The organism is Streptococcus uberis (assembly GCF_900475595.1).
In the GTDB taxonomy this organism is placed as follows: domain Bacteria; phylum Bacillota; class Bacilli; order Lactobacillales; family Streptococcaceae; genus Streptococcus; species Streptococcus uberis.
On the sequence record NZ_LS483397.1, the window covers coordinates 1,592,805 to 1,650,475 of the forward strand.

Consider the following 57,671-nt stretch of genomic DNA (forward strand, 5'->3'; position numbering starts at 1 on the left):
ATCGGTAATTTTACCTGGACTTGGAGCAAAATGAAAACTTGGATTTTCAGCATTGATCCGACATTCAATCGCATGTCCCTTAATGGTAATATCTTCTTGCTGTATTTTAAGAGGGAATCCTGCTGCAATTTTGATTTGTTCCTTAACCAAGTCAACGCCTGTCACAAATTCTGTAACGGGATGTTCAACTTGAATACGAGTGTTCATTTCCATAAAATAAAACTTTCCTGAAGCTTCATCAAGTAAAAACTCAATTGTTCCCGCATTTTCATAAGAAACAGCTTTTGCAGCTTTTACGGCTGCATCTCCCATCTCTGTTCTTAAGCTAGTTCCGATGGCAATAGAAGGACTTTCTTCCAAAACCTTTTGATTATGTCGTTGTAAAGAACAGTCTCTTTCACCTAAATGAATCACATGACCTTGGGAATCGCCTAAAATTTGTACTTCTATATGTCTTGCGGGGTAAATAACTTTCTCAACATACATGGCTCCATTTCCAAAGGCACTCAAAGCTTCTTGAGAGGCAGAAGAAAAGGATTCTTCCAGTTCTGAAGCTGTATTGACCTTTCGAATCCCTTTTCCGCCGCCACCGGCCGATGCCTTTAGCATAATCGGGTATCCCACACGTTCTGCGACTGCTCGAGCCTCCTCAGCGGAGAATATTTCCCCATCTGAGCCCGGAATAACCGGAACTCCTGCTTTAATCATCTCTGCACGCGCGTTGATTTTGTCCCCCATTTTATCCATGGTTTGAGCTGATGGACCAATAAATTTGATATTCATTTCCTCACACATGGTGGCAAATTTAGAATTTTCACTTAAAAAGCCAAAACCTGGGTGAATAGCCTGCGCTCCAGTAACAATAGCTGCAGATAAAACAGATTTCATATTGAGATAAGAATCTGTTGATTTAGCAGGCCCAATGCAAATAGCTTGATCTGCAAGCATGGCATGAAGAGCGTTTTTATCCGCTTCAGAATAAACAGCAACTGTGGAAATCCCTAGCTCCCTAGCTGCGCGAATAATCCGAACTGCAATTTCACCACGATTAGCAATTAAGATTTTTTTAAACATACTTTTCCTCCACAGAATTCTTGGTTTCTAGCTACCTATTGCAAAGGTTAAGGTTCCACTTGCTGCTAGTTTTCCATCTACTTCTGCTTTTGCCTCAACAACAGCAATAGTCCCTCGTCGTTTGATAAAGGTCGCTGTCATAATGAGTTGATCACCAGGTATGACTTGTTTTTTGAATTTAACCTTATCCATACCCGCATAAAATACAAGTTTTCCTTTGTTTTCCTCTTTTGATAATTCAAGCACTCCTGCTGTTTGAGCAAGAGCCTCCATTATGAGAACTCCTGGCATGACAGGATAATGTGGAAAGTGGCCATTAAAAAAGGGTTCGTTGATGGTAACATTTTTCAGAGCTACAATGTGATCATCACTAACCTCTAAAACGCGATCAACCAAAAGCATTGGGTAACGGTGTGGAAGAGCTTCTTGAATGTCTTTGATGTCTATCATTTGATGCGCACCAAACCTTTTCCAAACTCAAGGATTTCCTCATTGTCTACAAGAATTTCAGTGATAACGCCATCTTTTGGAGCAGGAATTTCATTCATCACTTTCATCGCTTCAATAATCATTAAGGTTTGTCCTTTTTTGACTTGATCACCTACAGTTACAAAATTATCTTTTCCAGGACCTGGTGATAAGTAAGCAATCCCCACTAAAGGACTTTCTACCAATTCCCCACTGACTTCACCTACGGTCGGATCATCAGCTTTCAGAGATTCCATATGTTCTGATATCGGAGAGTCAGCTTGTGTTTTGTCGCTTGTTACTGTCAAAAGAGTTGGCTGACTCTCATTAATTGGTCTTTCATTCTTACTGAAATGCAATTCTTCTTCTCCTGATTTGAAAGTAAATTCCCTGATATCAGACTGATTGAATTGCATCATCAACTCTTTTATTTCTTGAATATTCAAAAATTATCCCTCCCAATTTTTGAAAGCTAGAACCGCATTATGTCCGCCAAAACCAAATGTGTTTGACATGGCGTATCGAATTTCTGCTTCTTTTCCTTGTCCAAAAATAACATTAGCTTCAATGTCATCAGATAGTTCTTTGGTTCCTGCTGTCATAGGAATATAGCTATTTTTCATTGCTTCAATCGTTGCAATAGCTTCAACAGCTCCAGCAGCACCTAATAAATGTCCAGTAAATGATTTGGTTGATGAAACCGGTACTTCTTTGCCAAGAACCGCAACAATAGCTTGACTCTCACCTTTTTCATTAGCCGGTGTTGATGTTCCATGGGCATTGACATAATCAATGTCACTGGCACTTATTCCTGCTTCTTGCAAGGCCAAATGCATGGCTTTACGAGCACCTAAACCTTCGGGATGTGGTGAAGTCATATGATAAGCATCACAGGTATTCCCATAGCCAACAATTTCTGCTAGAATTGTTGCTCCACGTTTTTGAGCATGCTCTAAACTCTCTAATACCAACATTCCTGAACCTTCACCCATGATAAATCCATTCCTGTCCTTATCAAATGGAATAGAAGCACGTGTTGGATCTTCTGTTGTGGATAGAGCAGTCAAACTTTGGAAACCAGCAATGGCAAATTTGGTGATTGCTGCTTCTGCACCACCAACAATCATCACGTCTTGTATACCAAATTTAATATGGCGATAGGCATCACCAATTGCATCATTTGATGAAGCGCAGGCAGTATTAATTGACTTGCAAACCCCATGAGCTTTTAAGGTCATAGCAACGTTACCAGCCGCCATATTCGGTAATGCTTTAGGTAAGGTCATGGGTTTCACACGTCGAGACCCTTTTTCATGCAAACGAATGACTTGTTCTTCAATTTCATGAATGCCACCAATTCCTGTCGCTACAATAACTCCCATGCGATCAGAATCAACGGTTTCAATATCAAGTTGTGCATTGTTTACGGCTTCTAATGAAGCATATAAGGCATATAATGAATACATGTCATAGCGATTTAAATCTTTTTTGACAAAGTATTTATCGAATGGAAAATCCGATATCTCAGCTGCATTTTTAACGATAAAATCGTCTGTATCAAATTTTGTAATTGGACCAATACCAATTTTACCATTTTTTAGACTTGACCAAAAGTCCTGGGGTGTATTTCCAATTGGAGATGTGACTCCGTAACCTGTTACAACTACTCTATTAAATGTCATCTTATTACCTCTATCTTATTGCATGGTCATGCCACCATCGATGGCAATAACTTGGCCAGTTATATAATTTTGACTGGCTAAATAGCTTGCTAACTTAGCAACTTCTTCTGACTTCCCAATTCGTTTCATAGGAATCTGGCTGAGAATGCTATCTTTGGTTTTTTCGGAAAGAATTTCAGTCATATCTGATTCAATGAAACCAGGTGCAATGGCATTAACGGTGACACCACGACTAGCAACTTCACGCGCAACCGATTTAGTAAAGCCTATAAGACCAGCTTTAGAGGCAGCATAATTAGCCTGACCAATATTCCCTGTCAGCCCAACGACACTTGATAGGTTGATGATAGCACCTTGTCTAGCTTTAGACATCGGTTTTAAGACTGATTTAGTCATGTTAAATGCCCCAATTAAGTTGATTCGAAGAACCGTTTCGAAATCCTCCTGTGTCATTTTTAGCATTAATTTATCAAATGTTATGCCAGCATTATTGACTAAAACATCAATTGCACCTAATTGGTCAGTAGCTTCTTGAACCATCCTATCTGCGTCTGCTTGATTTGAAACATCACCTGAAACAAAGATGACTTTTCCTTCTGCACCTTTAAAAAAATCCATGACTTCTGGATTAAGATTTGAACGACCATTTAATACTATATTTGCACCTAAAGATGAAAATTCTTTCGCAATAGCTAAACCAATGCCTCTGCTTGAACCTGTAATAAAAACATTTTTTCCTTTAATTTCCATTAATGTCCATCCTTTTCTTCAAAATAATATCTTAATGCTGTTATGTCTGAAATACTAGTACACTGAAGGTTTTTATCAATTTTTTTAATAAAGCCACTTAAAACACTTCCTGGACCAATTTCAATGACTTCTTCACATCCAAGTTCTTGTAATTTTGTGATGCTATCATAAAAACGAACAGGTTCCATTACTTGTCTTTCTAATAGTTCTGGAATACGTTTTTTTGTCATAATATCAGCCTCAGTATTACCAACTAGGGGTAGAGAAAAATCTTTGAATTTTACCTTGGCTAATTCTAAACTTAAATTTTTACTAGCAGGTTCTAAAAGCGCTGTATGGAAGGGACCAGATACATTTAAAGGTATCAAGCGTTTTACACCCTTTTCTTTCAATAATTCTAAGGCATGATTGACAGCTTTAGTTTCACCACCAATGACAATCTGACCTGGAGTATTATAATTTGCCGGCGAAACCACTCCTACTGAAGAGGCTTCTTCACAAATCTCTTCAATCAATTTAGCATCAGTATTTAAGACGGCAATCATTTTTCCAGAACCTGCCGGAGCAGCATCTTCCATGAATTGACCACGTTTTGCAACTAATTGAAGAGCATCATCAAAGGATAGGGCTCCCGAAGCTACGAGTGCAGAATATTCACCAAGAGATAAGCCCGCAACCAAATCCGGATATAATCCATGACTCTGTAAAACTTTAAAAATTGCGACCGATGTTGTCAAAATAGCTGGTTGCGTATAACGTGTCCGATTCAACTTTTCCTCATCAGTGTCAATCAGCAATCGTAAATCATAACCTAAAATGCCTTCTGCACGATCAAATAAATCTTTTACCATAGGATAAGCATCATAAAAATCTCTTGCCATTCCTAGTTTTTGGGCCCCTTGACCCGCAAATAAAAATGCACGCTTTGTCATATCATGTCCTCAATATTTCTTAGTTATTTTGGTTTTGTAACCATTTGCCAGCGTTTTGCTTCTTTTTGGATAATGTCTGCAGCTCCATAAAATAAATCTTCAATAATATCTTGACAGCTTTCTTCTTTCTGAACGAGACCAGCAATTTGACCAGCCATAACAGATCCATGTTCAACATCACCATCTACTACCGCATTTCTGAGTGCTCCTGCCCCCATCTCTTCAATATCTCCAGCCGATTTTCGATCAGCTAAAAACTCTTTTTCTGCTTTTGCATATGCTGAGGTTAGTTTGTTTTTTAGGGATCTTACAGGATGTCCAACAACTTGAGCGGAAACCACAGTATCGATATCCTTAGCTTTTAAGATTTTATCTTTGAAATTTTGATGGGCATTAGATTCTTTGGCAACGACAAATCGTGTTCCAACTTGAATCGCTTCGGCTCCTAACATAAAAGCAGCCGCTGCCCCTCTTCCATCAGCAATACCACCTGCTGCAATAACTGGAATGGAAATACTTTCAACAACTTGACGAACCAATGTCATTGTCGTTAATTTACCAATGTGTCCCCCTGCCTCCATGCCTTCCGTAATGACAGCATCAACTCCTAATTTTTCCATTCGTTTGGCTAAGGCAACACTTGGGACAACTGGTATGACAATAATTCCAGCTGCATGGAGTCGTTCCATATATTTTCCAGGATTTCCTGCACCTGTAGTAACTACTTTGACACCCTCCTCAATCACTAAATCAACAATGTCATCAGCAAAAGGCGACAAGAGCATGATATTAACACCAAATGGATTTTTGGTTATTGATTTGACACGATCAATATTAGCTTTTACAACTTCTTTAGGGGCGTTTCCACCACCAATTATACCCAATCCACCTGCATTTGAAACAGCTCCTGCTAAATCGCCGTCTGCTACCCAAGCCATACCACCTTGAAAAATGGGATATTTAATATTTAGTAATTCTGTAATTCGTGTTTTCATAGTTACCTTCTTTTGCGGATAAAAATTAATTTGATAATCAAACTATATAAAAATAATGAAAGAGTGAGTTAGTTCCTGATACAGGGGCTAATCTCACCCTCTATGATGATGATTCAACTAAAAGAGTTATTTTTAGTTGATAACTAATTTATGCTTATTTCATTTTTTCTTCAACGTAAGCAACTAAATCGCCAACAGTATTTAAACCTTCTTCAGTTTCAATTTGGATATCGAAGGCATCTTCAATTTCTGAAATAACTTGGAACACATCAAGTGAATCCGCGTCTAAATCATCAAAGGTTGTTTCCATTTTAACTTCTTCTGCTTCTTTTCCTAATTCTTCAACAATAATTTCTTGAACTTTTTCAAAAACTGACATTTTATTTCTCCTTAAAAATGTTTCTATTTTATTTTTATAAATGTGTTAGACACATGATATAACTAGATTTTAACAATTAGACTTCCCCATGTCAAACCTCCGCCAAAGCCAGAGAGTAAGACTTTTTGGCTACCATCTAATAAAATGAGTCCCTTTTCAACTGACTCAGATAAGAGGATTGGAATACTTGCTGCACTAGTATTGCCATAGGTCATCATATTTTCTAGAAATTTGTCTCGTGGACAACCTATTTTCCTCGCCATCTTATCTAAAATGCGACGATTTGCTTGATGTAATAAGAAATAATCAATTTCTTCCGCCGTCACTGACGATTCCTCCAGCAAGCTTATAATACTTTTTGAGACATCTCTGATAGCAAAGTCAAAAATGGCTCTGCCATCCATCTTAATGAGAGGACTGGCCTCCTCGCTATCAGAAAAAGGTGAGCGCAAAGGATTATTACCTGATGTTAAGTTTTGACCTCTAGAACCATCTGTATGGAGTGATTCAGCCATAAAGTGTTGTTCAGAACAAGCCTCAACCAAGACTCCTCCAGCTCCATCTCCAAAAAGGACAGCCGTCGAGCGATCTTCCCAATCCAAATATTTAGAAAGGACTTCCGCACCTATGACGAGACCTTTTTGATAAGAAGCAGACCTTATCAATTTATCTGCCATAGCTAATGCAAAGACAAATCCACTACAAGCTGCTGTCATATCAAAAGCAAAAGCATGTGTTGCACCAATAGTTCCTTGAACTTTTGCTGCAACAGAAGGCATAATGGAATCTCCCGTAATGGTCGCTACTATGATAAAATCGATCTCAGTTGCGTCAATATTTGCCTTTTCTAACAATTTTTCAGCAACTCGACTCGCTAAATCACTGGTATTTTCAGAACGTGAAATTCTTCTTTCTTTAATTCCGGTCCGTGAGGAAATCCATTGATCATTTGTCTCCAAAATCAAGGATAAATCGTCATTACTAATGACTTGCTCCGGAAGATGATGCGCTGCTTGACTAATTTTACTATAAGTCATTAGATTAAATCCTCCAAAAACTGGTGAAGATTTTCTAAGCCTCTTAGTAATGCCTTTATTGCCTCTTCATCCATATCCTTGACCACATGCCCAACCATATTTTTGTGGAATTTAGCATGCAATCGGTCAAGAAGTCGACCTCTCTTTGTCAACGACAGATAGACAACCCGCCTGTCTGTACTGGAGCGTCTTCTTTCAATATAACCCTTTGCCTCAAGTTTATTAAGACTTGTCGTCACGGTTCCTAATGTCACCATGAGCTCTCTTGCAATATCACTTGGGGTTACATCATCGTATTTTCCAATGATTTCAATTGTATGCATTTCTTTTAACGATACATCACTAAATTGACTCGTTTTTAGACTAATCTCTTCAATAACCAATATACGGTTGAAGATATCAACAAGATAATCATTAATTTTATGATATTCCAAGACAAGACCTCCTAACAATAAACTTTGACTGTCAAATTATATCAAATAGCAAAGTTTTTTGCAAGATTTAAGTTATTACTCCCCTTGAAATTGCGGTAATCGTCTTTCCGCAAAGGCTCTTACACCCTCTTTAAAATCTTCTTTAAAAGCAAGCTCTTCTTGTAAGTCTAACTCTAAACTTGCATATGCTTCCCAACCTTTAAAGAGACTTTGCCAAATAAGTTTTTTCATGGCCGCATAAGAATTTGAAGAACCACGTCTCAAACGTTTTAGTAGTTGATTAAGGGTTTTTTCTAGGTTCTCAGATTCAACAGCTTTATAAACAAAACCGTATTCCACACCTTTTTCAGCTGAGACTGCATCACCTGTCATAACTAAATGCGTAGCTCTATTGAGACCAACAGCGCGGGTTAACAAGAACAAACCTCCCGCATCCGGTGCCAAAGCAACATTAACAAAAGCCTGTATAAACTTTGTTTGAAGACTTGAAATGCAAAAATCTGCTGCTAAAGCGATATTAGCAGCCGCACCCGCCACTGCACCATCTGTCAGTAAGATAACAGGTTTTGGTAATTGTTTTATCGCAAAAGAAATTTCCTGGACCAATTTTGCAATATCAACCAAAGATTGAACATCGTCCTTTTCAACAGCATCCTCCATTTCTTTTAAATCACCACCAGCAGAAAAAACTTTTCCATTAGCTTTGATTAATAAAAACCGGATATCGCTATTCTTTTCAACAATCGCTATAGCATCAAGAATTTCTTGACACATAGGGATATTAAAACCATTTGAAACCTCTGGTCGATTTAATACAATCGTTGCTAAATCCTTTTCAAAGGTAACTTCAATATTTTGATAAGTCATAATAACCTTCTTTCTTTATTTTCTTAATTCGAAAAATAGTTTTATTGCAAAATGGTTTGATTATCAAATTAATTACCTGTTTTATTTTACAATAGTTTTTTTATTTGTTCAAGTAAAAATATCACTTACTTTTAGAAATTGTTGACAAAAAGAGTATCAGAAAAAGGTTAAGAAAAAATCTTAACCTTTTTCTTAAATGTCCTCAAGGGCATCTTTCATTTTATCAAAGAATCCCTTTTTCTTTGGAGTAGAAATTTCTTGACCACTTGCCTCAGCAAAAGCTCGCAGTGCTTCTTTTTGTTTTTCATTTAATTTAGTTGGTGTCACAATATTAACTGTTACGTGTTGATCACCTTGTCCAGCACCTCGTAATTTTGGTGCACCTTTTCCTTTTAGTCGGAAAACTTTCCCTGTTTGGGTTCCTGCTGGAATGGCCATTTCGACATCACCATGCACAGTTGGAATATCAACTGTATCACCTAAAGCAGCTTGAACGAAACTAATGTTCAAGTTGTAATAGATGGTTGACCCATTTCGTTCAAATTTTTGACTTGGTAATACATTAAGTACAACAAATAAATCTCCGTAAGGACCACCATTAAATCCAGCTTCTCCTTGACCTTGAAGGCGAATCTGCTGTCCAGTTTCGACACCCGCTGGAATTTTTACAGAAACCTTATGTGTTTCCTTTTCATGACCAGTACCGTGACAGGTTTGACAAGGTTCTTTGATTTCTTTACCACTTCCATGACAAACATCACAAGTCACCTGTCTACGCATCATACCAAGAGGTGTTTGTGTATCTACATTGATTACCCCTGATCCATGACAACGTCCACAAGTTACTGGACTTGTTCCAGGTTTAGCCCCAGATCCTGCACAGGTGTGACAAGTTGCTTCACGATGATAGGAAACGTCTTTTTCAACTCCGAAAATGGCTTCTTCAAAAGTCAGATTAACCCGATATTGTAGGTCATCACCTTGTCGAGGTGCATTGGGATTACGCATCCCACCGCCACCACCAAAGAAGCTTGAGAAGATATCTTCGAAACCGCCGAAGCCACCACCATCAAAGCCACCAAAGCCGCCACCACCAAAACCACCTTGGGCACCAGCCGCACCGTATTGATCATAGGCGCTTCTTTTTTGTGCATCACTTAATGTTTCATAGGCTTCTTGAACGTCCTTATATTTTTGTTCCGCTCCTGGTTCTTTATTGATGTCTGGATGGTATTTTTTTGACATCTTACGATAGGCTTTTTTTATTTCGTCTTGTGAGGCATCTTTTGATACCCCTAGACGATCGTAAAATTCTGTATTGTTCATATAATTAAGATATTAAGCCGTTAAGCGACTCAAAGAAAAATAGGAAAGTCGACGAAGATGCTAGCATCTTGGAGATTTTCTCTTTTTTCACAGAGTCGTAGGCGTATTCAGTTTCAAAAACTAAATTACCTGGTAGCCCGTGTTCAGTTTAGAACACTATCATTCCTTTCTTTTAAATTAAAAGGGTCATTTTACCCAAAAACAGAGGCTGGGTACAACCTCTGAATTCGGATATATGCAAGGTTAGATTTTCGAAAAAAGTATTACAAAAATCTTGGATTATCGGAAATCCCCCCTCCTTTTTAAGGTTTGGGGCGAAAACCATTCACTCAATAGCCTCGCTTTTGTATGTCAAGGCCCGGGATAAAAATGTTCACTAGACATTTCCCCTCATTTTTCTATTTTTTGGTTCGGGGCTAAAACCATTCACTGAATAGTTTTACTTTTCCGTAAACTCACCATCTACTACATCATCATTGTTTGCTGAGTCGCTTGATTGTGCACCTTCAGCTCCTTGAGCTGCTTGTTGTGCTGCTGCAGCTTGTTCGTAAATTTTAACCGCTAAAGCTTGTGCTTTTTCATTTAATGCTTCTAATTTTGCTTTCATATCATCTGCATTACCAGATTCTTGAGCAGCTTTCAATTCATCAAGTGCTGCTTGAGCTGCATCACGTTCAGTATCAAAACCTTTACCTTCAGTTTCTTTAATCGTTTTTTCAGTTGTGAAGATTGCTTGATCAACTTCGTTTTTAAGATCAACTTCCTCTTTACGTTTTGCATCTGCTTCAGCATTTGCTTCAGCATCTTTCATCATGCGTTCGATCTCTTCTTCGCTCAAACCATCATTTGATTTAATGACAATGTGTTGTTCTTTTTGAGTACCTAAATCTTTAGCTTTAACAGAAACAATACCGTTTTTGTCAATGTCAAAAGTAACTTCAATTTGTGGAATACCACGAGGAGCTGCCGGAATATCTGTTAATTGGAAACGTCCTAATGTCTTATTATCTGCTGCCATTGGGCGTTCCCCTTGAAGAACATGAATGTCTACTGCAGGTTGATTATCAGCTGCTGTTGAGAAGACTTGTGATTTAGAAGTTGGGATGGTAGTGTTGCGTTCAATTAATTTTGTGAAAACACCACCCATTGTTTCAATACCAAGTGACAATGGTGTAACATCAAGAAGAACAACATCTTTAACATCACCTGTGATAACCCCACCTTGAATAGCAGCACCCATAGCTACAACTTCATCTGGGTTAACAGATTTATTTGGTTCTTTTCCTGTTTCAGCCTTAACAGCTTCAACAACTGCAGGGATACGAGTTGAACCACCTACTAAAATAACTTCATCAATTTCTGATAATGATAATCCTGCATCTGAAAGGGCACGACGTACAGGAACTTTTGTACGTTCAACAAGATCACGCGTTAAATCATCAAATTTAGCACGCGTTAAGCTTACTTCTAAGTGAAGTGGACCTGCTGCACCAGCAGTGATAAACGGCAAGCTAATTTGAGTTTGAGTGACACCAGATAAATCTTTTTTAGCTTTTTCTGCTGCGTCTTTCAAACGTTGTAAAGCCATTTTATCTTGTGATAAGTCGATGCCATTTTCTTTTTTGAATTCTTCAACCAAGTAATCAATAATTTTTTGGTCAAAGTCGTCACCACCAAGTTTGTTATCACCAGCTGTTGCAAGAACATCGAAGACACCATCACCTAATTCAAGGATTGAAACGTCAAATGTACCACCACCAAGGTCAAATACCAAGATTTTTTCATCTTTATCAGTTTTATCCATACCATAGGCAAGAGCTGCAGCAGTTGGTTCGTTAACAATACGTTCTACCTCAAGACCAGCAATTTTACCTGCATCTTTAGTAGCTTGACGTTGTGCATCGTTGAAGTAAGCTGGGACAGTAATAACAGCTTTTTCAACTTTTTCACCTAAATAATCTTCTGCATAACCTTTAAGGTATTGAAGAATCATTGCTGAAATTTCTTGTGGTGTATAATCTTTACCATTAGCTGATACTTTTTCAGAAGTACCCATTTTAGATTTAATTGAAATAACAGTATCTGGATTTGTCACTGCTTGTCGTTTAGCTGCGTCACCAACAATGATTTCACCATTTTTGAAAGAAACAACTGAAGGAGTTGTACGATTACCTTCTGGATTTGCGATGATTTTGCTTTCAGTTCCTTCAAGAACTGCGACAGCTGAGTTAGTTGTACCTAAGTCAATACCAATAATTTTTGACATGTTTTTTTACCTCTTATATTTTCTTATACTAGTCTAGTTTAACGACTTGGCGGTCGAATCAGTGTTTTTTGTTTTTAGAGCTCAGTACCTTCGCAATGGCTGAGCAGGAAAAGCTTTAATTGTAGACAACAACCATGGCTGGTCTTAACAAACGTTCATGGAGCTTATAACCTTTTTGGAAGACCTGTGCAATGGTATCTGCTGGATGTTCTTCATCAGCTGGTAGTGTTTGAACTGCCATATGAATATTATGATCAAAGGTTTCTAATGGTACTTCTTCAATCCCTTCTTCTTTCAGGGCTTGAATTAAACTTTCTTGCACCATTTCTATTCCTTTTTTAACATCATCTGTCAACCCTTCCACAGCTAGAGCACGCTCAAGATTGTCTAAACTTGGTAAGATTTTTTTGGCTAAATCCTGTGAACGAAATCGTTGCAAGGATTGACGTTCCTCATTTGCTCTGCGTTGAATATTTTGCATTTCAGCATGAGCACGAAGGTATTTGTTTTCAAACTCTTCGGCACGTTCATTTGCGATTTCTAATTCAGATTTTTCGTCAACTTCTGAATTGTCATCGTTCGTTTTCTTTTCGTCAGCTTTTTCATCAAGGTTTTCAGCTGAGGTTTCAGGATTTTCCTCAATGATTTCTTCAAGGTCATCTTTTTTGATGTCTTCTTCATGTTTATGTGACATGGAAGCACCTCTTTCTCTCTTATTTTCTTTTCTAATTAACTTCTCTAATTAACTTCGTAATGATTACTGTTTAGGTAACGATAGTAATCCCTTAGCTTAATTGCTAAGATACGTCCCATCACATTGATTAAACTAACATTCCGACGATAATTCATATCAATAGGTCCAATTAAGCTTAGCAAGCCAAAACCACGATAGGGAATTAAAAATTTGTAGGTCAACAAACTCAGATTTGCTAGTGCTGGTTCATTACTGTCAGCAACCTGAACTGTTGCCATCTCATTTTCAGACATTCCTTGCCGTATCGTAAAGGCTAGATGTTGTTCATTATTTAAAAACTGGTAAGTGTCAAGACCAGCATACTCCAATGCATTGACCTTACCTGAAACAAAAATACTTTCTTGGAATAACTCCCGAAAAATGTATTCAAATAAATCCAAAACATTATCTGTAACGGTGAAATACTTCTGTAAAATTTGAGGTATCTCTGTTCTTAATTTATAATGGACATCCATCAGATTTCTACCTAGCAGGCGTTCATCAACAATTTCCTTAATTTTAACCAAGTCTCTGGTTAAAAAATTTTTGGGAATGGCGAATTGAACTGTTTGAGGTTTTGATTCATCCAAATTCAATACTGCTAAGGCATCATGATTAGAGAGTTGAACAATATCAAAAGCCGTCAGTTTTTGATGGGATGGTTCAACATCTAAGATAGCTACCGAGTAGTGCGTCATATCTGCTAAAACTTGACTTGCTTTTGCTAAAATATCTTCTAAGCGAAAAGCTTCAAAATCAAAAGCTTTAACCAATTGATAGATGTCACTCTCATCGACACTATCGAGGCTTAAGGAATGTTCGACAAAATACTTAAATCCAGCAGGACTTGGCATTCTTCCACTTGACGTGTGAGCTTTTTCCAAAAGCCCTAATTTTTCAAGCTTTGCCATTTCATTTCGAATAGTGGCACTGCTTGTTTCAATACTAGCTTGAAGCGCTTTGGAACCCACAGGTTCATGCGTTTGTGTAAACAAGTCAATAATCAGATTTAAAATCTCATTTTGGCGTTCCGTTATCACCAGCACTCCCCCTTTCGTTTAGCACTCTGATAATAAGACTGCTAACTTATATTTCCATTATACTCTATAAAAAAATACTGTCAAGGAAAAAACACAAAAAATTAGCACTCTTTTCTTAGAGTGCTAATTTTACCGATCATATTGCGTTAAATCATTTTCTTCTATTGTTTTGATCAATTTATCAGAATAATTTTTATCATATGAATAAAGATAATCCTCGATAGCTTGAGCAGGTCCTTTATAACCTTCTGAAGTTGCAAGTGTACGATAGAAGTGTTTGTCCCAAACATCACCAGACCTTAGGGTAAGGAAATAATCACGAATAGCGGCTTCCCAATCTTTATATTGGATGAAACGGACCTTGCTAGAGACAGGATGATTACCTAAGGGTCTATTGGTGACTAAGGTTACTCCGTCTTTTCCAGGTCTTGATTCTATTGCAAAAAGGTTATGATAGCGAGAGGCCAAAAGGGTTTGCCCACTTTGACTTTCTAGAACCGCTTGACCAATGATAATGGACGGCCTAATGCCATAAGCTTTTGCATAAGGCTTAATCTCGTTAGCAATTGTTGTGATAAATTCTTTTTTAGAATAGGGTACTGTCACCAATTTCCCAGCTTGACTAGCTTGACTGTTCACAATTAAAGGAGTAACCAAAAGAAAAAGAAAAGTCAAAAATATACCTATGAAATAGGAAAAAGTCAGTCGATTTCTCATTTTTTCTCCTTCAATAACTTAATATACTCTTCTAATGATATTTGATGCTTGCTGATATAAGCTGCTGATTTTTTTCCAACATAGCGAAAATGCCAATCTTCATAGCCGACTCCGGTTGACTCCTGTTTCCCATCTGGAAAGCGCAAGATAAAACCATATTTAGGAGCTAAAGCAGTCACTTGTTTGACAGTTTCGACATCACTCTGATTTAATGCATCTACTGTACTCATATCAATCGCAAGGCCTGTTTGATGTTCGCTTGATCCAGCCGGTTGTGAGTAGGTTTGGACAATAGCTTCCGCAGCCTCTTGCGTTAAACTCGGATCATTAGCCATTTCCTGAGACACATAAGATTGATAAAGCTCCGCTTGATAGGCAACGCTTCGATAACCAGAAATCAGATGCTCTTGAGCATTCACTGCCTGGGCGGCAGCAAGAAACTCTGCAGTAGCATCAGCAATCCGTTTATCGACAGAGATGCCATTAATGTCAACTAACTCAGGATTCATTTCCTCTTTTGGATGATCTCGATTAACTAGAACCAAGTCCCAATCATCAATGGAAACGTTTGGCAAATCCTTTTGAGAATCTTGCTTAGCTACTGTCTGTTTTTGCAAGGTTTCTTTTTGAGTAGTCTTTGCCGGCTCTTTTTCAGCCTTTATATAGTAGAAAAGACAAAAAATAAAGAGCAAAATAACCGACAGTTGAAATAAAAAGGAAAGTAATTTATTGTTTTTCATCATTCATTTTCTCTATGATTTCACGTCCACGATGTCTATAACTCATGTCTCCAATCGTTTGGATTGTAAATTTACCATCCTCAAAATCAACAACTGTTACACTACCGTTGTCAATGTATTGTTTTTCACGATTAGGGTCAATTAACCACATAAAGGTACCAATAGTCATCCCATGACTAACGACAATACCATTTCCTCCTCCTGAGTTTTGAAGAGAAAGTGCAATAGCTTCAAAACCATCATAAATACGTTTTCGTAGTACTTCCCAAGGTTCTGCCCAATTAGCCGTATCAACTTCTACAATACTTTCAGCCAATTCTGAATAGGGAACGTCTCTTAGATTGTCACGTCCCTCAAAAGCTTTGGTCCGTGGCAATACCCCTAAAAACAATTCAGAATCATAAGCACCATCTAAACTACCAAAGCACCATTCACGAATCCGTTTATCACGTGTGTAAGGAAGGAATTCATTTTCGGATTCCCGGAGAATGATTTCCATAGTTTGCATAGTTCTACCGGAATCACTGGAAAACGCAGCTTTAAAAGGGATAGCTGCGTCCTTCAAACCTAGACCTAGTTCACGGATACCTTCTTCACCTTTTTTTGTCAATGGTGTATCACTCCAACCCTGAGCACGACCAATCGTATTAAACATCGTTTTGCCATGCCGGGCAATATACAATCTCGTCTTTGTCATAAAATCCTCCAAATTCTCTTTTATCATTATAGCATGATTTGCTTTAGACGGGAAATCAAAGCGCTGTCATTAACTATCCAGAGGATAAAAAATAACTAGGATACAAAAAAGGCATCACTTCTGTGACACCTTATGGATTTACTTTTTCTTCAATTGGTCGATAACTTGTTTGGCTTTTCCAACTTCTTTTTCCACCAAACCTTCAACTTCTAATTGTTTATCACCAAGAACCTTTCCGGCAGCTTCTTTGGCTTTACCTTTGACTTCTTCAAATTTGGGGTCTAACGTTTCATGTGACATAGTATTACCTCCTTTGTTAGGTATATGGTAACACTTCCTAAAAAATAGTGCAAGACATAAACGTTAGAGACCATCTCTTTTAAAACAAAAGGGTCAATTTAACCTAGTTTTTAAAACTATGAATTGGGGCAGGAATTTGACCACCACGCGCAATAAAGTCTGCTGAAGAATGGCCATTGACAGCCATAACAGGCGCAGCACCTAACAAACCACCAAATTCAATCATATCCCCTACTTTACCTTTTGGAATTATTCTGACTGCAGTCGTTTTTTGATTGATAACACCAATAGCTGCTTCATCTGCAATCATCGCTGCAATTGTTTGATACGGGGTGTCTTCAGGAATGGCAATCATATCCAAACCAACCGAACAGATTGCTGTCATGGCCTCCAATTTTTCTAAATTTAGGGAACCATTTCGTACAGCAGCAATCATCCCTTCATCTTCAGAGACTGGGATAAATGCACCAGATAAACCGCCTACTTGATTACAAGCCATGACCCCACCTTTTTTGACAGCATCATTCAACAATGCTAAAGCAGCTGTTGTTCCATGTGTCCCAACCATCTCAAGACCCATTTCTTCAAGAACACGAGCTACAGAATCTCCAACAGCCGGCGTTGGAGCTAAAGATAAGTCGACAATGCCAAATTTCACTCCCAAACGTTCACTTGCCATCTGACCAACCAGTTGTCCAATACGTGTAATTTTGAAAGCTGTTTTTTTAACCGTTTCAGCCAAAATGTCAAAGCTCTCGCCTTTCACTTTTTCTAAAGCACGTTTAACAACCCCAGGACCTGAAACACCAACATTAATCACAACATCAGCCTCTCCGACACCATGAAAAGCTCCTGCCATAAATGGATTATCTTCAACGGCATTTGCAAAAACAACCAATTTGGCAGCACCTAAATCTGACTGCTCAGCCGTTTCCTTAATAATGCGTCCCATATCAGCTACCGCAGTCATGTTGATTCCTGATTTGGTCGAACCAATATTAACAGAGGCACATACTTTTTGAGTTTCTGCTAGCGCTTTTGGAATAGAATTGATAAGGATCTCATCGCCTTTTTGATAGCCTTTTTGAACTAAGGCTGAAAAACCACCAATAAAATCAACCCCAATCTCATGAGCAGCTTTATCCAAAGCTTTTGCAAGTGGAAGATAGTCAGTGGCATCGGTAGCAGCCCCAATCAAAGCAATAGGTGTTACGGAAACACGTTTGTTAACAATTGGAATTCCTAACTCAGCTGCAATGTCATCTCCAACAGCAACCAGTTGTGATGCTTTTTCAGTAATCTTTTTATAGATTTTTTCTGCTGCACGATCAATGTTTTGATCAATACAATCTAATAGGGAGATTCCCATAGTTATGGTGCGAATATCAAAATGTTGTTCCTCAATCATTTCGATGGTTTCTCGGACTTGTCTTATATCCATCTTTTTCTCCTATAGGTTATGCATGGCATCAAAAATGGCAGTGCTTTGAATGTTGATTTTGACATGAAGACTGTCACCAAAGGTGTCAAATTCTTGACGTAATTGCGTAAAATCTTTTTTTTCTTCCCATGATACCAGAGCCATCATAGTGAAATAATCATTTAAAACCGTTTGTGAAATATCATCAATATTCATGCCCAGATCGGCTATTTTCCCAGATACACCAGCAACAATTCCTTTGCTATCTTTACCTACAACAGTAATTATGGCTTTCATAAAAGCACCTCCTCATATTAGATAAAATTTTACCACAAAAAAAAACATTAAGCTATTTCTTTCAAGACATTATGAACTTTCTTTAGAAACTGATGACTAAGAGGTCAAAACTTGTCTCATTTGTCATTTTTTTGATATCATTTCACAACCTTCCTTTCCTATAATAAACATGGCAACCATTATAAGATAAGACATTTTTTGTTGCTATAGACAAGACGTGTCAAATGGACAAATTTCCAATTTTGACTCGTCTTGTCTTTTTGGGTGTTATAGAAAAGATGATCTAACGATAAAATGAATTAACAAAAGAAAATGGTTTTAAATTTTCTTTTATTGTAATGTCATTTTTTGTTAATTTTTTGATTTTTTTATATTATTTTAAGTTTTAGCTTGACTTCCTTAAAATTACTGTTATACTAGGGAATGTAAATAAGTTTTCATTGAGTCAAAAGTATCAGATTAGTCTATGTTTTACCTCTTTCAAAGTTTTTTACAAATAATATAAAGAGGTATACCCTACATGACAAACGGAACAGTAAAATGGTTTAACGCAGAAAAAGGCTTTGGCTTTATCACTCAAGAAAACGGTACAGACGTTTTCGCTCATTTCTCAGAAATTCAATCTAATGGTTTTAAATCATTAGATGAAGGTCAAAAAGTGTCTTTCGATCTTGAACAAGGCCAACGTGGACTTCAAGCTACAAATATTTGCAAAATAGCTTAAGGTTAAAACTCTAGTATTTCACTAGAGTTTTTTTGTGATTAAATTATAGACATTTGCCACTTATAATAAAAAAAACTTCTCTGATTAAACAGAGAAGTTTTTTAAGGTCTATCTAAAAAATAAGATACCACTGCAACGACAATGACTGCTCCTAAAATTGAAGGAAAGATTGCCATTCCTGCAAGGTGGGGACCCCAATGTCCAAAAATAGCTTGACCAACTGAAGAACCAATTAATCCAGCCGCAATATTGGTGAAACAGCCCATCTGTCCACCTTTTTCAGTAATTTTACCAGCTATCATCCCGATGATAGCACCAACGATAAGCGATCCAATCATAATCTTTCTCCTTTTAATAGTCAACATTATACCACATTTGTATTTGAAAGAAATTTTTTAACCCATTTCTTTTAAATGTTCCTGCTTTTTCAAGAAAACAAAATCTCTTAAAGAAATGAGTAAGACAGCTACCATAATAAGGAGCATTCCTAAGATATCCATGCTATAAAATGTTTCGGACAATAAGATTATTGAAAAAAAGACAGAAGCAATAGGTTCAACAGCTGCAATCAAACTGCCCTTGACTGGACCTACAATACTGGCCCCTTCAACAAAAAGAGTATAGGCGATAATTGTTCCAACTAAAACAAGACCGACTAGTGCAATGCCATTGCCAGTTGTTAAAGGCAGGTCATATTGCCAAGGTTGAGTGAAAAGTGTAAATAAAATCCCAGAAAATAGCATAGCCAAACTAATCACCGGCATACTTCCCCATTTATCCACAATTGGACCAGGTAAAAGGACATATAAGGCTGCAGAAATGGCAGATAAGACACCCCAAAAGAGTCCTTTTGGAGTAATGGCTAAGCTTCCTAAATGGCCATGGGTTGCGATAATAACAGTTCCAAGGACCGCCAGAATAATTGACAAGGCTTCCGCGACTGAAGGGAGACGTTTTTCAACAACTGATACAGCCACCAGAATCAATACAGGTGACATGTATTGTAAAACGGTAGCTGTTCCAGCATTCGTATATTTAATAGCATTCATATACGTAAACTGATTCATGAGAAGTCCAGCTAAACTAAAGAAAATCAGCTGTTTGACTCCCTTTTTATCACTAAGAAGAGTTCGTATTTTTTCTCTTTGCTTGATAAGCGTAAAAAGACCTAAAATACTGCCAGCAATGATAAGACGTAATGACGTCAGAAGGTTCAAGTTGACCCCATGTGTCATTAAATATTGACCAGAAACACCTGACAAGCCCCATGCTGTTCCTGCCACTAATACCATCAAGGAACCTTTGTTTTTCAAGGCGACCACCTACACTTTTTTTTAAAATTAAATTATATAAACAGATAAAACAGGACAAGAAAAAAGAGAGAGACCCTCTTTAATCTAATAATTTTTGTAATTCTTGAGCCAAGAGTTGCTGTGCAACTTGCGGATTAGCTTGACCTTTTGTGGCTTTCATTAAGAAACCAGTAAAAGCTTTATCGGCATTACGTTTTCCTGACTTAAAGTCAGCAACAGCTGCTTCTTGTTCTTCAAAAACGCGATGAATGATAGGAATTAAAACATCCGGATCAGAGATTTGAACAAGGCCTGCTTTTTCAACATATTCTCTTGCTGAACCACCATTTTTAGCTAAGTGTACAAAGACTTTCTTAGCAATTTTAGAAGAAATGGTACCATCAGCAATAATGCCAATCATTTCCACCAGGTTGGCTGGAGTTAATGAGATTTCTTGAATCGCTTTTCCTTCAGCATTCAAGTATTGAGCAACTTCACCTTGTAACCAATTAGATACTTGTTTAGCATCGCCTCCAAGAGCAACAGCTTTTTCAAAGAAATCAGACATAGCCTTAGTAGCCGTTAATTGGTTTGCATCATAAGATGAAAGTCCCAAGTCATTAATATAAGTTGCACGTCTTTGAGCCGGGAATTGAGGCAGTTCATGTCGCATTTCTTCAATCCAAGCATCATCAATTTCATACAAAGGTAAATCTGGTTCAGGGAAATAACGATAATCGGCAGCACCTTCTTTGACACGCATTAAGATTGTGCCTTTAGATGCTTCATCATAGCGTCGTGTTTCTTGACGAATCACTCCACCTGATCGTAACACTTTAGCTTGACGTTCTACTTCAAATTCCAAACCTTTACGCACATTTGAGAAGGAATTCAAATTCTTTAATTCTGTCTTTGTTCCAAACTCTTTTTGGCCATATGGACGTAAGGAAATGTTGGCGTCAACACGCATAGAACCCTCTTCCATTTTAACGTCTGAAATCCCTGTGTATTGGATAATTTCTTTCAGAGCTGTTAGGTAAGCATAGGCTTCTTCTGGTGAACGCATGTCAGCTTCAGAAACAATTTCAATGAGAGGAACCCCTTGTCGGTTTAAATCGACATAAGAGTAGCCATCTGTCCCATGCGTATTTTTTCCAGCATCTTCTTCTAAGTGGGCACGTTCAATACGAATTTTTTTGCTTGTACCATCTTCTAAAGTAATGTCAATCCATCCATTAAAACCAATTGGCTCGTCAAATTGTGAAATTTGGTAAGCTTTAGGATTATCTGGATAAAAATAATTCTTGCGGTCAAAGTGCATCTTTTTATGGATATCCATGTTCAGTGCCAGCGCAGCTTTGATTCCAGCATCTATAACACCTTTGTTAATGACTGGTAAAACACCTGGAAAAGACCAGTCAATAACATTGGTGTTTGCGTTAGCTTCTTGTCCAAAATGAGCGGAAGAAGGTGAAAAGATTTTTGAATTGGTATTTAGTTCAACGTGGACTTCTAATCCAATGATGGTTTCAAAATTCATTACTTCTCACCTCCAAAAATAACGGGTTGTTGTTTATGATAGTCAGTCGTTGCTTCGAATGCTGCAGCTGCTTGATAGATACGCTCTTCGCTATATTTTGGTCCTATGAGTTGTAGGCCAACTGGCAAGCCATCCACAAATCCTGAGGGGATTGAAATACCTGGTAGACCTGCCAGATTGACAGGAATGGTCAACAAGTCGGCTAGGTACATTGAAACAGGGTCATGATTGAGTGTGTCTAATCCAAAGGCAACTGTTGGTGCGGTAGGACCTATAATCAAATCATAGTCAGCAAATACCTTTTCAAAGTCTTGAATAATCAATGTGCGCACTTGTCCAGCTTTTTTGAAGTAAGCATCATAATAACCGGATGATAAACTAAATGTTCCAAGCATAATACGACGTTTAACTTCCTCTCCAAAACCTTGGCTACGCGTATTGACATAGATTTCTTCAAGGGTTTTTGCATCTTGAGCACGGTAACCATATCGGATACCATCGAATCGTTGTAAATTTGAAGAAGCTTCTGATGATGCAATAATGTAATATACTGCTACCCCATACTTGCTGTGTGGTAAGCTAACTTCCTCTACAGTAGCCCCCAATTTTTCAAATTGTTTGGCAGCTTCTAAGATATTTTCTTTAATTTTAGGATCAATGCCCTCACCAAGGTATTCTTTCGGCAAAGCAATTTTCATCCCTTTGACGTCTTTTCCAATTGCTGAAGTATAGTCTGCAATTTGCACAGGTGCTGATGTTGAATCTTTGTCATCTGATCCCGCGATGACATTCAATAACTGCGCATTTTCTTTAACAGTTTGTGAAAATGGACCAATTTGGTCTAATGATGAACCAAATGCAATCAAACCAAAACGTGAAACGGTACCGTAAGTTGGCTTCATCCCGACAATCCCATTAAAGGCTGCAGGTTGTCTAATAGACCCCCCTGTATCAGATCCTAAAGAAAGACGTACCTGACCTGAAGCAACTGCTGTTGCAGAACCACCAGATGAACCTCCAGGAACCTTACTGTGATCCCAAGCATTCTTGGTTTTCTTGAAGTATGAGGTTTCTGTTGACCCACCCATGGCAAATTCATCCATATTGGTTTTACCAATAACGATCATATCTTTAGCATAAGCTTTTTCAATAGCTGTCGCATTAAAAATAGGTTCATAGTTATATAACATTTTTGAGGCAGCTGTTGTTAAGATACCCTCAGTGGAAATGTTATCTTTTACAGCAAATGGAATCCCTGACATCACATTATTAGGATCAATGCCTCTGGCATCAATAGCTTCTGCTTGTGATAAGGCTTTTTCTTCTGCCAAAGTAATAAAAGAGCCAACGGCATCTTCACGCGCTTTGATATCGTCTAAGGTAGCTTGCGTTAGTTCTTTTGCTGAAATCTCTTTCGAAAGGAGTAACGTGTGTAACTCATCAATCGTTTTATGATTCAATGACATTAAGCGTCACCTCCGTCTTCAAGAATAGCAGGAACCTTGATAAAGTTATTTTCTTTCTCAGGCACATTTTTAAACAAATCTTCTCTATTCGTCCCAGCTTGTGCAAGGTCTGGACGCATGACGTTTTTCCGGTCTGCCATTGTTGTTGTAATGGCAACACCCTCTGTATCTACTTCATTCAATAGCTCTACCATGTCGACGATTTTAGTTAAGGTTGTCGCGAATTGGCTCGTTTCTTCTTCAGAAAATGCTAATTTTGACAGCGTCGCCACATGGCGTACTTCTTCTTCAGAAATTTTCATTATTTCTCCTTAGTTACCTTTTTACATAGTCTAAGTTATTATAACATAAGTAGGCTTATTTTTTATAGTAGAGTTTCTAGCAATTCCACCTTATTAATCCATAACAATTCTCAAAAAAATCCCTCTTAACACCTAGCTGTTAAGAGGGAAAAAAGACTTATTTATCTAATTGTAACTGTGAACCAGAGGCTTTTATCTTAGCTTGGGCAGCGGCTAACTTAGCAATTGGAATTCTAAACGGTGAGCATGACACATAATTCAAGCCCTGATTATAACAGAATTCAACTGTCTGCGGTTCTCCACCATGTTCTCCACAAATTCCCATCTTCAAATCAGATTTGGTTTGGCGTCCTAAGGTAACTGCCATATTGAGAAGTCTACCAACCCCTTTTTGATCTAATGTTTGGAAAGGATCCTTATCAAAGATATCTTTCTCAATATATTCACCTAAGAATTTTCCAGCATCATCGCGAGAAAAACCAAAGCCCATTTGTGTTAAGTCGTTGGTACCAAAGCTAAAGAAATCAGCTTCTTTAGCAATGTCATCAGCAGTCACACAAGCTCTTGGAATTTCAATCATCGTTCCAATGGTGTATGGAATTGAAAGTTGAGCTTCTTCAAGTTCATGATTAACCGTTTCTTCAATCAGCTTTCTAATAATTTTCAATTCTTCAACCGTGCTTACCAAAGGTACCATAATTTCAGGACTGACTGGATGACCCTCTTGATGCGCTTTGATAGCACCCTGAGCAATAGCTCTAGCTTGCATTTGATACATTTCTGGGTAGGTTATAGCTAAGCGACAACCGCGATGACCTAACATTGGGTTAAATTCTGCCAACTCTTTCACCCTCTTTTCAAGTGCCTTTGGTGACATGTTCAGTTGCTTAGCAAGACTCTCAATAGATTCTTGGTCGTGCGGCAAGAATTCATGTAAGGGAGGATCTAACAGACGAATCGTGCAGGATTTGCCATCAAGTACCTTAAATAATTGATAAAAATCATCCCGTTGATGAGGCAATAGCTTGTCCAAAGCTTTGACACGGTCTTCAAGATTATCAGCAACAATCATTTGACGAACAAGTGGTATTCTTTCTTCATCAAAAAACATGTGTTCTGTACGGCAAAGTCCAATACCTTCTGCACCAAAATCTAAAGCTTTTTGCGCATCACGTGGGTTATCAGCATTACTTCTAACCTTCATATCGCGTTTCTCATCCACCCAAGTCATAAAGGTTTTAAAGTCATTGTCCAAGGCAGTAGAAGCCATTGGAACTTGGCCAATATAGACAGAACCTGTCGCCCCATCAATTGATAGGTAATCTCCTTCTTCTATGACAATATTTCCTAAAGTAATCTCTCGTTCTTGCTCATCTACTAAAATCTGACTACAACCAGCGACACATGGTTTTCCCATACCTCGAGCAACAACTGCAGCATGAGAGGTCATTCCTCCTCTTGCTGTTACAATACCTTTAGCACTCACCATTCCTTCAATATCTTCTGGTGAGGTTTCCTGTCTTACCAAGAGAACATCATTTCCGTTTTTAGCTTCTCGCACTGCATCATCCGCATGGAAATAAACACGTCCACAAGCTGCACCGGGAGAAGCAGGCAAGCCTTTTGTAAGGAGTTCAGCCTTTTTAAGATCTTTAGGGTCAAAGGAAGGGTGTAAGAGTTGTTCTAATTGGCTAGGATCAATTCGTAATACAGCTTCTTCTTCAGTGATAAGACCTTCTTTAACTTGATCAACTGCAATTTTGATAGCTGCTTTTGCCGTACGTTTACCATTTCGCGTTTGTAACATAAATAATTTGCCTTTTTCAATGGTAAACTCAACATCCTGCATATCACGGTAATGATTTTCCAAAAGTTTTGTGATTTGCAAAAATTCTTGATAAATATCAGGCATGTCTTCTTTAAGTCGGTTAATACTTTGAGGTGTCCTGATCCCTGCGACAACGTCTTCTCCCTGAGCATTGATTAAGTATTCACCAAAAAGATCGTGTTCCCCTGTTGAAGGATTACGCGTAAAAGCAACACCAGTCCCACTATTTTCTCCCATATTACCAAAAACCATGGACTGAATATTGACAGCAGTTCCGAGATCATGAGAAATATCATTTAATTTACGATAGACTTTTGCACGCGGATTATTCCATGATTTAAAAACGGCTTCAATAGCTAAAAGGAGTTGTTCCTTTGGAGTTTGCGGGAATGGGTTTCCTGTTTCTTTATAATAAAGATCTTTGTATGCGGTTACAATTTGTTGTAAGTCAAGTGATGTCAAATCAGTATCATACTGATAAGCATTAGCTTCTTTTACTGAATCAAGAATAGCTTCAAACTTATACTTAGGAATACCAATGGCCACATCCGCAAACATTTGGATAAAACGACGATAACTATCATAGGCAAAGCGTTCATTTTGCGTCGCAGCAATCAATCCTTGGACACTTTGATCATTTAAACCCAAGTTTAATATGGTGTCCATCATACCTGGCATTGAAAAGACAGCACCTGAACGTACCGATACCAGCAAAGGATCCTGATCACTACCAAGTTGCTTGCCCTGTTCAACTTCTAATTGTGCCAAAGCACGGTCAATTTCTTCTAAAATTTCAGAACGAATTAGCCCTTCGTTAGCATAATAGTCGTTACAAGCTTCCGTCGTAATCGTGAATCCTTGCGGTACAGGTAAACCAATGCTTGTCATTTCTGCTAGGTTGGCACCTTTTCCACCTAGCAAATGCCTCATGTCTTTATGACCTTCTGCAAAACGATAAACAAACTTTCTCTCCATAATAGCCTCCATTATAATTGGTTTTCTTTAATCATTTCTAAAATAATTGTTGCTGTTTCTTCAATTGCCTTATCCGAAACATTAATGATAGGGCATTTTAATTTTCTCATGACTTCTTCAGCATAGGCAGCTTCTTCGTAAATACGATCTTTGTTGGCATAAGAAGCTGTTCCCGAAACGCCAAGCGACCGAAGGCGCTCTTTTCGAACCTGACTTAAACGCTCGACAGAATTGGTCAGCCCCACAATTTTTTTGGGACTCACCTCATTCAATTCTTTTGGTAGTGGTACTTCTGGAACAATAGGAATGTTGACCACTTTTAGATGTTTATCAGCCAAGTACATGCTTAATGGGGTCTTTGACGTTCTTGAAATGCCTAATAAAATCAAATCGGCTTTTAAAATACCTCTAGGATCTTTTCCATCGTCGTATTTTACAGCAAATTCGATAGCCTCAACACGTTTAAAATAGTGTTTATCTAGCTTTCTTAACAGACCTGGTTGACCTAATGGCTCTACACCAGATAGTTTCGACATAGCTTTAATCACATTAGATAAGAGGTCAACATAGACAAAGTGTTCTTCTTCTGATCGTTCTTGTGCATATCTTGCTAAGTCATCATCTACCAAACTAAACATTAAGCATACATTTTTATCTTTAGCTTTTTCAAGAACCTTATCTAACAATTCTTTGTTATTGATATTAGAATAACGCTCAAATTGCCAATTATCATGATTAGGAAATTGCTGAATACAGGCTTTAGCAATAGCACGTGCTGTTACACCAAGCGAATCAGAAATAATAAAAATTGTTAACTGATCGTCCATTTGTCCTCCTTTCTACCCTTTTATTTCCAAGAATAGTTTCGTTATGATGGTTTTAGATAACTTACCGACAACTTGATAATGATTTCCCTCTAGTAATCTGACGACAGGTAAACTATCGACTTGTCTAGCGACTAATTTTTCTGTCGCTTCAAAAAGAAGATCTGTCTCTAAAACCGTCGAAATATTTGGCATGCGTGTCATGATCATCCCAATAGGTATTTTCGATAAATCCCCGCCACCAATACTAGCTTTTAACAAATCTTTACGAGAGACAACACCACAGAGATGGTCATTATCATCTAAGATAAAGGCACAGCCAGCATCTTCCATAAAAATGTTAACAATGACATCATATACCGACTCCTTTTGTGAAACTGTCAAAGGAACTCCCATCACATCAGAGACTTTCATTTCTTTAAACAATTGGTATTCGTTATTTGTCTCTTCTTGTTCTATGTAAAAATACCCCACCTTGGGCTTTGCATCCAAAATGCCGAGCATGGTTAAGACAACCAAATCCGATCGAAGGGTTGCCCTGGTGACATGTAATAATTCCGCAATTTTTTCTCCCGTGATTGGTTGATGCGTTTGAACAATTTGACTAATTTCTTCTTGTCTTTTTGATAGTTGAATAAGGATCACCCTCTCTATATATGTGATATACTATTTATTATACAGTATATTATATTACTGGTTTTTAAAAAAATCAAGCAGAAATAATAAAAAATATTTTTTATTTATGTCTCATATTATCTTGTTATTTTCCTTATTTTCTGCTAAAATCCTCCTGTAAACCCTTACATTATTTTATCGGAGGTGTCGCAAATGACAATAAAACAAGTAACAGTAGCTGGCAGTGGTGTTTTAGGTAGTCAAATTGCCTTTCAGGCAGCATACAAAGGATTTGACGTAACCATCTATGATATCAATGACCAAGCCCTTGAAAATGGAAAACTTCGCATTCAACACTTAGCTTCTCTCTACCGAGATGAAATCAATCTTGCCAAAAAAAATTATAGTGAAAAAGTCCTCACAATTAATTATAATAAAAACCTCCTCCCAAAATTGGATGACATTTTCTTATCAAAGGTAGCCCATTCCTTATTTTTAGTGGATGAATTGCCAAAGGCTATCCACTTTACTTCTGACCTAGCTGACGCTGTCTCACAAGCAGATCTTATCATTGAAGCTATCCCAGAAAGAATCGATATCAAACAAGCATTCTATGAAAAACTTGGTAAAATAGCTCCAAGTCAAACCATTTTTGCTACAAATTCGTCAACATTATTGCCAAGTCAATTTGCTGAAATTTCGGGAAGACCTGATAAATTCATCGCCTTACATTTCGCTAATAATATTTGGCAAAATAATATGGTTGAAATTATGGGCCATGAGAAGACCAGCCCCGACACACACCAAGACGTCTTGACCTTTGCCCAACAGATTGGTATGGTTCCACTTGAACTTCACCAAGAACAGCCGGGCTACATCCTGAATTCTATTTTAGTGCCCTTTTTAGAAAGTGCTTTAACGCTTTATTACAACAAAATAGCTGATACAGAAACTATCGATAAAACTTGGAAAATTGGTACTGGAGCACCCTATGGACCACTTGAAATTTTAGATATTATTGGTATTGAAACTGCCTATAATATTTTAAAAAATTATGCTGATACCAGTCTTGATCCTACTTGTCTCCACGCCCGATTAGCCAACATGTTAAAAGAAGAATTTATTGATAAAGGCTATCTTGGACGAGCAAGTGGAAGAGGTTTCCACACCTATTCAGCATAGAGCCTCTAGCAAGAATTTTTTTCAAACTAGGAATTTTGAGTCGTTTCATTCTGAAAATATAAGCAAGTAAAAAGCTCATCCCCCAATGGAGTTGAGCTTTTTTTGTATTAAACTAATGGTCCATCCCAAGCGGCTGTTCCACCAGTTACGTTAATGACATGATAACCTTTTTCTTCTAAAAAGTCACAAGCCCTAGCTGAACGACCACCTGATTGACAAATGATATGATAAGTTTTCTCCTTATCCAAGCCTAGGTAACCTTCAGCTAAAGTACTTAAAGGCATGTTTTTGGCAGTTGGAACATGACCACTCTTGTATTCATCAACTTCTCTGACATCAATTAAATTGATGTTTTGACTAGCTAAAGCATTTTTTAACTCACTAATACTTTCTGACTTAATCATGGGTAATCCTTTCTGGGTAAACTGTTTTATAGAGTGCATAAGCACCATCTAAATTTTGAACATGAAAGCCTGCTTGCTTCAAAATACGTTCTGCCAAATAAGAGCGAAGACCACTATGACAGCTAACAATATAATCTTGACTTGAATCCAACTCTTCCAGACGGTTTCTTAAATCATCTAATGGTATATTAATGGCATTTCCAAAATGGCCTTGACTAAATTCTTTTTCAGTTCGGACATCAAGCAACTGTTTGCCTTGTGTCAAGGCTTGGTCCAGTTGGTACCATTGGATACTTTGGCTGGTTCCTTCAAGTAGGTTTAATGCAACATAGCCAGCCATATTAACAGGATCTTTGGCTGAGCCAAAAGGCGGAGCATAGGTGAATTCTAACTCAGGTAAATCGTCAACTGTCATTCCAGCCTTAATAGCGGTAGCTAGGATATCAATCCGTTTGTCAACCCCTTTTGCTCCTACTGCTTGTGCTCCATAAATACGACCACTGTCTTTTCCAAAAACCAATTTTAAGGTGATATCAGTAGCCCCTGGAAAATAAGAGGCATGGTCCTTTCCACTGGTGTGTAGAACTTGCACATCGTCAAAACTTTGGCGAGCTTGGCGCTCGTTTAACCCTGTTGATGCAGCTGAAAGTCCGAATGCACGTACAATGGCTGTCCCGATACTTCCCTTATTGTGACGTGGCAGTCCTGCAATAATATCTGCTACTTGACGTCCTTGTCTGTTAGCCGGATTTGCTAAGGAAATAAGGGCATCTACGCCAGTAATTCCATGTTTGACTACTATGGCATCACCAACTGCATAGATATCTTTTTGACTGGTTTCATAAGAGTCATTTACTAAAATACCACCTTTTAAGCCCAATTCAATTCCAGCATTTTTGGCAAGATCAGATGCCGGCAAGACACCAACTGACATGATGGTCAAATCAGACGTTAAAACGTCACCGTTTTCTAGGATAATGTTCTTACCTTCTTTTTCAAAAGCTTGCGCAGAGAGTCCCGTTATTATGGAAACACCATTGCGACGTAATTCTGCTTCCAGGAAGGCAGCCATTTCCTGATCCAAAGGTGGTAGAATATGTGGGGCCTTTTCAAGTATAGTAACCTGATAACCACGTTTCACTAAACTTTCAGCCATTTCTAATCCAATAAAACCAGCTCCAATAACCGTTGCTTTTTGACCAGCTTCTTGACTCAAATTGGCCATAATCTGGTCTAAATCTGGAATATTTCGTAAACTATAGACATTAGTTGCTGTTTCTAATCCTGGTAGATTTGGAATGAAAGGCTTTGCTCCTGGTGAAAGGATTAAATAATCATAATTTTCCTGGTATTCTTTACCAAGATGAGAGGCTTTTACCACTTTCTCTTGGGGATTGATTTCCAATATTTCGGTATTGGGACGGACATCCAAGTTGAAACGTGCCTTTAGTTTTTCTGGCGTTTGGACCAACAAACTATCACGCTCAGCAATTTCTCCAGAAAGATGAAAAGGTAAACCACAATTTGCAAAAGACACATATGGCCCCTTGTCAAACACAATAATTTCGGCATCTTCCATGAGACGTCGTAACCGAGTTGCAGCTGACATGCCACCCGCAACGCCACCAACAATAAGAATTTTTGTCATAAAACCTCCTTTAATGGGACCTAACAATAGGACCTGACCAAGCCATCATGCCACCTTTAACATGAATCGCATGGTAACCCTTATCTCTTAATTTTTGACTTGCTCTGCGACTACGAATACCAGAGTGACAAATGATGTAAACCTTTTGGTCTTTTATCCCTTTATAGTTGACAATTGTATCTACAGGGACATTTCGAGCATTTTTGATATGTCCTTCTTGAAATTCAACTCTAGTCCTCACATCTAAGACCTGTGTTTTAGGATGTGATTGTAACAAATCTTCTAACTCTTTAGTAGAAATAGTGTCCACTTTACTAAAAGCAGAGAACAATTTACTTAAAAATGGCATTTTTTCTCCTTTTTATTATACCCCATATGGTATATTAAAGATTATCATGCTATGCATCTAAAGTCAACTAAAAAACTTTTAAAAATTGACAAAGCCTATTTTGAAAAGTATAATGTCAAACAGAGAAGTGAGGTATTTATGAGAACTGAGAAAAAAGATATTATTAATAGACTGAAGCGAACCGAGGGGCAACTTAGAGGGGTACAACGTATGATTGACGAGGATAGTACATGCTTTGATATCATTACTCAATTAACAGCAATCCGTTCAAGTATTAATAGTGCTATGGGTGTTATTATTGGGAATAAAATCACCCAAGTTATTGAGAACCCGTCTGAAGACCCTAAGGAACAAGAAGAACGCCTCAATCAAGCCATTCAACTCATTGTCAAAAAATAGATTATCGTCCAAACGTCATTTAGCAGCCACTAAAAAGGAGACATCATCTGATGCCTCCTTTTGTTGTTACTCAAGAATGGTCGCGCCCAAAACCTGTTCAAAATGAGCCAAGGCCCACTGGTGTGATTGATCTGATATACTCGCAACTGCTGAACGAACAACCTCCAGCTTGTAGCCTAAATTGTAAGCGTCAATGGCAGTATGCAAGACACAGATATCGGTTAGGACTCCTGTTAAGACTACTGTATTAACACCACGTTCTCGCAGCCGAATATCCAAATCTGTCCCCGAAAAAGCAGAATAGTAGCGCTTATCTAACCAGAATACTTTAGGATCTTGTTTTATCTGTTGATAGACCTTGTCCAAAGGACCATAAAGGTCACGCCCTTTACTCCCCTTAAGATTATGAGGCGGGAAAAGCTTACTTTCTGGGTGCCATGGATCGTTCTCATCATGACAATCAATAGCAAAGAAAATATAGTCCCCTCGCTCAAATGCTTTTTCGGTCATCTCAGCTATGATTGACGCAATAGCTTGGGCAGCTTTTCCTGCACTCAACTTCCCATCATCTGCAACAAAATCGTTTGTGTAATCAATTGAAATCAATGCTCTCATCAAAATCTCCTAAACAGGGGAAGTCTCCCCTCATCTCCCCTATTGCTCTCAATTGTAACAACTTTATTTACAGGTGTCAAGACAGCCTGCTCCACCCAAAACAGAAACCAAAAAACACCTCTTAAAAAGAGATGTTTTCAGCTTAAAATTCTTTCAATTTATCAAAAATTCCCTCATTAATAACCTTGAGGTAGGTTCCCTTCATACCCAGAGAGCGACTTTCAATAATACCAGCACTTTCCAATTTACGAAGGGCATTGACGATCACAGATCGTGTAATACCGATACGGTCAGCGATGACTGACGCCGTTAAACGCCCCTCATTGCCATCAAGTTCACCTAAAATGGCAGCAACTGCTTTCATTTCAGAATATGATAAGGTATTAATTGCCATATTAACAGCCGTTTGCTTACGAATGGTTTCCTCAAGATTTTCCGTTTGCAAGTTTAACAACTGAATACCCACAACGGTACTAGAAATTTCAACCAAAATCAAATCTTCATCAAGAAATTTTTTGTCATTTCGCCAAATGATTAAAGACCCCAGACGCATACCACCACCATAAATTGGAGCAATTGTCGTTAAACCATCTGGATAAGTATCTTTTGATTCAATTGGGAAAATGGTTAATTCATTTTCTACAGGCAAGTTTGCTTCTGTATCATAAACACGACTAGCCGCTTTAACGTAAGAATCTGGGAATTGCTTTGCTTCAAAAAATTCTTCTACTCGGTCATTATTGGTTTTATATTTCATGGCGTAACCTAAAAGAGTACCGCCACCATTGATAATACATGCATTACAGTCAATGATATCAGCTAAGCGAGATGCCATTGCATTATAGGGCAATTCTGCATCCAAACTATCTACGGAACGCTGTAATATAGATGTGATTTTACGTGTTTTTTCTAATAAATTTGGCATGTGTCACCTTTTTCCTTCGATATATTTTGCGTCTCAATTATACCAAAGGATGTTAGATTTCGCAAGGAATTATCAGAAAATTTTTTATTATTTCTACAATTCTTGATTGATAGCCCTTAAGGTCCCCTTACACAAAAAAAGAAACCTGAAAACGACTCTCAGGTTTCATTTGATTTTCAGCAAATGAGAAAAAAATTAACGCTTACACTGTTTTAAAACACGTGTGATTTTCTCTTGAACATCTGCCAATTCTTCTACTCTAGGTAAGTAAACAATTCGGAAGTGATCTGGATCTTTCCAGTTAAATCCTCTTCCGTGAACTAGCATTACTTTTTCCTGTTTCAAAAGGTCTAACACAAATTGTTCATCATCATCAATACGGTACATTTGACGATCAATTTTAGGGAAAATATAAAGACCTGCCTTAGGTTTGACAGCTGATAATCCAGGGATATCATTGATGGCTTTGTGGATAAAATTACGTTGCTCAAAAATCCGACCACCAGGTAATAATAAATCATCAACAGACTGATGCCCTCCCAATGACGTTTGTACAACTTGCTGTGCTAAGACATTTGAACATAAACGCATATTTGCCAGCATATTGAGACCTTCAATATAACCTTTCACATGGTTTTTAGGACCAGAAAGGACCATCCATCCAACACGGAAACCAGCAATACGATGGGATTTTGATAAACCATTCATTGAGACACAAAAAACATCCGGAGCTAGACTAGCAATTGCAATATGTTTACCACCATCCATCACGAGACGATCATAAATTTCGTCAGCAAAAATAATTAACTGATGTTCTCGAGCAATGTCAACAATTTCCTCTAATAATTCTTTTGGATAAAGAGCTCCAGTGGGATTGTTTGGATTAATAATAACAATTGCTTTTGTTCTGTCAGTTACTTTAGACTTAATATCATCGATATCGGGATACCATTCTGCTTGCTCATCACAAATGTAATGCACCGCTTTACCGCCAGCTAAACTGACACAGGCTGTCCACAAGGGATAATCAGGCATTGGTACTAAAACCTCATCACCATCATCAAGTAAAGCCTGCATGGACATGGATATTAACTCAGATACACCATTGCCAAGATAAATGTCATTAATGTCAACTTCAGGAAAGTCTTTTAATTGACAGTATTGCATAATCGCTTTTCTGGCAGAAAAAATGCCTCTACTATCTGAATACCCCTCACTATTTCGAGCATTCAGAATTAAGTCTCTAATAACTTCATCAGGGGCTTCAAATCCGAAGGCAGCCGGATTTCCTGTATTAAGACGAAGGATTTTTTCACCATTTGCCATCATACGTTCAGCCTCTTCTAAAACAGGACCACGAATGTCATAGGCAACATGTTCTAGTTTTGATGATTTCTCAAAAATTTTCATAATCTGCACCTCGTAACAACCATTATAAACAAAAAAAAGATAAATAGGAAGAATTTATCCATAATTTTACTATGAAAAAAGCGATACTCTAAAATTTCAGAAAAGATATTAACCGCTTTCATTTTCTCGAAAAAAGGAGTATAATAACAGTAAATAAAGCAAAAGCTTTAGCAGGGCAAAAGGAGGTTCCACATATGGTACAAAAATACGAACACATTCTCGTTGCAGTTGATGGCTCTTACGAATCCGAATTAGCATTTGAAAAAGCCGTAAACGTCGCCTTAAGAAATAATGCCGAACTGGTCCTAACACACGTTATTGATACACGTGCTTTACAAAGTGTAGCCACTTTTGATACGTATATTTATGATAAATTGGAACAAGAAGCTAAGGAAGTTTTGTCTGACTTAGAAAAACAAGCCCGTGAACAAGGTATCACTAATATAAAACAAGTAATCGAATTTGGAAATCCAAAAAATCTTTTAGCGCACGACATTCCTGAACGTGAACATATCGATTTAATTATGGTTGGTGCAACTGGTTTGAACACCTTTGAACGTCTACTGATTGGATCATCCTCAGAATATATTATGCGACATGCAAAAGTCGATTTATTAGTCGTTCGCGATTCCAATAAAACATTATAAAAGGCCAAGGTGCTAATAAGCACCTTAGCCTTTTATTTTTCAAGTCTTTGCAAAGATTTTTGAAGTTGCTTATCCAACTCTTTTTTAATGGCTTTTTCAGGAGCATAATGCTTTTCCCAGTTAGCCGGTTTAAGAATCTTATGTGTTACGGGATCGAAGTGGGCTTTCCCATCAGGAAATAATTTTCCCATATTCGCCTCATGTACAGTCTCAAAAATAGGTTGAGGATCAACACCCATAAGGACAAATGAACCATAAGTGAAATAGAGCAAATCTGTTAAGGCATCTACCTGTCCCACCAATGGCGATTCAGAATATTCTTTAGATTGAACCTTAATAGCCGCACGATCGATGGCTGAGTGCATATCTAAAAGTGACTGGGTGAATTGATTTTTGTCCCCTTGACTAGCAGCAAATAAAAATTCGACCAGTTCTTCCACTTTGAAATCTGCTCGATGTCCAGCATCTTTAAGCGTGTAACTCTTTGGTGTCTCAATGGTATCACCATCCATAACACGGTGAAAGTCTTTAACTTTGTTGAAATTCTCATCGCGACTTTTAAAACTCTTCTCAACATCTAAATGAATAAGACCGTAGTGGGCAAGAGCTTTTGAGATACCACCATTATTATTGGAAGCTGTAATAAAATGGGCATCAGCCTTAAGGAGCTCGTCAGCATTGCCCATGGCAACGCCAACTCCTACTCCTCTTAACATTTCAATATCATTATCCGAATCCCCAAATGCCATAACTTCCGATAATTCAAAGCCAAACATGGCACCCAGACGCTCAATCCCTTTTATTTTTGATTGACCAACGGATATTAAATCAATGGAATAGGGACTACTTCGAGTGATTTTAATGTGAGGAAATTTATCTTTTATTTCTTGGGTTTCCTCTGCCGATGCTACCATTACGATCTGATAAATAGGTTCTCGCATAATGGTTACCAAGTTATTAAAACTTTGTGGTTTCACACGTCGGATTAAATGTTTAAAACTACCTTCAACAGTTGTTACCATACTTTTAGGAACGATACTGGAAACAACTTGTCCAAATGAGCTTGTACCCATATCGATAATGCGAGAACCCGCAAGACCTGATGCGGTTCCAAGTGATACTTCCTTTTTCTTATCACTGGCATAGCGAATGACTTTATAAATTAAGGATTTGGGTAATTGATTTTGATAGAGGATTTTATCTCTGGTCAGAATGTATTGACCATTGTAAGTAACCGCAAAATCTAAACCAAAATTTTCTAAAAAAGGTTGCACAAAAGCAGGACCTCGACCGGTAGCCAAGCCCACCAAGATACCTTGTTTTTTTAAACTTTGGATGGCCTTTTGCGTTGTCTTCTGAACGTTTTTACGATCATTTAGTAAGGTACCATCAATGTCAAAAAAGACTGCTTTAATTGTCAAAACCTTTAATACTCTCTTCTATATTATGATAAAATAGATTATATCACAAATTTGAAAGAAGTATGACAATAATGAAACAAATTCTAGTCTTACACACAGGTGGAACGATTTCCATGCAATCCGACGCCAGTGGAAAAGTTTCTCCAAACCTCATCAATCCCATGACTCAAGTGGGACTAGATCTTGAAAATATCCAATTAACCGTAATCGATTTTTTGAATCTTCCAAGCCCTCATATCGTTCCAAAACATATGCTCCAGATTTATCATAAAATCAAAGAGACGGCCATAGATTATGACGGCATTGTTATTACCCATGGAACAGACACCCTAGAAGAAACAGCCTATTTTTTAGATACCATGGAAATTCCTGATATCCCAATTGTCATTACAGGAGCCATGCGAAGCGCCAACGAAGTGGGCAGTGACGGTATTTACAATTATCTCACGGCTTTGCGTGTAGCCAGCCATGACAAATCTAAAGGGAAAGGTGTCTTAGTTGTCATGAACGATGAGATTCATGCTGCAAAATACGTCACCAAAACGCATACCACTAACATTTCAACCTTCCAAACACCAACCCATGGGCCATTAGGAATTGTCATGAAAGACGATTTGCTCTTTTTTAAAACGGCAGAACCACGCGTTCGCTTTGATTTGCAAAGCATTTCTGGAACAGTTCCAATCGTCAAAGCCTATGCCGGTATGGGGGATGGGAGTATTTTAAGTCTTCTTAGTCCCGATAACATCCAAGGACTGGTCATTGAAGCCCTCGGCGCTGGAAATATCCCACCATTAGCAACCCCTGAAGTTGAAAAACTTATAGCCTACGGCATCCCCGTTGTCCTTGTTTCCCGTTGCTTCAACGGTATCGCAGAACCCGTCTATGCTTATCAAGGAGGCGGAGCCATGCTCCATGATGCAGGCGTTATGTTTGTCAAAGAACTAAATGCCCCAAAAGCAAGGTTAAAACTCCTAATTGCCCTTAATGCTGGGCTAAAAGGCCAAACCCTAAAGGAGTATATTGAAGGTTAACAAAATATCCTAGCTAGTTCCCTAGCTAGGACTTTTCATTATGGAAGAATATTGCCTGCGCTCCGATAGATGTCATACCATTCCTGACGGCTGAGTGTGACAGAATAAGCTTGAGCAATTTTCTTAAGTCGGTCAGGATTCATAGAACCAACAATAGCTTGCATTTGAGCAGGATGTCTTAAAATCCATGCAATGATGATTGCTTCATTAGCGACCTGATAGCCTTGCGCTAAACGCTCGATCGTTTCATTTAATTCTTGATAATCAGGATTACCAGTAAACAGTCCTTTTTCAAGATCAATTTGGAAAGGAGACCAAGCTTGAATGGTTAATCCATTCAAGCGACAATATTCAACAGTTCCATTATCACGGTCAATACCCGCCTGATTACGCATGTTAACATTAAGTCCTGCATCAAACATTGGTGTATGTGCAGGAGATAGTTGCATTTGATTAACCACTAATTTGTGATCAAGATAAGCATTCAATAATTCCATTTGATATCTGTTCTGATTGGAAACTCCAAAATGTTTTACCTTACCAGCTTTTTCCAGTTGTGTGAAAGCCTCAGCTACTTCTTCTGGCTCAACCAGAACATCTGGTCGGTGTAAGACAAGAAAATCCAAATAGTCTGTGTCAAGGCGTTGTAAAATACCATCAACAGATTCCATAATATGCTCTTTAGAAAAATCAAAGAACCCTTTTCGAATACCGCATTTTGATTGCAGAAGGTAATCCTCACGTTTTAGCCCTAATTGCTTAGCTGCCTGACGGAATCTTATTTCAGATTCGCCGCCTCCATAGATGTCTGCATGATCAATAAAGGTAATTCCTGCTTCTAATGCTGTTGCAAGGACTTTTTCAGCTTCAGATACCTCTAAAGCAGCCATTCTCATACAACCTAAGGCAATTCGAGAAGCCTGTATATCTGTCTGACCAATAGTTTGAAGTGTCATCTTATTCTCCTTTGAAATTATCATAAGATTATTATAGCATTTTTTGAAAACGATTTCCGTAAAAAGACTCTCTTTTCAATCTGAAAAACATCGGTAAACTAAGACTTAATCAAAGTTTTGATGATCTCTTAAATGTTTCTGGACACATGCCCATCGAGAATCATCTTGCCAATTTTCTTGTCCAGTGATAAGAGTTGCCACTCGTCTTGCCTCTTCTAAAATTGGATAATCTTCCACTAAATCGGCTGTTTTAAATTCGGGAATACCGGATTGTCTGGTCCCAAAAATTTCTCCTGATCCACGCATTTTCAAATCTGCTTCAGCTAATATAAAACCATCATTGGTGTTTGTCATAATTTTCATGCGCTCCTTGCCTGTTTCAGTCTTGGGATTTGCAACTAAAATAGCATAGGATTGTTTGTGACCACGTCCCACGCGTCCTCTTAATTGATGCAATTGACTTAGGCCAAAACGATCCGCATCCATGATAAGCATAATGGTTGCATTTGGGACATTGACTCCAACCTCAATAACTGTCGTCGATACCAAGATATCAATCTGACCTTTTTTAAATGTCTGCATGATGGTATCTTTTTCTTCATTCTTCATTTTACCATGCATTAAGGCAATTCTTGCTTTTTCTTTAAAATAGGCTTTTAACTCTTGTTCTAAAGCGACAGCATTTTTTAAATCCAATGCCTCTGATTCCTCGATCAATGGTGAAATCACATAGACTTGGGCACCTTTTTCAATCTCTTGAGTCATCCAGTGCAAAACTGTATCCAATTGCTGATGCTTAACCCATCGCGTAAGAATGGGCTTTCGTCCTGCTGGTAATTCATCGATAATTGATACATCCATCTCCCCATAAGCTGTTATGGCTAGTGTCCTAGGTATGGGAGTTGCTGTCATCATAAGGACATCGGGATTTTCGCCTTTTTCGCGAAAAATTCGGCGTTGTTTGACACCAAATCGGTGTTGCTCATCAGTAATGACCAAACCAAGTTGATGGTATTGAACAGCATCTTGAATCAAAGCATGGGTTCCCACAATCATATCCACATTACCTTCAGCAATAGCTGATAAGGCAGCTCTTTTTTCTGCAACCTTCATCCCTGATTTTAAAATGGCAATTGACAATTCAGGAAAAAGCTCTTGCAAACTGGTGTAATGCTGTTCAGCTAAAATCTCTGTTGGTACCATAAGTGCCGATTGATAGCCAGCAGTATAAGCAGCATACATGGCCAAGCTAGCAATAACTGTCTTTCCAGAACCGACATCACCTTGTAAGAGACGATTCATATGCTGACCTGAACTCATGTCTTTTAATATGTCTTGAAGACTCCTGTTTTGAGCATTTGTTAATGGGAAAGGTAAGCTCTTGATTTTTTCAGATAAAAGATCCTTACTATAGGCCATTTTTAATCCAGCTGTTTCAGCTTTATTGGCATGTTTTAAAACTTGCAAATTCATTTGAAAATAGAAAAGTTCTTCAAATTTGATTCGCCTCAAAGCTTGTTTGTAGTCCCTTAAATCATTAGGAAAATGCATGGCTTTTATGGCTGCCTGCCTTGGCATCAGACGGTAGTTTTGGAGTAACTGTTGTGGTATATTTTCCGGAATCGTTTCAAGCAAACCTGTATCAAAGGCTGATTTTATGGCTTTAAGGAGTGACGATTGACTAATACCTTGTGCTACATGATAAACAGGTTGTAAATCATCCTCTACCGTTATTAACAATTTCATTCCCGTCAAACTGGCTTTTTTTTGATCCCATTTGCCAAAAACAGCTATTTCTTGGTTTAAGGTAACTTTATCAGCCAAGTAAGGTTGATTAAAGAAATTCACAGCAATGACCAATTCCCCCTGTTTGACTTTGAAACTTAGTCTATTACGTTTGAATCCATAATATTGGACAGTAGCTGGTGTAACAACCATTCCTGTCACAACAGCTTTTTCACCATCTTGTAAATCAAATACGGATTTACTCTTAAAATCCTCATAGCGAAAAGGGTAATAGAGTAAAAGATCTTCAATTGTAAAGATTCCTAGTTTTTGAAATTTTTCAGCTGATTTTGGGCCCAAACCTTTTAGTTCTGAAATGGGTGACTGTAAGTGCATGATCTTTTCCCCTAACCTTTTTAAAACTCTTGTATCTATTATACAAGAGTTTCTTTATATTTTCAGTTAATATAGTGTCTTGGAATGCGGTCGCTAAGGAGACAGAGGACTTCATAATTGATTGTTCCTCTTTTTTCAGCGATATCCGTTGCTGAAATCATTTGATAACCCTCCTGACCAATTAAGGTCACTTCTTGTCCGATGTCAAAAGCTTTTGGTAAGCGAACTGTCAGTTGGTCCATTGAAACGCGACCAATAATTTCACAAAGATGACCATCAATGATAACAGAATACCCTTGCATATCTCTAGTCCAACCGTCTGCATAACCAATTGGAAGAGTTCCTACATACTCTTCTGTTTTGGCAGTGTAAGTTGCACCATAACCTACCGTATCACCAGCCTTAATTTTCTTAATGTGAACCAATCGTGAACTTAATGAAAGGGCTGGCTTAAGGGGATAGGGCAAATTTAAGGTTTTTCCACTTGGATTTAAACCATAGATGACAATCCCTAAACGAACTGCATTAAAAATGGTATCACTGTGCCAGAGACTAGTAGCTGAGTTACTAGCGTGAACAAGTTCTGGCTTAATAGCTAAAGCATTCACCAAATCTGTAAAGAATGCTAATTGTTGATGAAATTTATCAGTATTTTCTTCATCTGCGGTTGCAAAATGTGTAAAAATACCATCTACATGCGCCCCACTCTTAGTAAGACCAGTAATTAATTGATTAGCTTCTTCTAGTGACCTTACTCCAATTCGTCCCATACCTGAATCAACCTTAACATGAACATGTAGTTGAGCTAAGTCTTTTTGACAAGCTTTGGCTGACTCTAACCATTCATTACTTGCAACCGTAATGGTGATGCCATGTTCAATGGCTAGCGGAATTTCATTGGCAAGGATAACTCCTAAAATGAGAATATCTTTTTCAATGCCAGCTTGTCTCAATTCCAAGGCTTCATCTAAATTAGAAACACAAAAAGCATCAACTTCTTCATCCACAGCTTTTGCAACTTGTATAGCACCATGTCCATAGGCATTGGCTTTAACAACAGCAAAGGTTTTTGTGGTACTTGAAATATGTTCTTGAACTGCTTTAATATTATCTCTAATCACTTGTAAATCAACAGTTGCCACCGTTGGTCGATGTAAACTTGAAATCACTTTTCTTCCTCCAAAATCACACTACTTTGAACAAAATCACCACTATGAGAAATACTAATCCATGCCTTACCTGTAAATGGAGAACGGTTAATAAAGGGTTTCCCTTTTTCATCAGAAAGGACTTCAATGTCCTGAAAACTTAAGTTACCGATTCCAGTCCCCATTGCTTTTGCAAAAGCCTCCTTAGCAGACCATCTGCCAGCTAAGTAGGAGATTTGCCGTTTCCCCTTATAAGCTTCAAAAATGTCGAATTCCTTTTGAGTAAGGACTTTTTGTGCAAAACGTGGCTGTCGTTTATAAGCCTTCTCTACGGCTGAGATTTCTTGTAAATCAATACCATGTCCAATAATCATACGATTACCCAAATTGTCTTTCTTATTTGCTGATGGTTTTGTCATTAAACGCCAGAAGCCAAGACACAGTCTTAGCTTCATCACTATTTAAAATCATTGATTTTAGCATTTTTTTAAAATGCTTTTCGTCCATGACAATTTTTAAACTTCTTACCTGAACCACATGGACACAGGTCATTACGTTTGACATGTGAGTAATCTTGAGTTGAGCTTTCGCTAGATTGGTTAGATTGGGCAGCAATATTTTGTGCAGCTGTGGTTCTAGCATTCGGAGAAACACGTTCACGTTCTTGTTCATGAATTTGTGCCTTCATCATTGTCCGTGTGACATCAAACTCAATAGCTCCTATCATGTCTTGGAACATTTTAAACCCTTCTGATTGGTATTCAACCACCGGATTGTTCTGAGCATAGCCACGAAGGCCAACAGAGTTACGCAATTGATCCAAGGCATCAATATGTTCCGTCCATTTATTGTCTACAATCATAAGAATAAGCACTTTTTGGAATTCTAAAACAGCTTCTTGATCATGCAATTTAGAAATCTGACTTTCGTAAATTGCCAATGCACGTTTATAGAGCTCTTCTTTGATTTGATCATCTTTTAGGGAACGTAAGTCCTTAGCTGAGATAGAGTCTTCCGGAACAATATTGGTTCTAGCAAATGCTACAATCGCATCAATAGCGTCATTACGATTGCTACGTGCATGAGCATCAACTGTTCGTTTAATAGTCCTTTTAATCATGGCTTTGATTTCAGGGCCTAAATCTCGATTGGCTGTAATGACATCACGACGGTTAGCATAAATGATTTCCCTTTGCTCACGCATAACATCATCGTATTGCAAGACTTGCTTACGGGTATCATAGTTGTTTCCTTCAACCCTTTTTTGAGCTGACTCAACTTGGCGCGCAAGCATACCTGACTTAATTACAGCATCTTCTTCCTCAAGACGCATTCTATCTAGAAAGGCCTTGATTCTGTCTGAACCAAAACGTCTCATGAGATCGTCTTCTAATGAAAGGTAAAATTGTGATTCACCTGGATCCCCTTGACGTCCGGCACGTCCACGCAACTGATTATCAATACGACGACTTTCATGACGTTCCGTACCAATAACACACAAACCTCCAAGTTCACGAACACCTTCACCCAATTTGATGTCGGTACCACGACCAGCCATGTTGGTTGCAATGGTGACGGCTCCGCGTTGACCAGCATTCATGATAATTTGTGCCTCTTTAAAGTGGTTTTTAGCATTCAATACTTCATGAGGAACGCCAGCAGCCACAAGTTGTTTTGAAATGTAATCACTGGTTTCAACAGCTACTGTACCGACTAAGACGGGTTGCCCTTTCTCATGACGAGCTTTGACGTCCGCAATAACAGCTCTAAATTTAGACGCAAGTGTTGGGTAAAGTAAATCCGTGTGATCCAAACGAGCTACAGGTTTGTTGGTAGGGATTGGAATGATTCGCATGTTGTAAACTTCGCGGAATTCTTCTTCCTCTGTTTTTGCAGTACCAGTCATTCCTGCTAGTTTTTTGTACATGCGGAACATATTTTGATAAGTAATAGATGCGCTTGTTTTGGATTCTTCCTGAATGCTTACGCCTTCTTTGGCTTCAATGGCTTGGTGTAAACCATCGGAGAAGCGACGTCCTTCCATGGTACGACCTGTAAATTGGTCGACAATCAAAATTTCACCATCTTCACTGACGACATAATCAATGTCTAAGAGCATGATGTAGTTAGCTCTTAAAGCATTGTCTATGAAGTGGGTTAAAGCAACATTATCAATATCATAAAGGTTCTTAAGGTTAAAATAGCTTTCAGCTTTGTCAATTCCTGAATCACTCAAACCAATTGTCTTTGTCGGAACATCGATAATATAGTCATCTTTCTTCAAGGTTTTAACAAACATGTCAGCTCGGACATACAATTGGTTCGTTTCAGAACTTACTGCTCCAGAAACAATCAAAGGTGTACGAGCCTCGTCGATTAATACCGAATCGACCTCGTCGACCAAAGCAAAGTTAAGAGGTCTTTGAACCATATCTTCTTGGCGAACAACCATATTATCACGTAAGTAGTCAAAGCCAACTTCCGAGTTAGTTGAATAAGTAATATCACATAAATAAGCCTCACGCTTTTCTGCAGGGGATTTGGCAGCTAAGTTAATACCTACAGAAAGCCCTAACCAACTATAGACTTCACCCATTTCAGTGGCATCACGTGTTGATAGATATTCATTAACTGTGATAACATGAACCCCTTCACCTGCTAAGGCATTAAGGTAAACTGGCATGGTGGCTGTTAAAGTCTTTCCTTCACCTGTACGCATTTCAGGGACGTCACCGTTATGGAGAACAACTCCCCCCATAATTTGGACACGATAAGGGTATAACCCCAAAACACGTCTAGAAGCCTCACGAACTACCGCAAATGCCTCAGGTAGCAAGTCTTCTAGAGTCTCTCCTTCTTGGTAACGTTTTTTAAATTCAGGAGTCTTTGCTTGTAACTCTTGGTCTGTCAAAGCTTCCATCTCATCAGCGTAAGCTTCAACTTTTTTTGCAATTTTTTCGAGTTTTCTAATTTCGCCTTTGTCATTTTCAATGACTTTGCGTAGAATATTTGCCATTCTAATTCCTTTCGATCATCTTATCAATTCATTTTAACATAATTAGCCTATCTGTACAAGAAATCCCGATAAAAGAAAAGAGAAAGGGTAGGCTTTTAAAATCCCTTTCTCTCGCTATTTGAACTTAGATTTAGAAGAAAATTAAAGACTGTTTGGATGACTCACAATCATTTCTAATCGACCATCAAATGTCCAGGCTTTCACATCATTAGGAAGAATAAAATGCATGCCTTTTTTAATGTCATAAGCTTCAGAACCAACGGCCAAAGTCCCTTGACCATCTAAAACACTAATCAATAAATAGGGTGCGGTCTGTTTCATGTCGACCAATCCCTCTGTCACCCATTTGTAAACGGTGAAGAAGGGATTTGAAACAAGACAAGTATTAAGAAGGTGGTCCGCCAGCGTTGTAGCTGGAACACTATTTTCAGGTTTACCAAGATTTAAGACATCAACAGATTGCTTAATATGTAAATCCCTCAAGTTTCCTTCTGCATCTTTACGATCAAAATCATAAACACGATAAGTGGTATCACTAGATTGTTGGGTTTCCAATATCATAATACCTTTACCAATAGCATGCATGGTTCCGCTTGGAACATAGAAGAAATCCCCTGCTTGAACTGGGACTTTTGTCAGTAAATTGTCCCAGTCACCGGCTTCTATCAAAGCCTTAAGCTCTTCCTTAGATTGCGCATTGTGTCCATAAATAATCTCTGAACCTGGCTCCGCGGAAATAATATACCAACACTCTGTCTTACCAAGCTCGCCTTCGTGTTCCATTCCATAAGCATCATCTGGATGCACTTGAACACTAAGCCAGTCATTAGCATCTAAAATTTTTGTCAATAGCGGGAATACTTTTTCCTTAGGATTACCAAAATAAGCAGGATTTTCTGCGTAGACACGATCCAATTTCTGCCCCGCAAACTGACCATTTGAAATAGTTGAAACACCATTAGGATGAGCTGAAATTGCCCAATACTCACCAGTTGTTTCAGTTGGAATTTCATAATTGAAAACATCTCTTAATTTGGTGCCACCCCAAATTTTATCATGCATACAAGATTCTAGGAAAAACGGTTCTGCCATTACAAGCCTCTTTTCTAAACTAATACTATAATATATCCATTATAGCATTTTTTACCTCTAATTGACCACTTTCGGCCAATTGACGCATCCAATAGCCTGATTTTTTCAGAGATTTGACCTGGTTATGGATGTTATTGGTAACTAAGCCATAACGATTGCGATAAGCATTAGCCCATGACCAACAATCAATCGGTGTCCACAAATGGTAGCCTAGGCAGTTACTCCCTTCGCTGATACCTCGATGTAACCAATAGAGATGCTCAGTTATAAATTGAATGCGATAATCATCTTCAATTACGCCGTCTTCGTTAAGGTAACGATCTTCTCGAGAAACACCCATACCATTTTCACTGATATACCATTGAATATTATCATAGTTTTCTTGAATATCTTTGGCAATATCGTAAACTGCTTTTGGATAGATTTCCCAACCTTTGTCAACATTCATACGAGCCATTGGCATTTCGTAGGCTTGCCAGAATTTGGTTGGCAAGAAGTCAACAGCCAAGCTATTGTAGGAATATTTAGGGCGTTGAACACGGTTCGGATGATAGAAATTAACGCCGAGAATGTCAATAATGTTATTTTTTATGATTTCTAATTCTTCTTGGTCAGTCTGCCAAAGAGCACCTTCTTTTTCTAAAAGGGCAACCAATTCAGCTGGGAATTCACCCTTGCTACTTGCATCCATAAAGAGACGGTTGTACCATAGGTCAGCTACATGTGCTGCGTAGAGGTCTTCTTTTTCTTGAGTGGCAGGATAGGCTGGAGTTAGATTTAAAATAATCCCGATTTGGCCATCTAAATCAAGGGCACGATATTTTGCGATAGCTTTACTACTAGCTAATTGGAGATTGTAAGCAACTTGAACAGCAGCTTTGCCATCGACACGTTTAGGGTAGTGGAATTGTTCTAAATAGCCACCCTCAACCACCACGAGGGGTTCATTGTGCGTAAACCAATATTTAACACGGTCGCCAAAAAGTTGGAAACATTTTTCCGCAAAACCAGCAAATAAGTCTACCACATGCTTGCTTTCCCAACCACCATACTTATGCAATAATTCTACTGGAATATCAAAATGATGGAGTGTAAAGAAAGGAGTAATTCCTTGAGCAATAAATTCATCAATAACCGCATTATAGAAGGCTGCTGCTTCCTCATTAACAGTATTTGTCTCTAGGTCATCAATTAAGCGTGACCATTGAATAGAAGTTCTCACTGTATTAAGACCACAATCTTTCATCAATTGGATATCAGACTTATAATCATAATAAAAGTTTGAAGCTGTATCTGGCCCTACATGGTTATAAAAATCGTGAGGGGCAATATCATACCAGTAATCCATGACATTTTGGTGTTGTTTTTTAAATGAACCTTCTGATTGGGGACCACTTGTTGCTGCACCCCACCAAAAATTTTTGGGAAATTCTAATTGTGTCATTTTATCTCTCCTTTATGAAAAAACGGAGTTGGAATTTGCATCCAACTCCATTACTATAATCTTTAAATTTTATCTGCTTTATCAACCATTTTAAGGAATGGGAACCAGATTAATCCGATAACGATAACTTGAACTAATTGCAATAATGACCCCATAATTGAGTTGGTTGCAAGGAAGCCAGAAATGAATATAGGCATTGTCCAAGGAACTTGTGCACCAGTTGTTAATGGTACCAAACCACTGGCGAAACCAAGGTAAGCCACGATAACAGAAACGATTGGCGCTAATAACCAAGGGATGAAGATACTTGCATTCATAACGATTGGAAGACCAAAAATAACTGGTTCGTTTACGTTGAAGATACCAGGTCCTAGGGCAAAACGTCCAACTTCTTTATATTGTTTGCTCTTCATGATGAAAGCCATCATTAAAACAACAATTAAGGTTGACCCTGAACCACCTAAACCAACGGTAAAGGTATCCATAAATGATTTGGTAACGATATGACCATGTTCTGCTAAAGCTGCTGCACCTTGTTTTGTCAATTCGGCGTTGTCTAACATGTTAGTTTGCCAGAATGGTTCAAATACTGAGTTAACAATAACTTGTCCATGAAGACCAAAGAACCATAAGAATTGAACAAAGAAGAGGGCAACGATGGTTGCTGGTAAACTTGTTCCTAAACCAGTCAATGGTTTTTGAATAAGATTGTAGATAACATCATGAAGGTTTGTATGGAAAAGTGAGACCATAAGAGCATTCACAATCAAGAAAACCATTAAGGTTCCAAGTGCTGGAATTAAGGCTGAGAATGATTTTGAAACTGCTGGTGGCACACTTTCAGGCATTTTAATCGTAAATCCACGTTTTGTTAAATAAGCAAAAAGTTTAGCTGCAATAAAGGCTGCGATGATGCCTAGGAACATTCCTTTAGCCCCTAAACGATCTAAGCTAAGTGCTCCGTTGGCTTGAGCGGCCACTTTGCCATCGGCACCTAAGACGTCAAAGAAAAATGGTGTCAAAATTAAGAATGAAGACAAGGCAACGACTGCTGAGTAAATCCCTTCTTCAAGTTCTTCTGATTTGGCCATGTAGTAACCAATACCAAGGGTTACGAAGATGGTCATGATTGACATGGTTGCACTTTGACCATTACCAAAGAGGTTGGCAAATGTAGCTTTTAAGCTATCCGGCCAGAAAGGTAGATTATTGAAAACGACGATCAATGATCCAAACATTGTTAGTGGGAAAGATAACATAAAAGCATCACGAAGAACTAATAAATATTTATTGTTCCCTAAAACTGTCGCTACCGGTAATATCTTTTCACTTAGCATATCCATAAATTTAGTCATGGTAATCTCCTTTTACTAGTGACTAGTAGTATTTGTAAGAATAGTATACCATTTATGAAATTTATTTCAATACATTTTTAAAGATAAAATTTATTTTAAATTTTGATTGACATAGGCTGCTAGAATTTCTGACAAAATCAGGAAGAGGGAACGGTTATCCAATTGATAAAAATCTCCAGAGGGATTGCGTAATTGCATAACATTGGAGGGTAGAATAACTAATTCTGTTGCATACTGTCTGATGTAGGGACTATCGACCATTGTAACGATGATGACCTGACAGCCGACGGCCTTAGCCGCTTCAAATAATTCTTCAAAATCCTTGTTACCTGTTACAGTGTAAAAAAGGAGGACATGTTCTTTTGTCAGGGTTCTAGACAGGTAATACATTTTGGTTTTACTGGTAATGCTTTCCGTATATTTGTCCTGATAGAGTAGAGAATAGACCAATTGTTCAGCACTTAGACCAGAACTCCCGATACCTAAAACCTTAATGAGGTCAGATGAGGCTAATTTTTTAGCAATGCGATGTAATTGTCCTTCGTCTAATTGGCTTTCTAATAAGGCAATGTTATCTCGATAATTATTTAGAACCTTAGACATTATTTTCTTACTTTGTCCTTTAGGTTCCTTCTGTTTTTTTTGCGAAGATTCTTCTAATCCAATTTTTAAATCCGGCAATCCCTTGTAACCAATCTTTTTTGCTAAGCGAACTAAGGCTGCCGGTGAGGTTTCAATCAATTGGGCGGCATCTTGAACATTATGATTAATGAGATAATCTGGATGTTCTAATAAACAATTGTAAATCTTTTTGTCAGTCTTGGTTAGGTTGGTGAAATTTACTGATATCCGTTCTTTAAAATCCATCTTTATTCCTTTATTCTCTTATTTTCTTACATTTTAGATTAACATCTCTCTGCTAGAATGAAAAGATAAAACTTCCTAAAAGGCTATTTTAGGAAGTCTGAGAAATTTAATTTTCAGCGACAGCTTTCGCTAAGGCAAAATTACCGATGGTAGCTGAAGCATTGTCTGCTACTGCAGGGGTAACAATATAGTGGTTCAAATCTGGTACTGGAAGATAGCCATTTAACAAATCGGTGAACTTCTCATGAACCCGTTTGACCATATGTTCTTGAGCCATAACGCCACCGCCAAAAACGATAACTTCTGGGCGATACAACATGGTAGCCTGCAAGGCTGCTTGAGCAATATAGTAAGCTTGAACATCCCAAATGTCAGAATCAATCGGAATCAATTCTCCCCGAGTTCCGCTTCTAGCCTCCAAGCTTGGTCCCGCTGCCATTCCCTCAAGGCATCCCTTATGGAAAGGACAAACCCCTAAAAAACCTGAATCCACATCACTTGAATGTGGCATAACATAGGTATGTCCTGCTTCTGTATGCCCTAGACCTCCAATAAATTGGTTTTGTTGAATAGCACCCGCTCCGATGCCCGTTCCAATGGTGTAATAAACGAGGCTATCAACGCCAGGTCGTAACAATTTCTCGCCAAAAGCTGAACTATTCACATCTGTGGTAAAGTATATAGGCAAGCCTAGTTCTTTAGAAATAGGACCAACGATATCACAATTAGCCCAATAAGGTTTTGGAGTTGTCGTAATATAGCCGTAGGTTGCAGATGATTTATCCATATCAATCGGACCAAATGATCCAATTGCAATAGCTGCTAAATCATCACCGAAAGATTTGAAATAAGCTATCGTTTTTGCTATTGTCTCTTCTGGTGTCGTGGTGGGAAATTGAACCTTATCGACAATATCAAAATCTGTATTACCCACTGCACAGACAAACTTAGTGCCGCCCGCTTCTAAACTTCCATATAATCTTGTCATATTCACCCCTCATTTATTGTAACCGTATTCTTAAAATCTATTATAGGGAAATGCTAAGCTGAAATCAAGAGCCTTTCTTCGCCTTTGAAAATGCTTTTACGACTAATAAAGGGCTAAACATTTAGCCCTTTATCTCTAGCGATGAAGTGTCATAATGTCTTGACCAACAAAAAGATTTCCTTCAGCTTGAATCCTAATTGATTGATAGTCCGAAGCATTGGTTAGAATAACCATGGTGGTATCTTCTAAACCAGCTTCTTTAATTTTAGTTGATTCAAATTCTCCTAACAAATCGCCTTTTTTAACATGTTGACCTGCTGTAACCTTTGATTTAAAGCCAGTTCCAGCCATTGAAACTGTATCAATGCCGATATGAATTAAAAGTTCAGCCCCTTCATTAGATCTGATAGCAAAAGCATGTCCTGTTTCGAAAGCAACTTCTACTTGTCCATCTACAGGAGAATATACCGCATTACCACTTGGGATTACGGCAAAACCTTGACCCATGGCACCAGAGGCAAAAACCGGATCATTAACTTCTTCAAGGGTAATCACTTGTCCGTCAAGTGGTGCATAAAGAACTTCTTCTCCTTTATTTTCACTGACAGCGACTGGCATAGGTTCAGACTTTTTTACAGAAGTACCTTCTTTCTCGTCCTCAAAACCAAAGAGATAGGTTAAGGTAAATCCGGCAGCAAATGATACAGCTACCATGATAAGGTATGGAAGTAATTGACCATTAAGGTAGAGTAGGGTTCCAGGAATAATGGTGATCCCAAAACCAGTTGCCGCTAAAGGAAGCAACGATGCTGTCGCACCACCAATGGCACCCGCAATAAGTGATAAAAAGAAAGGTTTACGGTAACGTAAATTCACACCGAAAATAGCTGGCTCAGTAATTCCTAAGAAAGCGGAAAGGGCTGCTGGAAAAGCAAGAGCTTTCAGTTTTTTATTCTTAGTCTTCACACCCACTGCAACTGTTGCTGCACCTTGTGCTGTCATAGCGGCTGTAATAATAGCATTAAAAGGATTTGAACCATCATGAGCAATTAATTGTGATTCAAGCAAGTTGAAGATATGGTGGACCCCTGAAACAACAATGATTTGGTGAACACCACCAATTAAGAAACCAGGAAGACCAAATGGAAGATCAAGAACGGCTTTTGTTCCAACGAGAATATAGTTTTCAACCACGTGGAATACTGGACCAATCACAAATAATCCTAGAATGGACATTACAAATAAGGTAACAAATGGTGTTACTAATAAATCCAAGACTTCAGGAACATACTTCCGGACAAATTTTTCAAATTTAGCCCCGATGATACCAATAATAAATGCTGGTAATACTGATCCTTGAAGACCTACTACCGGGATAAAACCAAAGAAGATTGTCGGTTTAATATCGCCTCCAGAAGCAACTGCCCAAGCATTTGGCAATGACCCAGAAATGAGCATAAATCCAAGGACAATACCGATAACAGGATTACCACCGAAAACGCGGAAAGTAGACCAAACGACTAAAGCTGGAAGTGCAATAAAGGCAGTGTCTGTTAAAATTTGAGAATAAACATTTAAATCATTTGGTAACGTAATACCAAGTGCTCCAAGTAATCCTCGAAGTCCCATAAACAAACCAGTTGCTACAATAGCTGGAATGATTGGTACAAAGACATCACCAAATGTACGAACGGCACGTTGGAACCAATTTCCTTGTTTTGCAGCTTCGGCCTTCATGTCATCTTTTGAAGAGGTTGGTAAGCCAAGAGCAACCACTTCATCATAGATTTTATTAACAGTACCTGTTCCAAAAATCATCTGATATTGACCAGAATTAAAGAAAGCGCCTTTTACTTTTTCAATGTTTTCAGCTTTTTCCTTATCAATCTTTGACTCATCAAGGACCATTACACGCAGACGGGTCGCACAGTGGGCAACACTTTTTACATTGTCTCTGCCACCTAGTGCTTCGATAACTTCTTTTGCAATTTGATTATTATCCATCTCTGGAAAATCTCCTTTTCTTAAATATGATGAACCGTTTTCATCTCTTGCTTATCATTTTAGCACGATTTTATTTTATGTCAAGCGTTTGACATAAAAAATATTATATCTGCTTTTTATGTTGATTTTTAGAAGGAAAACGTTTAGTATATATACTATAAAGTCAGCTAAAGGAGTTTCATCAATGGAAATCGCACAAGAGGTTCGCTATCGTCCCTATCAGGATTGGACCCCAGAAGAAATCAAAATCATTTCAAAGAATGTAGCCTCTTCACCTTGGCATGCATCTTATCATATTGAGCCCAAAACCGGATTATTAAATGATCCTAATGGTTTTTCCTATTTTAACGGTCAATTTCATCTTTTTTATCAAAATTGGCCTTTTGGAGCAGCCCACGGCTTAAAGCAATGGGTACACTTAGTTTCCGATGATCTACTTCATTTCAAAGAGACAGGAATAAAATTATTACCCGATCACAAGCACGATAGCCATGGGGCCTACTCTGGTTCAGCTTATGCTGTAAACGATAAACTTTTCCTCTTTTATACTGGAAATGTTAGAGATGAGAATTGGGTCCGCGACCCTCTTCAGGTTGGTGCATATCTTGATGCCAAAGGACAAATCACCAAGTGTGAATCTGTTTTAATTCAACAACCTGACGACGTTACCGAACATTTCAGAGACCCTCAAATCTTCAATTATAAGAATCAATTTTATGCCATTGTTGGTGCACAGGACTTAAATAAAAAAGGTATGATCAAGCTTTATAAAGCTATTAATAACGATGTTGAAAACTGGACCTTCGTTGCCAACCTAGATATTGGACGAACTGCTAGCGAATATATGATTGAATGTCCCAACCTTGTTTTCATAGATGAGAAACCAGTACTCATCTATAGCCCTCAAGGACTTTCCAAAGCAGAATTAGCATATGACAACATCTACCCAAACACCTATCAAGTCTTCGACGCCTTTGATCCCGAAAAGGGCAAACTTCTTGGTGGTACTGACATTCAAAACCTTGATTTTGGGTTTGAAGCCTATGCCACTCAAGCCTTTAATGCACCTGACGGAAGCGTTTTAGCCGTGTCATGGATTGGTCTACCCGACATTCACTATCCTACCGATTCTTTTGACTATCAAGGAGCCCTAAGCTTGGTCAAAGAACTTACCTTAGAAAATGGACAAATCCATCAATTCCCAGTCTCATCGGTAAAAAGCTTGCGCCAAAATGCTGAAAAAATTCAAAACAAAAGTAAGACCAGCAATTGTTACGAATTAGAGCTGCGCATTAAAAGAAATGAAAAGGCACAACTCCAACTCTTCTCTGATGAAAGCACTAAAACAGGACTTTTGATGACAATCGACACCAAAGAAGGGAAATGTGTCATTGATCGCAGTCAAGTTGGCCAACAGTATGCTTTGGAATACGGTAGCTGCCGCTCTTGCCAAATACCACAGGAAGATGTTACACTTAATATCTATGTAGACAAATCCATCATTGAAATCTATATCAATCAAGGACAAGCAGTCTTAACCAGCCGTGTCTTCCCAGAAAATGAGGCAAGTGGCATTCAGATTCTTTCTGGTGATATTGACGGTTACTATTATGAATTGAGGTAAATACAGTGGTCGCTAAACTTACTGATGTGGCAGAATTAGCTGGTGTAAGTCCAACTACCGTTTCACGAGTGATTAATAAAAAGGGATACCTTTCTCAGAAAACCATTGATAAGGTAAAAAAAGCGATGAAAGAGTTGGGCTATCAACCCAACAACCTAGCCAGAAGCTTACAAGGAAAATCAGCCCAATTAATTGGACTCATTTTTCCAAATATCAGTAACATCTTCTATGCTGAGTTAATTGAGTATTTAGAGATTGAACTCTTCAAAGCCGGTTATAAAACCATTATCTGCAACAGTGAACACGATCCTCAAAAAGAAAAAGAATACCTGGAGATGTTAGCAGCCAATCAAGTTGACGGCATCATCTCATCCAGCCACAACCTTGGAATTGAAGATTACGAGCGCGTTGAAGCACCTATTGTTGCTTTTGATAGAAATCTTGCACCCAATATTCCAATCATTTCATCGGATAACTTCCAAGGAGGAAAATTGGCGGCACAGACCTTGCAGAAATATAAATGCCAAAAAATCATCATGATTACAGGTAATGACAACTCAGACTCACCAACAGGACTTCGACAACTTGGATTTTCCTATCAACTCAAAAAAACAGCTGAAGTCATCAAGCTCCCTAACCATCTCTCAACTATCAGACGTGAAATGGAAATTAAATCAATCTTAGCCAGCCGACAACCCGATGGCATCTTTGCTTCGGATGATTTAACAGCAATTTTAATCATGAAAGTTGCAACTCAACTGGGTTTAAATGTACCAAACGACCTGAAATTAATAGGCTATGACGGTACTCGTTTTATCGAAAATTATTTTCCACAATTAACAACAATCAAACAACCTATTGAAGAAATAGCTAAATTAACTGTTGAAGTTCTGCTTAAAAAAATCGCTAAAGAAAAGACTAGCAAAGATTATATCTTACCAATCACCTTATTACCTGGTTCGAGTATTTAGCCAAAAAAAAAGAATTCTCAATAACGAGAATTCTTTTTTTATTCAGAATCTGATACAAACTGACTCAGCAAACCGTTTATAAATTTAGCTGACGTTTCATCAGAATATTTTTTAGCAATTTCAATAATTTCATTCAAAGCCACACGGTCAGGAGTCTCTTCGAAAAATTTAATTTCATAGAGGCCCAGGCGTAACATGGTTCTATCTGTTAAAGTCAAACGTTCAATAGACCAACCCGCTTTTAAGTGCTCTTTGATAATGGCATCAAGCTCATCTTTATGATTAACAACTCCATTAACCAAGGTTAATAAAAATGCTGGGATATCATGTTCTTGATCAGAAACCTTATCATAGTCATAGGCAAACTGTGAGGCGCTTAGAAAATCGCCTCCGTGTTCCATATTAAATAGAGCTTGAAAGGCACGTTCACGTAAATCTCTTCTTGAATTTTCAAAACTATTAGTCATCCAAGAAATCCTCTTCAAAAAGTGATTTCAAGTCTGGTTTAGGTGTTTTTTCAGGAACAATACCTTCAACATGAATATTAACGGAAGAAATGGTCACTTCTGCCATATCATAGACAGCTGCTTTGACTGCTTTTTGAATAGCCATTGAGACTGTTGGTACTTTTACGCCATATTGAAGATAAACATAGATGTCAGCATTAACTGTACCATCTTCTTCCGTACGTAAGTAAACCCCTTTACCTAGACTAGCTTTATTGAAAGAGTCTGACATTTTTTTGTTATGAAGTGAATAGACTCCTTCAACTTGAGTTGCAGCAATCCCAGTTATTACTTCAAGAACACGAGGTGAAATAACAATTTCACCAATATTTTCACTTAACATAGCAATTCCTTTCTTTTCTCAACGGACAAGCTGACAAAATGATTAAGCACGAGAAACGTAAGTACCTTCAGCAGTGTTAATGACCAATTTTTGTCCTGCTTCGATAAAGTCTGGAACGTTAACCACTAAACCTGTTTCAAGAGTTGCAGGTTTTCCGGAACCTGTAACAGTCGCCCCTTTGATAGATGGTTGCGTTTCTGTAACAGTCAATTCAACAGTAGTTGGAACAGTTACACCAATCACTTCTGAACCGTAAAATTGGATTTTAACATCAGAATTTTCCAAGATATAAAGCAATTCTTGCTCAACATTTACGACTGGAATTTCATATTGATCATATGTTTCTGTGTTCATGAAGTAAGCTGTGTCGTCCATTTTATATAAATATTGTGCTGGAACAGTCTCGATAATAGCTTGTTCAAATTTTTCATCAGGACGGTAAGTCGTATCAAAAGTAGAACCTGTACGAACATCACGTAATTTCATACGCATGATTGTGTTCCCTTTTCCTGGTTTGTGGTGACTTGCTTCTAATACACGGATTAATTTCCCTTCAGATTCAAAAGTCATACCTGCTCTAAGCTTACTTGCTTCAATCATTATTTATTACCTCTTACTAAAATATTTATCATCTCATTTTACCACAAAAGATAGCTTTGCTCAAATCTTTTATAAGCATTTTATAAGCCTTAAACATTGAACTTTAGGAGTTTTTTATCTCTTGGTCTCCAAGTACGATTGTTGGGACATCATGTTGTACATAGGCCACTCCTTTTTTCTCCATCAATTCAATTGCAAAAGGGTGAGGTCTATAATGGGCTTTATAAGTTATTTTTTTGATACCAGCTTGGAGTAAGGCCTTGGTGCAGTTGATACATGGAAAATGCGTCACATAAATTTCTGTTCCATCTGTTGAAATACCCTCTTTAGCACACTGTATTAAAGCGTTCATTTCAGCATGTACGGTTCGAATACAATGCCCATCCTCCATATAATGCCCGGCTTCATCACAGTTATCCGTTGCGGAAACCCCACCATTATATCCTGTAGCTATAATTCGGTTGTCTTTGACAAGTACCGCACCAACATAAGCTCGGTCGCAGGTTGACCGTTTGGAAATCAATTCGGCATTTGCCATGAAATAATCTTGCCAAGATAATCTTTTTGTCATGCTTTTTCCTCTCTTGTCCTTTGTAAGAATCATCTACTTAAATAACAATTAATTCTTTTGGGGCTAAGGTTAGGATCCGACAGCCATTTTCTGTGATCACCAAATCATCTTCAATCCGTAGTCCATAGCGGCCATCGATATAAATGCCCGGTTCATCTGTAACAACCATACCAGCTTTTAAGACTTGGTCTGATTTTGTGAAAAATGGATTCTCGTGGATGTCTAATCCGATACCATGTCCTATCCCGTGTGTGAAGTTTGACCCATAACCAGCATTAGCAATGACTTCACGCGGAACAGCGTCATAATCA

General features: G+C 38.2%; 59 protein-coding genes (2 of these 59 cut by a window edge). 7 read left to right on the top strand and 52 right to left on the bottom strand.

From position 1 onward, the window contains the following. From DQM95_RS08185 to DQM95_RS08285, 21 genes are all read right to left on the bottom strand, one after another. Nucleotides 1–1,074, bottom strand: the 5' portion of a protein-coding gene (locus tag DQM95_RS08185) for an acetyl-CoA carboxylase biotin carboxylase subunit (protein WP_037592761.1). 291 nt of this gene lie to the left of the window's left edge; the window shows 1,074 of its 1,365 coding nt (coding positions 1–1,074); its start codon is at nucleotides 1,072–1,074; its stop codon lies beyond the left edge, outside the window. Between the two features lie 27 nt (nucleotides 1,075–1,101). Continuing rightward, the gene (fabZ, locus tag DQM95_RS08190; protein ID WP_015911802.1) at nucleotides 1,102–1,524 is read right to left on the bottom strand and encodes a 3-hydroxyacyl-ACP dehydratase FabZ; all 423 of its coding nucleotides are present in this window, start codon (nucleotides 1,522–1,524) and stop codon (nucleotides 1,102–1,104) included. Beyond that, nucleotides 1,521–1,961 carry an acetyl-CoA carboxylase biotin carboxyl carrier protein gene (locus tag DQM95_RS08195; RefSeq protein WP_230080778.1) on the bottom strand — a complete coding sequence of 147 codons (441 nt, stop codon included), beginning with the start codon at nucleotides 1,959–1,961 and terminating at the stop codon, nucleotides 1,521–1,523. The genes fabZ and DQM95_RS08195 overlap by 4 nt, the downstream gene beginning before the upstream one ends. A gap of 30 nt (nucleotides 1,962–1,991) precedes the next feature. Further along, entirely contained in the window at nucleotides 1,992–3,224 is a 1,233-nt protein-coding gene (gene fabF, locus DQM95_RS08200; protein ID WP_037592758.1) for a beta-ketoacyl-ACP synthase II, read from the bottom strand. A 15-nt stretch (nucleotides 3,225–3,239) separates the two neighbouring features. After that, a complete protein-coding gene (fabG, locus tag DQM95_RS08205) occupies nucleotides 3,240–3,974 on the bottom strand; it encodes a 3-oxoacyl-[acyl-carrier-protein] reductase (RefSeq protein ID WP_015911805.1) in 735 nt (244 codons plus the stop codon). Then, nucleotides 3,974–4,906, bottom strand: a complete 933-nt coding sequence (fabD, locus tag DQM95_RS08210; protein WP_037592757.1) for an ACP S-malonyltransferase — start codon at nucleotides 4,904–4,906, stop codon at nucleotides 3,974–3,976. Before fabD ends, fabG begins: the two co-directional genes overlap by 1 nt. Nucleotides 4,907–4,929: 23 nt before the next feature. Further along, nucleotides 4,930–5,931: an enoyl-[acyl-carrier-protein] reductase FabK gene (gene fabK, locus DQM95_RS08215; protein WP_257737357.1), complete on the bottom strand. Its 1,002-nt coding sequence runs from the start codon at nucleotides 5,929–5,931 to the stop codon at nucleotides 4,930–4,932. Nucleotides 5,932–6,055: 124 nt separating this feature from the next. Further along, the gene (locus tag DQM95_RS08220) at nucleotides 6,056–6,280 is read right to left on the bottom strand and encodes an acyl carrier protein (RefSeq protein ID WP_015911808.1); all 225 of its coding nucleotides are present in this window, start codon (nucleotides 6,278–6,280) and stop codon (nucleotides 6,056–6,058) included. A gap of 62 nt (nucleotides 6,281–6,342) precedes the next feature. Further along, complete coding sequence (locus DQM95_RS08225) at nucleotides 6,343–7,317, bottom strand: beta-ketoacyl-ACP synthase III (protein WP_037592755.1); 975 nt, start codon at nucleotides 7,315–7,317, stop codon at nucleotides 6,343–6,345. Then, nucleotides 7,317–7,751: a fatty acid biosynthesis transcriptional regulator FabT gene (fabT, locus tag DQM95_RS08230; protein WP_015911810.1), complete on the bottom strand. Its 435-nt coding sequence runs from the start codon at nucleotides 7,749–7,751 to the stop codon at nucleotides 7,317–7,319. The genes DQM95_RS08225 and fabT overlap by 1 nt, the downstream gene beginning before the upstream one ends. Nucleotides 7,752–7,826: 75 nt before the next feature. Next, entirely contained in the window at nucleotides 7,827–8,618 is a 792-nt protein-coding gene (locus DQM95_RS08235; protein ID WP_015911811.1) for an enoyl-CoA hydratase, read from the bottom strand. Between the two features lie 192 nt (nucleotides 8,619–8,810). Then, complete coding sequence (gene dnaJ, locus DQM95_RS08240; protein WP_015911812.1) at nucleotides 8,811–9,944, bottom strand: molecular chaperone DnaJ; 1,134 nt, start codon at nucleotides 9,942–9,944, stop codon at nucleotides 8,811–8,813. 439 nt (nucleotides 9,945–10,383) lie between these two features. Beyond that, nucleotides 10,384–12,210: a molecular chaperone DnaK gene (gene dnaK / locus DQM95_RS08245; protein WP_015911813.1), complete on the bottom strand. Its 1,827-nt coding sequence runs from the start codon at nucleotides 12,208–12,210 to the stop codon at nucleotides 10,384–10,386. 115 nt (nucleotides 12,211–12,325) lie between these two features. Continuing rightward, on the bottom strand, nucleotides 12,326–12,904 hold the full coding sequence (gene grpE, locus DQM95_RS08250; protein WP_015911814.1) for a nucleotide exchange factor GrpE: 579 nt from the start codon (nucleotides 12,902–12,904) through the stop codon (nucleotides 12,326–12,328). 44 nt (nucleotides 12,905–12,948) lie between these two features. Beyond that, nucleotides 12,949–13,983 (bottom strand): heat-inducible transcriptional repressor HrcA, encoded by a 1,035-nt coding sequence (gene hrcA / locus DQM95_RS08255; RefSeq protein ID WP_015911815.1) that lies wholly within the window; start codon nucleotides 13,981–13,983, stop codon nucleotides 12,949–12,951. A gap of 129 nt (nucleotides 13,984–14,112) precedes the next feature. Then, the gene (locus DQM95_RS08260; protein WP_037592752.1) at nucleotides 14,113–14,700 is read right to left on the bottom strand and encodes a glycoside hydrolase family 73 protein; all 588 of its coding nucleotides are present in this window, start codon (nucleotides 14,698–14,700) and stop codon (nucleotides 14,113–14,115) included. Beyond that, nucleotides 14,697–15,443: a M15 family metallopeptidase gene (locus tag DQM95_RS08265; RefSeq protein WP_111685997.1), complete on the bottom strand. Its 747-nt coding sequence runs from the start codon at nucleotides 15,441–15,443 to the stop codon at nucleotides 14,697–14,699. Before DQM95_RS08265 ends, DQM95_RS08260 begins: the two co-directional genes overlap by 4 nt. Next, nucleotides 15,427–16,137, bottom strand: a complete 711-nt coding sequence (locus DQM95_RS08270; protein ID WP_037592750.1) for a histidine phosphatase family protein — start codon at nucleotides 16,135–16,137, stop codon at nucleotides 15,427–15,429. The genes DQM95_RS08265 and DQM95_RS08270 overlap by 17 nt, the downstream gene beginning before the upstream one ends. A gap of 138 nt (nucleotides 16,138–16,275) precedes the next feature. Further along, on the bottom strand, nucleotides 16,276–16,437 hold the full coding sequence (locus DQM95_RS08275) for a CsbD family protein (protein WP_015911819.1): 162 nt from the start codon (nucleotides 16,435–16,437) through the stop codon (nucleotides 16,276–16,278). A 103-nt stretch (nucleotides 16,438–16,540) separates the two neighbouring features. Beyond that, a complete protein-coding gene (locus DQM95_RS08280) occupies nucleotides 16,541–17,878 on the bottom strand; it encodes a PFL family protein (RefSeq protein ID WP_111685998.1) in 1,338 nt (445 codons plus the stop codon). Between the two features lie 9 nt (nucleotides 17,879–17,887). Then, nucleotides 17,888–18,154 (bottom strand): ACT domain-containing protein, encoded by a 267-nt coding sequence (locus DQM95_RS08285; RefSeq protein WP_015911821.1) that lies wholly within the window; start codon nucleotides 18,152–18,154, stop codon nucleotides 17,888–17,890. A gap of 520 nt (nucleotides 18,155–18,674) precedes the next feature. Between DQM95_RS08285 and DQM95_RS08290 the strand changes: the two genes are divergently transcribed. Continuing rightward, the gene (locus tag DQM95_RS08290; protein WP_015911822.1) at nucleotides 18,675–18,878 is read left to right on the top strand and encodes a cold-shock protein; all 204 of its coding nucleotides are present in this window, start codon (nucleotides 18,675–18,677) and stop codon (nucleotides 18,876–18,878) included. Between the two features lie 101 nt (nucleotides 18,879–18,979). Here DQM95_RS08290 and DQM95_RS08295 read toward each other — a convergent pair whose 3' ends face one another. The 8 genes from DQM95_RS08295 to DQM95_RS08330 form a co-directional block, all read right to left on the bottom strand. Beyond that, nucleotides 18,980–19,216 (bottom strand): GlsB/YeaQ/YmgE family stress response membrane protein, encoded by a 237-nt coding sequence (locus DQM95_RS08295; protein ID WP_015911823.1) that lies wholly within the window; start codon nucleotides 19,214–19,216, stop codon nucleotides 18,980–18,982. A gap of 57 nt (nucleotides 19,217–19,273) precedes the next feature. After that, nucleotides 19,274–20,170: a DMT family transporter gene (locus DQM95_RS08300; RefSeq protein WP_037592812.1), complete on the bottom strand. Its 897-nt coding sequence runs from the start codon at nucleotides 20,168–20,170 to the stop codon at nucleotides 19,274–19,276. Nucleotides 20,171–20,270: 100 nt separating this feature from the next. Then, nucleotides 20,271–21,710, bottom strand: coding sequence for an Asp-tRNA(Asn)/Glu-tRNA(Gln) amidotransferase subunit GatB (gatB, locus tag DQM95_RS08305; protein WP_046388332.1), 1,440 nt, complete (start codon nucleotides 21,708–21,710; stop codon nucleotides 20,271–20,273). Beyond that, a complete protein-coding gene (gene gatA, locus DQM95_RS08310; protein WP_046391569.1) occupies nucleotides 21,710–23,176 on the bottom strand; it encodes an Asp-tRNA(Asn)/Glu-tRNA(Gln) amidotransferase subunit GatA in 1,467 nt (488 codons plus the stop codon). The genes gatB and gatA overlap by 1 nt, the downstream gene beginning before the upstream one ends. Then, nucleotides 23,176–23,478: an Asp-tRNA(Asn)/Glu-tRNA(Gln) amidotransferase subunit GatC gene (gatC, locus tag DQM95_RS08315; RefSeq protein WP_015911827.1), complete on the bottom strand. Its 303-nt coding sequence runs from the start codon at nucleotides 23,476–23,478 to the stop codon at nucleotides 23,176–23,178. The genes gatA and gatC overlap by 1 nt, the downstream gene beginning before the upstream one ends. 157 nt (nucleotides 23,479–23,635) lie before the next feature. After that, nucleotides 23,636–26,281 (bottom strand): pyruvate, phosphate dikinase, encoded by a 2,646-nt coding sequence (ppdK, locus tag DQM95_RS08320; protein ID WP_037592747.1) that lies wholly within the window; start codon nucleotides 26,279–26,281, stop codon nucleotides 23,636–23,638. 11 nt (nucleotides 26,282–26,292) lie between these two features. Beyond that, entirely contained in the window at nucleotides 26,293–27,108 is an 816-nt protein-coding gene (locus tag DQM95_RS08325) for a pyruvate, water dikinase regulatory protein (protein WP_037592745.1), read from the bottom strand. Between the two features lie 12 nt (nucleotides 27,109–27,120). Continuing rightward, a complete protein-coding gene (locus DQM95_RS08330) occupies nucleotides 27,121–27,750 on the bottom strand; it encodes a helix-turn-helix transcriptional regulator (RefSeq protein ID WP_037592742.1) in 630 nt (209 codons plus the stop codon). 183 nt (nucleotides 27,751–27,933) lie between these two features. Here DQM95_RS08330 and DQM95_RS08335 point away from each other — a divergent pair, with 183 nt between their 5' ends. After that, on the top strand, nucleotides 27,934–28,902 hold the full coding sequence (locus DQM95_RS08335; RefSeq protein ID WP_037592740.1) for a 3-hydroxyacyl-CoA dehydrogenase: 969 nt from the start codon (nucleotides 27,934–27,936) through the stop codon (nucleotides 28,900–28,902). 107 nt (nucleotides 28,903–29,009) lie between these two features. On the opposite strand, the gene DQM95_RS08340 is transcribed toward DQM95_RS08335, so the two are convergent. Genes DQM95_RS08340 through DQM95_RS08350 form a run of 3 tightly spaced genes read right to left on the bottom strand, consistent with a single transcriptional unit; the run spans nucleotide 29,010 to nucleotide 31,303 of the window. Further along, nucleotides 29,010–29,306, bottom strand: coding sequence for a rhodanese-like domain-containing protein (locus tag DQM95_RS08340; RefSeq protein ID WP_037592739.1), 297 nt, complete (start codon nucleotides 29,304–29,306; stop codon nucleotides 29,010–29,012). Then, complete coding sequence (locus DQM95_RS08345) at nucleotides 29,299–30,954, bottom strand: FAD-dependent oxidoreductase (protein WP_037592737.1); 1,656 nt, start codon at nucleotides 30,952–30,954, stop codon at nucleotides 29,299–29,301. The genes DQM95_RS08340 and DQM95_RS08345 overlap by 8 nt, the downstream gene beginning before the upstream one ends. A 10-nt stretch (nucleotides 30,955–30,964) precedes the next feature. After that, on the bottom strand, nucleotides 30,965–31,303 hold the full coding sequence (locus tag DQM95_RS08350) for a rhodanese-like domain-containing protein (protein ID WP_015911833.1): 339 nt from the start codon (nucleotides 31,301–31,303) through the stop codon (nucleotides 30,965–30,967). A gap of 138 nt (nucleotides 31,304–31,441) precedes the next feature. Here DQM95_RS08350 and DQM95_RS08355 point away from each other — a divergent pair, with 138 nt between their 5' ends. Further along, complete coding sequence (locus DQM95_RS08355; protein ID WP_015911834.1) at nucleotides 31,442–31,702, top strand: metal-sensitive transcriptional regulator; 261 nt, start codon at nucleotides 31,442–31,444, stop codon at nucleotides 31,700–31,702. Nucleotides 31,703–31,768: 66 nt separating this feature from the next. Here DQM95_RS08355 and DQM95_RS08360 read toward each other — a convergent pair whose 3' ends face one another. The 3 genes from DQM95_RS08360 to DQM95_RS08370 all read right to left on the bottom strand — a co-directional run bounded on the left by DQM95_RS08360 (nucleotide 31,769) and on the right by DQM95_RS08370 (nucleotide 34,652). Then, on the bottom strand, nucleotides 31,769–32,320 hold the full coding sequence (locus DQM95_RS08360; RefSeq protein ID WP_172455889.1) for a cysteine hydrolase family protein: 552 nt from the start codon (nucleotides 32,318–32,320) through the stop codon (nucleotides 31,769–31,771). 139 nt (nucleotides 32,321–32,459) lie between these two features. Further along, nucleotides 32,460–33,242 carry a GTP-sensing pleiotropic transcriptional regulator CodY gene (gene codY, locus DQM95_RS08365; protein WP_037592735.1) on the bottom strand — a complete coding sequence of 261 codons (783 nt, stop codon included), beginning with the start codon at nucleotides 33,240–33,242 and terminating at the stop codon, nucleotides 32,460–32,462. A 195-nt stretch (nucleotides 33,243–33,437) separates the two neighbouring features. Continuing rightward, entirely contained in the window at nucleotides 33,438–34,652 is a 1,215-nt protein-coding gene (locus DQM95_RS08370) for a pyridoxal phosphate-dependent aminotransferase (protein ID WP_037592734.1), read from the bottom strand. A 194-nt stretch (nucleotides 34,653–34,846) separates the two neighbouring features. On the opposite strand from DQM95_RS08370, the gene DQM95_RS08375 reads away from it, so the two are divergent. Next, complete coding sequence (locus DQM95_RS08375; protein WP_015911838.1) at nucleotides 34,847–35,299, top strand: universal stress protein; 453 nt, start codon at nucleotides 34,847–34,849, stop codon at nucleotides 35,297–35,299. Nucleotides 35,300–35,331: 32 nt separating this feature from the next. Here DQM95_RS08375 and DQM95_RS08380 read toward each other — a convergent pair whose 3' ends face one another. Next, nucleotides 35,332–36,720: a Cof-type HAD-IIB family hydrolase gene (locus DQM95_RS08380; RefSeq protein ID WP_015911839.1), complete on the bottom strand. Its 1,389-nt coding sequence runs from the start codon at nucleotides 36,718–36,720 to the stop codon at nucleotides 35,332–35,334. 71 nt (nucleotides 36,721–36,791) lie between these two features. On the opposite strand from DQM95_RS08380, the gene DQM95_RS08385 reads away from it, so the two are divergent. Continuing rightward, nucleotides 36,792–37,754: an asparaginase gene (locus tag DQM95_RS08385; RefSeq protein ID WP_037592732.1), complete on the top strand. Its 963-nt coding sequence runs from the start codon at nucleotides 36,792–36,794 to the stop codon at nucleotides 37,752–37,754. Nucleotides 37,755–37,792: 38 nt separating this feature from the next. On the opposite strand, the gene DQM95_RS08390 is transcribed toward DQM95_RS08385, so the two are convergent. The 11 genes from DQM95_RS08390 to DQM95_RS08440 all read right to left on the bottom strand — a co-directional run bounded on the left by DQM95_RS08390 (nucleotide 37,793) and on the right by DQM95_RS08440 (nucleotide 52,745). Further along, a complete protein-coding gene (locus DQM95_RS08390; RefSeq protein WP_015911841.1) occupies nucleotides 37,793–38,710 on the bottom strand; it encodes an aldo/keto reductase in 918 nt (305 codons plus the stop codon). 105 nt (nucleotides 38,711–38,815) lie between these two features. Continuing rightward, nucleotides 38,816–40,831: an ATP-dependent DNA helicase RecG gene (gene recG, locus DQM95_RS08395; protein ID WP_037592731.1), complete on the bottom strand. Its 2,016-nt coding sequence runs from the start codon at nucleotides 40,829–40,831 to the stop codon at nucleotides 38,816–38,818. 62 nt (nucleotides 40,832–40,893) lie between these two features. Continuing rightward, nucleotides 40,894–42,000, bottom strand: coding sequence for an alanine racemase (gene alr, locus DQM95_RS08400; protein ID WP_037592730.1), 1,107 nt, complete (start codon nucleotides 41,998–42,000; stop codon nucleotides 40,894–40,896). Next, nucleotides 41,997–42,353, bottom strand: a complete 357-nt coding sequence (gene acpS, locus DQM95_RS08405) for a holo-ACP synthase (protein WP_015911844.1) — start codon at nucleotides 42,351–42,353, stop codon at nucleotides 41,997–41,999. Before acpS ends, alr begins: the two co-directional genes overlap by 4 nt. Before the next feature lie 113 nt (nucleotides 42,354–42,466). Further along, nucleotides 42,467–44,995 (bottom strand): preprotein translocase subunit SecA, encoded by a 2,529-nt coding sequence (secA, locus tag DQM95_RS08410; protein ID WP_037592729.1) that lies wholly within the window; start codon nucleotides 44,993–44,995, stop codon nucleotides 42,467–42,469. A 141-nt stretch (nucleotides 44,996–45,136) separates the two neighbouring features. Beyond that, nucleotides 45,137–46,087, bottom strand: coding sequence for a mannose-6-phosphate isomerase, class I (gene manA, locus DQM95_RS08415; RefSeq protein ID WP_037592728.1), 951 nt, complete (start codon nucleotides 46,085–46,087; stop codon nucleotides 45,137–45,139). 25 nt (nucleotides 46,088–46,112) lie between these two features. After that, the gene (locus tag DQM95_RS08420) at nucleotides 46,113–47,531 is read right to left on the bottom strand and encodes a glycoside hydrolase family 1 protein (RefSeq protein ID WP_046391575.1); all 1,419 of its coding nucleotides are present in this window, start codon (nucleotides 47,529–47,531) and stop codon (nucleotides 46,113–46,115) included. Between the two features lie 62 nt (nucleotides 47,532–47,593). Beyond that, nucleotides 47,594–48,886 carry a PTS cellobiose transporter subunit IIC gene (celB, locus tag DQM95_RS08425; RefSeq protein WP_015911848.1) on the bottom strand — a complete coding sequence of 431 codons (1,293 nt, stop codon included), beginning with the start codon at nucleotides 48,884–48,886 and terminating at the stop codon, nucleotides 47,594–47,596. A gap of 90 nt (nucleotides 48,887–48,976) precedes the next feature. Continuing rightward, entirely contained in the window at nucleotides 48,977–49,753 is a 777-nt protein-coding gene (locus DQM95_RS08430; RefSeq protein WP_037592727.1) for a MurR/RpiR family transcriptional regulator, read from the bottom strand. 106 nt (nucleotides 49,754–49,859) lie between these two features. Then, nucleotides 49,860–50,741: a fructokinase ScrK gene (gene scrK / locus DQM95_RS08435; protein ID WP_037592726.1), complete on the bottom strand. Its 882-nt coding sequence runs from the start codon at nucleotides 50,739–50,741 to the stop codon at nucleotides 49,860–49,862. Nucleotides 50,742–50,876: 135 nt separating this feature from the next. Next, a complete protein-coding gene (locus DQM95_RS08440) occupies nucleotides 50,877–52,745 on the bottom strand; it encodes a sucrose-specific PTS transporter subunit IIBC (protein WP_037592725.1) in 1,869 nt (622 codons plus the stop codon). Nucleotides 52,746–52,929: 184 nt separating this feature from the next. On the opposite strand from DQM95_RS08440, the gene DQM95_RS08445 reads away from it, so the two are divergent. Then, entirely contained in the window at nucleotides 52,930–54,369 is a 1,440-nt protein-coding gene (locus DQM95_RS08445) for a sucrose-6-phosphate hydrolase (protein ID WP_111685999.1), read from the top strand. Nucleotides 54,370–54,374: 5 nt separating this feature from the next. Next, nucleotides 54,375–55,340, top strand: coding sequence for a LacI family DNA-binding transcriptional regulator (locus tag DQM95_RS08450; protein WP_015911853.1), 966 nt, complete (start codon nucleotides 54,375–54,377; stop codon nucleotides 55,338–55,340). 38 nt (nucleotides 55,341–55,378) lie between these two features. Here DQM95_RS08450 and nusB read toward each other — a convergent pair whose 3' ends face one another. From nusB to DQM95_RS08475, 5 genes are all read right to left on the bottom strand, one after another. Then, entirely contained in the window at nucleotides 55,379–55,807 is a 429-nt protein-coding gene (nusB, locus tag DQM95_RS08455) for a transcription antitermination factor NusB (protein WP_015911854.1), read from the bottom strand. Continuing rightward, a complete protein-coding gene (locus DQM95_RS08460; protein ID WP_015911855.1) occupies nucleotides 55,800–56,189 on the bottom strand; it encodes an Asp23/Gls24 family envelope stress response protein in 390 nt (129 codons plus the stop codon). The genes nusB and DQM95_RS08460 overlap by 8 nt, the downstream gene beginning before the upstream one ends. A 42-nt stretch (nucleotides 56,190–56,231) precedes the next feature. Further along, on the bottom strand, nucleotides 56,232–56,789 hold the full coding sequence (gene efp / locus DQM95_RS08465) for an elongation factor P (RefSeq protein ID WP_015911856.1): 558 nt from the start codon (nucleotides 56,787–56,789) through the stop codon (nucleotides 56,232–56,234). A gap of 103 nt (nucleotides 56,790–56,892) precedes the next feature. Next, a complete protein-coding gene (locus DQM95_RS08470) occupies nucleotides 56,893–57,360 on the bottom strand; it encodes a deoxycytidylate deaminase (RefSeq protein WP_037592724.1) in 468 nt (155 codons plus the stop codon). Between the two features lie 37 nt (nucleotides 57,361–57,397). Then, nucleotides 57,398–57,671, bottom strand: the 3' portion of a protein-coding gene (locus DQM95_RS08475; RefSeq protein WP_037592723.1) for a M24 family metallopeptidase. 800 nt of this gene lie beyond the right edge of the window; 274 of the gene's 1,074 nt are visible here — the last part of the coding sequence; its start codon lies off the right edge, out of view — the gene reads right to left on this strand; it ends in the stop codon at nucleotides 57,398–57,400.

Bases quoted from the DNA above. Each gene is read 5' to 3' on its own strand.
- manA (WP_037592728.1), bottom strand. From the start codon at position 46,087: ATGGCAGAACCGTTTTTCCTAGAATCTTGTATGCATGATAAAATTTGG.
- DQM95_RS08235 (WP_015911811.1), bottom strand. From the start codon at position 8,618: ATGACTTATCAAAATATTGAAGTTACCTTTGAAAAGGATTTAGCAACG.
- DQM95_RS08355 (WP_015911834.1), top strand. From the start codon at position 31,442: ATGAGAACTGAGAAAAAAGATATTATTAATAGACTGAAGCGAACCGAG.
- DQM95_RS08280 (WP_111685998.1), bottom strand. From the start codon at position 17,878: ATGGATATAAGACAAGTCCGAGAAACCATCGAAATGATTGAGGAACAA.
- DQM95_RS08390 (WP_015911841.1), bottom strand. From the start codon at position 38,710: ATGACACTTCAAACTATTGGTCAGACAGATATACAGGCTTCTCGAATT.
- gatA (WP_046391569.1), bottom strand. From the start codon at position 23,176: ATGTCATTGAATCATAAAACGATTGATGAGTTACACACGTTACTCCTT.
- scrK (WP_037592726.1), bottom strand. From the start codon at position 50,741: ATGACAAGATTATATGGAAGTTTAGAAGCGGGCGGCACTAAGTTTGTC.
- DQM95_RS08420 (WP_046391575.1), bottom strand. From the start codon at position 47,531: ATGACACAATTAGAATTTCCCAAAAATTTTTGGTGGGGTGCAGCAACA.
- DQM95_RS08340 (WP_037592739.1), bottom strand. From the start codon at position 29,306: ATGATTAAGTCAGAAAGTATTAGTGAGTTAAAAAATGCTTTAGCTAGT.
- DQM95_RS08370 (WP_037592734.1), bottom strand. From the start codon at position 34,652: ATGAAAATTTTTGAGAAATCATCAAAACTAGAACATGTTGCCTATGAC.
- DQM95_RS08460 (WP_015911855.1), bottom strand. From the start codon at position 56,189: ATGTTAAGTGAAAATATTGGTGAAATTGTTATTTCACCTCGTGTTCTT.
- DQM95_RS08290 (WP_015911822.1), top strand. From the start codon at position 18,675: ATGACAAACGGAACAGTAAAATGGTTTAACGCAGAAAAAGGCTTTGGC.
- dnaJ (WP_015911812.1), bottom strand. From the start codon at position 9,944: ATGAACAATACAGAATTTTACGATCGTCTAGGGGTATCAAAAGATGCC.
- celB (WP_015911848.1), bottom strand. From the start codon at position 48,886: ATGACTAAATTTATGGATATGCTAAGTGAAAAGATATTACCGGTAGCG.
- DQM95_RS08225 (WP_037592755.1), bottom strand. From the start codon at position 7,317: ATGACTTATAGTAAAATTAGTCAAGCAGCGCATCATCTTCCGGAGCAA.
- DQM95_RS08335 (WP_037592740.1), top strand. From the start codon at position 27,934: ATGACAATAAAACAAGTAACAGTAGCTGGCAGTGGTGTTTTAGGTAGT.
- DQM95_RS08270 (WP_037592750.1), bottom strand. From the start codon at position 16,137: ATGACAAAGACGAGATTGTATATTGCCCGGCATGGCAAAACGATGTTT.
- efp (WP_015911856.1), bottom strand. From the start codon at position 56,789: ATGATTGAAGCAAGTAAGCTTAGAGCAGGTATGACTTTTGAATCTGAA.
- fabZ (WP_015911802.1), bottom strand. From the start codon at position 1,524: ATGATAGACATCAAAGACATTCAAGAAGCTCTTCCACACCGTTACCCA.
- dnaK (WP_015911813.1), bottom strand. From the start codon at position 12,210: ATGTCAAAAATTATTGGTATTGACTTAGGTACAACTAACTCAGCTGTC.
- fabF (WP_037592758.1), bottom strand. From the start codon at position 3,224: ATGACATTTAATAGAGTAGTTGTAACAGGTTACGGAGTCACATCTCCA.
- acpS (WP_015911844.1), bottom strand. From the start codon at position 42,353: ATGATTATTGGACATGGTATTGATTTACAAGAAATCTCAGCCGTAGAG.
- DQM95_RS08430 (WP_037592727.1), bottom strand. From the start codon at position 49,753: ATGGATTTTAAAGAACGGATATCAGTAAATTTCACCAACCTAACCAAG.
- DQM95_RS08385 (WP_037592732.1), top strand. From the start codon at position 36,792: ATGAAACAAATTCTAGTCTTACACACAGGTGGAACGATTTCCATGCAA.
- gatB (WP_046388332.1), bottom strand. From the start codon at position 21,710: ATGAATTTTGAAACCATCATTGGATTAGAAGTCCACGTTGAACTAAAT.
- DQM95_RS08195 (WP_230080778.1), bottom strand. From the start codon at position 1,961: ATGATGCAATTCAATCAGTCTGATATCAGGGAATTTACTTTCAAATCA.
- DQM95_RS08295 (WP_015911823.1), bottom strand. From the start codon at position 19,216: ATGATTGGATCGCTTATCGTTGGTGCTATCATCGGGATGATAGCTGGT.
- DQM95_RS08300 (WP_037592812.1), bottom strand. From the start codon at position 20,170: ATGGTATTAGTGGCAGGAACAGCATGGGGCTTGTCAGGTGTTTCTGGT.
- fabD (WP_037592757.1), bottom strand. From the start codon at position 4,906: ATGACAAAGCGTGCATTTTTATTTGCGGGTCAAGGGGCCCAAAAACTA.
- DQM95_RS08350 (WP_015911833.1), bottom strand. From the start codon at position 31,303: ATGCCATTTTTAAGTAAATTGTTCTCTGCTTTTAGTAAAGTGGACACT.
- fabG (WP_015911805.1), bottom strand. From the start codon at position 3,974: ATGGAAATTAAAGGAAAAAATGTTTTTATTACAGGTTCAAGCAGAGGC.
- secA (WP_037592729.1), bottom strand. From the start codon at position 44,995: ATGGCAAATATTCTACGCAAAGTCATTGAAAATGACAAAGGCGAAATT.
- DQM95_RS08265 (WP_111685997.1), bottom strand. From the start codon at position 15,443: ATGATGAAAAACAATAAATTACTTTCCTTTTTATTTCAACTGTCGGTT.
- DQM95_RS08375 (WP_015911838.1), top strand. From the start codon at position 34,847: ATGGTACAAAAATACGAACACATTCTCGTTGCAGTTGATGGCTCTTAC.
- DQM95_RS08220 (WP_015911808.1), bottom strand. From the start codon at position 6,280: ATGTCAGTTTTTGAAAAAGTTCAAGAAATTATTGTTGAAGAATTAGGA.
- DQM95_RS08275 (WP_015911819.1), bottom strand. From the start codon at position 16,437: ATGTCACATGAAACGTTAGACCCCAAATTTGAAGAAGTCAAAGGTAAA.
- recG (WP_037592731.1), bottom strand. From the start codon at position 40,831: ATGCACTTACAGTCACCCATTTCAGAACTAAAAGGTTTGGGCCCAAAA.
- DQM95_RS08440 (WP_037592725.1), bottom strand. From the start codon at position 52,745: ATGGATAATAATCAAATTGCAAAAGAAGTTATCGAAGCACTAGGTGGC.
- DQM95_RS08260 (WP_037592752.1), bottom strand. From the start codon at position 14,700: ATGAGAAATCGACTGACTTTTTCCTATTTCATAGGTATATTTTTGACT.
- DQM95_RS08345 (WP_037592737.1), bottom strand. From the start codon at position 30,954: ATGACAAAAATTCTTATTGTTGGTGGCGTTGCGGGTGGCATGTCAGCT.
- DQM95_RS08325 (WP_037592745.1), bottom strand. From the start codon at position 27,108: ATGGACGATCAGTTAACAATTTTTATTATTTCTGATTCGCTTGGTGTA.
- nusB (WP_015911854.1), bottom strand. From the start codon at position 55,807: ATGACTAATAGTTTTGAAAATTCAAGAAGAGATTTACGTGAACGTGCC.
- grpE (WP_015911814.1), bottom strand. From the start codon at position 12,904: ATGTCACATAAACATGAAGAAGACATCAAAAAAGATGACCTTGAAGAA.
- DQM95_RS08470 (WP_037592724.1), bottom strand. From the start codon at position 57,360: ATGACAAAAAGATTATCTTGGCAAGATTATTTCATGGCAAATGCCGAA.
- codY (WP_037592735.1), bottom strand. From the start codon at position 33,242: ATGCCAAATTTATTAGAAAAAACACGTAAAATCACATCTATATTACAG.
- DQM95_RS08445 (WP_111685999.1), top strand. From the start codon at position 52,930: ATGGAAATCGCACAAGAGGTTCGCTATCGTCCCTATCAGGATTGGACC.
- DQM95_RS08285 (WP_015911821.1), bottom strand. From the start codon at position 18,154: ATGAAAGCCATAATTACTGTTGTAGGTAAAGATAGCAAAGGAATTGTT.
- ppdK (WP_037592747.1), bottom strand. From the start codon at position 26,281: ATGGAGAGAAAGTTTGTTTATCGTTTTGCAGAAGGTCATAAAGACATG.
- gatC (WP_015911827.1), bottom strand. From the start codon at position 23,478: ATGAAAATTTCTGAAGAAGAAGTACGCCATGTGGCGACGCTGTCAAAA.